The sequence below is a fragment of the Actinomadura rubrobrunea NBRC 15275 genome, from assembly GCF_001552235.1.
Taxonomy (GTDB): domain Bacteria; phylum Actinomycetota; class Actinomycetes; order Streptosporangiales; family Streptosporangiaceae; genus Spirillospora; species Spirillospora viridilutea.
The window spans coordinates 1-57,671 of the sequence record NZ_BCQU01000033.1 but is presented as its reverse complement, the minus strand read 5'-3'; the positions used below and the strand labels follow the sequence as shown (position 1 = coordinate 57,671).

Genomic DNA, 57,671 nt, shown 5'->3' with positions numbered 1-57,671 from the left:
GGTGTCGGCCTCGGCCTTGTCGTCTTCGCCGTCGCGGTGATCCGCGCGGGTGCGGTATGGCGACGGGCGGGAGCGGCGCTCTTGGTCTCCATCTGCGGGTTGGCGCTGATGTTCTTCGCCGGGCCGATGGAGTACGCGCTGTACCTGAAGACCACGGGCGAGGAGGTTCCCGCCGTGGTCCTCAAGGTCGAGAAGGATAAGGGCGTCAAGACCGACCTGTGGTACTGCACAGTGCTGGCGACCGAGAGCAAGCCCACGGTCTATCGGCTCAGCGAGCAGCAGAACTGCTACGACCAGTTCCGACAGGGGCAGCGGGTCACCATCCGCAAGGACCCGCTGGGGCTGACGTTGCCGTATCTTCCTGACGACTCCACAGACGACGACATCCGCATCGGCCTGTACGCCTCGGCGGGGCTTTTTCTGGCGACGGCGTTGTCGATGCTGTACGGCGGGCTGCGCAGGCGCGCCGATCGTCTCTCTGCGGACTGACCCGCCCTGCGTCGTCTCACGTCCGGCGTGCACATGGCACCGGACCTTGTGGCGGCCCACGACGCGGTGGGCGGCCAAGGCGCCGTGCGCTGCGCGCCTGCTCCGGAGCCGTCGAGAGGGACGCCGGAGGCGGATCGCGCAGGTCGGCGCGACGGACATGTCGGGAACGTCAATGTCTGTCGACAAACTCCGCGATCTTGCTGCCCTGAATGTGAGGGATGAGGTAGAAACGACGGGTCCGCACAACGTGGGAGACGCGGAGAGGTGGGTGCTGGGCTTCCCCGATGGACGGCAAGCACGAGCAGACGGGCGTCGGAGCAATGGTGCGCGGCGCCTGGCGGCGCCTGGTGCCGATCGGCGTCGCCGCGGCGATCGCCCTCGGCATCGCCGGATTCGTCGACCTGGTGCACGCGCATCAGCGGTCGGACGACCCCCAGCGCGCGGCCAAGCCGGCCGCCGAGCGTGAGCGCACCGAGCCGCACCGTTTCGTCGGGGTGCAGCGCGGCGGCGCCGCGCTCGTGGTCCGCGACATGCGCACCGGCGGCACGATCGGCGTGCCCGTGGCGGCGCCGGCCGGGCGGCGGTTCGAGCGGATCGCGGCGGCCGCCGACGGAACCTTCGTCGTCGCCTCCTACGCCGACCGGACTGTCACGTTCCATCGGCTGGGCGTGGACGCGGGCGGGCGCCCCACGCAGCTGACGGACATCCCGCGCGCCGCCGTGCCCGGCGTGTCGGCCGGGTGGTCGGAGATGGCGGTCCACCCCGACGGCGACCGCATCGCCTACGTCACCTACTCCGGTCTGACGGCCCAGGTGCAGGTCGTGTCCGCCGCGACCGGGCAGCGCAAGATGTGGAAGGCGCCGTCGCCCGCGCGCATCGCCAGCCTGTCGTGGGCGGGCGACACCCTCACCTTCCTGTGGAACCCGGTGCGCGCCGGCGACGTCGTCGCCGCCGGTCAGCTGCGCGCGCTGAACACCAAAGGCCAGGCCGGAGACCTGCGCGTCAGCCGGCCGATGCTGAAGCTGCCCGCCGGAACGGGCGCCGCGCTGAGCAGCCGTGACGGCCGCACCGTCGTGGCGGGTCTCGCTTCCCGGGGGCAGATGTCGCTCCAGGCGTACACGGTGCCGGACGGCCGTCCCGGCAAGGTGCTGTGGAAGCAGAACGGCGCGACCACCCGCCTCCTCCGGATCGTCCGCGACCACTCCGGCCGCCACCTGCTGGCGTTCGGCGCCGACGGACGCCTCTACACCGACGGCTTCCGGCCCGTGCAGGCGGCCGACCTCGTCGACGTCGCCTGGTAACTCGCCTGGTAACACCGCGCATCCGCACCCGGCGCCACCGCGCGTGGCGCCGTCCCAACGAGCGCGGCCGCCGACCGCGGCGGCCCGGCGAAACCGTTCTTACCGGGTGAAGTTCGGACCACGTAGGGTTGGTTCCACGGAACCGGGCGAACGGAGCAGACCGTGGGCATGGTGATGGCCGTCAGCTTCACCCGTTACGGGCGGCTCTACTACCTCGACCCCGGCCCGCACTCGCCCAAGGTCGGCGACAAGGTGCTCGTCCCGACCGACGCGGGCCCGGAGGTCGCCGAGTGCGTGTGGCCCCCGCAGTGGGTGTCGGAGGACATCGAAGGGCTGCCGGTGTGCGCGGGGCTCGCGACCGAGGAGCATCTGGCCCGCGACGAGGCCAACCGCCGCCGCCGCGCCGAGGGACGCGCCATCGCCAAGCGGCTGATCCGCAAGCACGGGCTGCCGATGAAGGTCATCGGCGTGGACTTCCTGGACGCCGAGAACGTCTTCAAGATCTATTTCACCGCGCCGCACCGCGTCGACTTCCGCGCCCTGGTGCGCGACCTGGCCCGCAACATCCGCGCCCGGGTGGAGCTGCGGCAGGTCGGCCCGCGCGACGAGGCCCGCCTGCAGGGCGGCATCGGACCGTGCGGACGCGACCTGTGCTGCGCCACGTTCCTCAAGGACTTCGAACCGGTGTCGGTCCGGATGGCCAAGGACCAGGACCTGCCCGTCAACCCGCTGCGCATCGCGGGGGCGTGCGGACGCCTCATGTGCTGCCTCAAGTACGAGCATCCTCTGTACGTGGAGGCGCACAAGAACATGCCGCGTCTGGGCGAACGCGTCGACACCCCCGAGGGGCCCGGGCAGGTGGTGGCGCGCAACGTGCCGTCCGACACGGTGACCGTCCGCCTCAACGCCGGCGGGCGCTGCGTCTGCCCGTCCGCCTCAGTGTGCTCCCCGCGCCGCCAGCACGACGCCGCCTACGGCAACGCGTCCGGCACGGACTCCTCTTCAGAGTGACCCCGAAGCGTCCCCGCAAAGGCGCCACGGCGCGCCACATCGTCAGCGTCGGAACGTCCCGTCTCGTCTGCTGACAGCCGTCAGAACTTCGTCTTCGGCCGCTCCTGCCGGACGCCGTCGACGAACACGTCCACCTTCTCGTCATAGAAGGCGATCAACCCGGCGATCTTCTGGCTCTCCGGAAGGGGATGCCGGTACGACCACGCGAGGTCCTTGTGCACCCGGTCGCCGACGCGCACCGACCAGTACTCGGCCTCGCCCTTGTACGGGCAGCCGGTGACCGTGTCGGACGGTTCCAGCAGGTCCATGCGCACGTGCGTCTTCGGCAGGTAGTACCGGACGGGCAGCCCGGTCTCGAACAGCAGGTGCGGGCTGCCGGACTCGGCCACGGTCACCCCGTCCACCTCGATGCGCACGTGCCGCGAGCTGGCCAGCACGTCGACCCGGTGGTACGGGTTGCGCGGGTGGACGAAGACCTGCTCGTCCTCCTCGAACCAGGCGTCCATCGCGTTCCAGTCGAGACGCACCAGGCCGCGCAGCTCCTCGATGGGCGACTGCTCGTACCGCACCGCCGCCCCCGGCGCCTGGACCCCGTCGGCCTTCACGGTGTACGCGGTCGCGTCGCCCCTGCTCGCCGAGTGCTTGCCGGGACCGTCGGGCACCAGCTCCGCCCGCACGTCCTCCAGCGGGATGTAGTAGGTCGGGTAGTACGGCACTTCCCACACCAGGACCGGCCGGATGGTGTCGGCCACCACCTGCCCCCCGAGGTAGGCCCTGACGCGCTTGGCCGACTGCTCGACGCGGATGCCGCCTTTGTTGCCGCTCATGTTGGCGGCAACAGGCGCCGCCCCACCCCTATTTCCGGACGGGCGCCTTTTCAGACGCATCTTTTACCTGCGGTGCGCGCTTCTTACGCGGAAGCGTCAGGATCAGCGGCAGCGCCACGGCCGCGATCGCCAGCGCCCACCACAGGCTGCGGGAGAACGCCTCGGAGAGCAGCGCGGGCGCGTCCGGCACACGGGACGCCTGGGCGGCGACCTCCTCCGGCTTGCCGCTCGTCCCGGGGAACGCGGCCCGCAGGTACACCTGCAGGATCACGGTGAGCGCCGCCATCCCGAACGCGCTGCCGACACGGACCAGGATGTTCGCCGCCGTCGTCGCCGCCGGGACCGACGTCCGCGGCAGCCCCTGGTAGGCCGCCGCCATCAGCGCCGGCGCGATCGCGCCGTGCCCGAGGCCGACGACCAGCACCGCCGCCATGATCAGCGGCCTGCCCGTGCCCGGCTCGACCGTCGTGAGCGCGAACGTCCCGACCAGCACCACCAGCACCCCGCCCGCCGACGGCCACCGGGCGCCGTAGCGGTCGGCCAGCCGTCCCGCGAGCGGCATCGTGACCATCGCGCCCAGCCCGAACGGGGCCAGCAGCAGCCCCGCCTGCGTCGCCGTCTCCTGCCGCGCCACCTGCGACAGCAGCGGGATCAGCACCGTCAGCCCGAACGCCGCGCCGCTGTAGACGAACAGCGCGCCGGTGGCGGCGGTGAACGAGCGGGCGCGCAGCAACCGCACGTCGATCAGCGCGTCGTCGCCCTTGCGCACGGCGTGGACCACGAACGCGGCGATCAGCACCGCGCCGCCGACCGCGCCGACCAGGAACCCGGCGCTCGACAGGCCGGCGCCCTCGCCCGCCTCCGACAGCCCGTACACCAGCGCCGCCAGGCCGGGCGACACCAGCGCCAGGCCCGGCGCGTCCAGCCGGACGCTCCGATCGCGCTCCGCGTCGCGGGGCAGCATGCGCAGCGCCGCGGCCAGCGCCACGGCGCAGACCGGGACGTTGACGTAGAACATCCAGCGCCACGACAGGTGGCCGACGATCAGCCCGCCCGCCACCGGCCCCAACACTGGTGCGAGCATCGCCGGCACCGAGACGACGGCCATCACCCGCGCCATCCGGTCCGGACCCGCCGCCCGGGCGAGCATCATCTGGCCGACCGGCATCAGCATCCCGCCGCCGAATCCCTGCACCACCCGGAAGCCGATCAGCGCGGGCGCCGACCACGCCAACCCGCACAGCAGCGACCCCCCGATGAACAGCGCCAGCGACACCAGCCACATGGTGCGCTGCCCGAACCGCCGCACCGCCCACCCCGTCAGCGGGATCGCCATGGACAGCGCCAGCGTGTACCCGGTCAGCACCCACTGGACGGTGGACAGCGAGGCGTCCAGGTCGGTGCCCAGGGCGGTGACGGCGACGGTGACGATCGTGCTGTCGAGCACCGTCATGATCGCCCCGAGCAGCACGACGATCGCGAGCCGTCGCAGCCGGGCGTCGTCGGCGGTCATGCGCCGCGGTCCTCCTTCCGTACGATGTACCGGCCGAACGATACGCTGTATCGCCATATTGGTACAGCGTATCGCTAGATCGATACGCTGTTTCGGCCTGGGCGTACGCCGTACCGGTAGGATCGGGCCGTGCCCGGAACCGCCCGAGACCGCAGACCGCCCGGCGAACCCGTCTGGGCGCGCCAGAGCGGCGGACGCCGCCCCCGCCTCACCCGGGAGGCGATCGTGGCCGCCGCGATCGAGATCGCCGACGCGGAGGGCCTGGACGCGGTCTCCATCCGCCGCGTCGCCGCCGCGCTCGGGGTGCGCCCCATGAGCCTCTACACCCACATCGAGCGCAAGGAGGACCTCCTCGACCTGATGCTCGACGAGGTCCACCGCGAGCTGATCATCGAGGAGGAGCTGCCCGCCGACTGGCGGGAGGCCGTCAGCGTGATCGCCCGGCGCGAGCGCGAGGTCATCCGGCGGCACGCCTGGGTCATCGACCTGACGGCGCGCGGGCCCCGCGTCGGCCCCAACGGCCTGCGCCACGCCGAGCAGAACCTGCAGGCCCTGGCCGGCCTCGACGTCGACACCGCCACCGCCGCCCGCATCGTCACGGCCGTCGACCACTACATGACCGGCTACGTGATCCGCGAACGCCTGGTGAGCGACCAGCGCGCCGACCACCTCGGCGAGTCGTACGTCCAGAAGATGATCGAGGAGGGCGACTTCCCGCACCTGCGCCGCGCCCTGCGCGAGGGCGTCCCCCAGCAGGAGTCCTTCGAGGACGGACTGCGCTGGCTGCTGGACGGCATCGAGCAGGAGTTCGGAGGCGCCTGAACGAACTTTTCCGTTCGCCCACGTAGCGTAGGGGGAGCACGTCGGTCCGCGACGACGGGACGGGGGACTCATGAAGCTCATCGCCGCCGCAGCTGTGCTCACCTTGGTCGCGCTGACCGGCTGCTCCGGCGAACGCACGCAGACGACCCAGCAGAGCCCGCCCCCCGGCTCCGCGGTCGGCATGGAGGAGTACTACCAGCAGCGGCTCGAGTGGTCCGACTGCGGCAACGGCTTCGAATGCGCGACCGCCAAGGTCCCCCTCGACTACGCCAACCCCAAGGGGGAGCGCCTGCGCATCTCCCTCATCAGACGTCCCGCCGAGGACCGGTCCCAGCGCATCGGGTCGCTGTTCGTCAACCCGGGCGGACCGGGCGGCTCGGGCGTGGAGTTCGTCCGCCAAGCCGCCGGCGCCTTCGGCGCCGACCTGCGGCGGCGTTTCGACATCGTCGGCTTCGACCCCCGCGGCGTCGGCGCCAGCTCCCCCGTCCGCTGCATGACGGCCCCGCAGCTGGACGCCTTCTACGCCACCGACACCACGCCCGACGACAAGAAGGAAGTCGACGCCCTGGCCTCCCAAAGCCGCGCCTACGCCGACAACTGCCGCGGCAAGGCCGCCAAGCTGCTGCCGTACGTCGGCACCGCCAACGCCGCCCGCGACATCGACATCCTGCGCGCCGCGGCGGGCGACGACAAGCTCACCTACTACGGAGCCTCCTACGGCACCTACCTCGGCGCGTCCTACGCCGACCAGTTCCCCGACAAGGTGCGCGCGCTCGTCCTGGACGGCGCCGTCGACCCGAGGCTGACGAACACCGAGATGCTCGTCGAGCAGGCCAAGGGCTTCGAGACCGCGCTGGAGGCGTTCGCCGCCGACTGCGTCAAGCACTCCGGCTGCCCCCTGGGCACCGACCCCGACACCGCCCTCGACCGGCTCACCGAGTTCCAGAAGCGGGTCGACGCCCACCCCCTGTCCAACAGCAGCGACTCCCGTCCGGTCACCGAAGCCTGGGCCGAGCTGGGCCTGGCGTCCGCCCTGTACGTCAAGGAGAACTGGCCCCTCCTGCGCATGGCCCTCGCCCAGGCCATGCAACGCAAGGACGGCACCCTCCTGATCACCCTCGCCGACCGCCTGGTCGAGCGCGGCGAGAACGGCTCCTACAGCAACCAGGCCGACGCCAACATGGCCGTCAACTGCGTGGACAAGCCCAACCCGGCCGACCTGGCCGCCTACCGCAAGGCCGTCGACGAGGCCGCGAAGGAAGCCCCCCACTTCGGCGAGTTCGTCGTCTGGGGCGGCCTCCCCTGCATCTACTGGCCCGCCCAGACCAAGCAGAAGCCGCGTCCCTTCACCGCCAAGGGCGCCGCGCCCATCCTGGTCATCGGCACCCTCCGCGACCCCGCCACGCCCTACAAGTGGTCGGAGAACCTCGCCCGCGACCTGTCGTCCGGCGTCCTGCTGACCCTCGACGGCGACGGCCACACCGCCTACCTCCAGAACAATCCCTGCATCGTCTCCGCGACCGACCGCTACCTGGTCACCGGGCAGCCTCCCAAGGACGGCACGGTGTGCCGCTGAAAACAAATGCACGCAACACCCCTGAGACCAGGTAGACTCCCGTACGGCACGCCGCCTTAGCTCAGTCGGCAGAGCGGCTCACTCGTAATGAGCAGGTCGTCGGTTCGATTCCGACAGGCGGCTCCCAGGTCAGGGGCCCCTTCCGAACAAGGAAGGGGCCCCTGCTGCTGACACCTCTGCTGACAGCAGCACGTCACGTCGCGTTGCGCGCGTTGAAGAGCGGACGACCGGCCTACTCAGAGGCCAGGTCATCGCCCCTGAGAAGGCTGCAAGCTCCTTCGAGCTCACCTGAGGCGATGAGGTGGCGCACGACCTCCACGATGGCCGGGATGCCGGGCCGGTCGATGATGATGAGGTCTGCGCACCAGAAGTAGGCGCCGTTGAGGCATTCGCCGGTGCTCCGGTAACGCCGCATGACGGCGCTGACGGCGTCCAGGGTCATGAACGTCGCGCCGTAGCGGGCGCCGTCCGGGAGGATGATCGTTGCGTCGGCCTCCTCCTGGGTCTGCGGGTCGTGGCACGCGGCAGCCGGTCCAGCAGCTCCTCCTCGCGGGCGGCGGCCTCGTCCTCGTCGATCTCCCCGGCGGCCAGCCGGTCGGCGATCTCCTGCACTTGGACGACAGCTTGGTCAGCGGGACGTCGCGTTGCTGTACAGGATCGGGGGCCGTACCGGGCGTCCCTGAACGCGTATGGCGGCACGCCCGGAGGCAATGCGATCTTCACCAGTCCGCTGAGCGGGCGTCGATCGCCCGGCTCAGGGAGGCCCTGTCGCCCAGTCGATCTCTGGTTGTGCCTCCGGCGCCTTGGTCGTCTCGTCAGCGCCCCGACTCCGTCCGCACATGGCATGGCCGGCGGTGGCCCAAGCCGCCCGCTGTCGATCGCACCGATCGAGGGCAGCGGGCCACCCGGGACACCACCGCACACCACAAGAACGCCGCAGCGCTGCGGCAATCGGCAGACGGCCCCTGACGTCGCGTCTACGCAGCGACGGTGCCCGTGCGCCTGGGGCGTGCTGGGGCTGCAAACGCGCGAGATGGTGGAACGAGGCGTCCCGCTCCTCAGGGCGTCGATCTTGGAAGGCGCTCCGGCGAGGTTCAGGACGCGGGAGGAACGGTCAACGGGTTGTGCTCCTTGCCGGTGTTCCCGCACATCCGGCAAGGCTCCTCTATGCGCTCCCAGGACAGCTCACCGGTGGGCGTCTGATGCGGACGCTCGGGACGCCACCAGCCCGAGCCGTGGCAGAACCGGCACACCCAGTCGTCGCGGTCGCACCATTCGCACGGCACGTTGCCGCAGCGTTCGCGCTTAGCCTTCATCGGCACTTTCCGGTCCCCCGGCAGAGGTGGCAGTCCTCCACGCTCGTGCGCCATGTGATCGAACGTCGTTCTCCTTCTGCGGTCGCTCGTAGGTGACTTCACCCGATCTGGTGCAGTGGCCGCACTCCGGAAGGTCGTCCTTCTTGTTGTCCACAGAGCCCGCCCCCGGGAGACCGACCGCGACACTGCTGCGTCCAGCATTCCGTACGGACGAAGCCGCAGTCCATGATTCACCTTGACGGGCCGCCCTCCCGGGAAGTGACACGCCGCCGTCGACACAAAACGCCACAAGCACCCACTGACCTCCCAGGCAGCGTCCTTCCGGGCCGCCACGTGTGAGCTACCGAACACCGTGGCGACGCAAGCCCGGCTCCCATCATGCGCGCCGCCCTCGGACGCGCAGCGGCGCGGCCCTCAGCTTGCGAGCGCCTTGCCCAGACCTGGCTTGGCTGGTATTGCGTGCTGGGCCGGGGGCGCGACGATCGTGCTGGTGTCCCTGACGGGACGTCCGGCAGCCGCCGGTCAGGCGGACGCGGTTCGCGTGACGGCGGCGCCGGTCACATGACGCACCGCCTGGGTCGGCTTGCGTTCGCTCATCCTCGATCGCACGAGATTCATCACCGCATGGGTGGGCCAAGACCGCGTGGTCGTCGCAGCCGTGCGGACCCCAGCGTGGCGGGGCCGGTGCGGCTCAGGCGCCCAGGAGGTGCTGCGTGTGAGGCCGGGGCCGTGACCGCGGGGGCGGGTGACCTCCCAGGTGGGAGGTCACCCGCGGTGCATGTGTGCGGCTCCCGGCGGTCAGGGGGTGCGCTTCCAAAACGGGCGTCGTGGGCGAGGCTCTTGCGGGGCCTGGGTGGTGAACTCGGTGAGAATCTTGATTGTGCGGTCCCACAGGCCTTGGAGAGCGGCGGCGTCCAGCGGCGTGTGGACGGCCTGGAGGTCGGCGACCAGCGTGGCGAGCGGGTCGACGTCGGTGCCCAGTGCTTCGAGGCGTTGAACGGCTGGCTCGAGGAACTGCAGGAGGTCGACCAGCAGGGCCTGGTCGGGGGTGGGCGTCGACGTCAACCGCTGGAGATGCTCGGTCAGCCGCTGCCGCAGGTCATCGAGCTCGGAGCTGGACCGGCGACGGGCGCCGGGCAGCCGGAAGCGTGGCATCGATCCCGGGGCCATGGGGCCTCGGGCCATGGGGGCGCCGCTCGTAGCGGCGGGCGCGGGGGCCGGGAAGGCGGCCGGGACGCCCGCGACCGGCGGCGCCCCGGGGGCGCCCATGGGGCCGGCGTACGCCGCCGCCATCGGTGCGGCGGGTGCGGTCCAGCCGGAGGGGAGCTCGACGGGCTGCACCACGTGGTGGGGCGTTTGCCCCTCGGTCGCGACGCGGCTGTCCACCGCCACGAACGCGGTGAAACGGCACAGCACGCCGAACCGCAGGGACGTGTCCACGATGCGCCGCTCGAGGTCGTCCGAGCCGGAGGTGAGGTAGCGGTCTTCGAGGTCCCGAAGGTGCGCGCGGGCCCACAGGGAGGCGACCGTGCGGTTGCTCGAGACGACGGCGGTGGAGCTCTGCCGCCACGGTGAGCCGTCGGCCGCCACGCCGTGGACGGTCAGGCCGCCCTGCGGGCGGCCGTGGAAGCGCCCCGAAATCACCAGCGGCACGCCCGGGTACAGGGCGTCCAGGCGGGCGGGGGTCGTGGTGTCGGGGACGAGCCGCAGGCCGTCGGCTTCCAGGCGCAGATCCGTCACCAGCGGGGCGCCGATGCGGTGATGGATGTGCTCCATCGCCTCGTCCAGCCGGTCTTCGGACTCGACCAGCTCGCACCGCCCCTGCCCGGCCTGGGCGAGCCGGTGCAGGAAGCCCGCGTTGACGGCCTGGTCGATGCCGACGGTGTGCACCCGGACGCCGCGGAGGCGCGGCAGAAGGTCGGCGAGGATCTGGTCCTCGTTGCCGACCTGCCCGTCGGTGATCAGGATCAGCACCCGGTCGCGCGTCCCGGAGTCGTGCAGCAGATGGCAGGCGTCCCGCAGCGGCGCGAGCATCTCGGTGCCGCCCCGGGCCTCCAGCGTCGCCAGATATTCGACCGCGCGGAACCGGTTGCGGTCGGTGCCCGGCTCCAGCGAGGGGCCGAGCCGCGGGGGACGCTCCACCACGTTGTCGAACGCCAGGACGGCGAACCGGTCGGCGGTGCCGAGCGTGTCGACGATCCGGGCGGCCGCGCGCCGGGCCGCGACCATCTTCCAGCCGTGCATGCTGCCGGACCGGTCCAGGACGAGCACGACGTCGCGCGGGCGGGGACGGTGCCGTCCGGCCGGCAGCACGGTCAGCGAGAACGTCCCCTCCTCGGAGTCTTCGTCGGGCACCAGCGTCAGCGAGGCGGTCTCCTGCGGCGCGTACGCGAGACGCAGGATGAAGTCGCGGTCGAGCCGTTCGCCGGGCTGCAGCCGGACGGTGGTGCGCTCGCCATCGCCGGACTCGGCGACCACGTGCAGGGCGGAGCCGATCCCGGTGAGCCGCAGCCCCGCCGGGTCCACGTCCACGCTGATCGACAGGCGCACCGGGTTGGGGAAGCCGGGCAGCAGCACCGGCGGGCTGATCCGGGACGCGTCGGGCACCGCGTCGGTGTCGGGCGCGGTGCCGTCCCCGGCCGCGGGCTCGTCCAGCGGGGTTCCGGGGATGTACCGGGGCGCGACCACGAGCGGGAACCGGAAGGTGGCCTGGCCGTCCTCGTAGGGGAGCGGCTGGATCAGCGTCAGCCGGACGGTCACGCGCTCGCCGGGCAGGATGTTGCCCACCCGCATCGTGAACACGTCGGGCCGGTCCTCCTCGGCGATGGCGGCGCGCCGGCCCGCGGCGATCGCGGCGTCGTAGTCCTGGCGCGCCTGCGCCCGCTCCTTGAGCACCCCCTCCACGACCCGGTCGGCGGCCTCCAGGCGCAGCGCGGTGACGGCGGCGCGGTCCGGCAGGGGGAAGATGTAGGTGGCCTCCAGCGGCACGTCGAACGGGTTGCGGAAGCCCTGGGTCACCTCGACTCCGGCGACCAGGCCGGTGATCGAGGCGCGGACGTCGACCGCGTCGAGCGGCAGGTTGCCCCGGTCGGTGGACAGGGCGCCGAGCCCGCCTTCGGGGTCCGGCGGCGCCGCCGCGTCGGGCAGGGGACTGATGTGCACGGTCATCAGGGCCTCCCGGAGGGGTGGGGGTGCGTGTCGATGGGGTCGAGGAGTCCGCGGCGCCGCAGCTCGTCCAGCAGCGGACCGGCGGCGGCCGCGATCGCGGCGAGGTCGTCCTCGCCGAGCGCCGGCGCGTCCAGCAGCACGGTGACGCCGGGAGCCAGCCGGACGCCCTGAACCACGGAGAGCCGCCGGGACCTGCCCGGGGTCTCGTCCGCGTGGCCGGGACGTGTCGGCGTTGCGCCGGGACGCGTTTCGCCGTTGCCGCTGGTCGGGGGAGTCGAGGGGGCCGCGCCTGCAGGAGAGGACGGCGCGGCCGGGGCTTCGGAGTCCCGGGCGTGCCGGATGTCCGCCCGCCAGACGACGTCCGCGGGCCCGCTGGGGGCGGCGGGGCGGGCGGTCCAGAAGCGGCCGCGGGCCTGGGCGGGCTCGGCGCCGGCGCCGGTACCGGTGCCGGTGCCAGTGTCAGTGTCAGTGTCGGAGTCCGGCAGGGGGTCGGGGATCTGGGCGATGGCGCGCAGGGTGTCGTCGGTGGCGCCGGACAGTTCCTGCTGGATCTCGGCGATCGTGCGGCCGGCGGCCTGGCGCCGCTTGACGGCCACGATCTGCAGCAGGTGCCGGTGACCGTACACGGCGGTGCGGCCGCGGCGCCCCAGCGGGGGGTCGACCAGCCCGATCGTGGTGTACCAGCGGATCAGTCGTTCGTTGGGCAGGTCGCGAACCCGGCCGCTGACGCGCAGCGGGTCGCCCGCCGACAGCGCGGCGACGGCCCGCTCGGCCAGTTCGCTGATCGTCCAGGTGCCCGACATGACGCCATGATGACACTGTCACGATGACAGTGTCAACGTCGGGCGGGCTTTCAGTTTTTACTGACGTTGTCTGGAGTGTCGGTTGTCTTCGCCGTGCCCGGCCATGGTCATATGACTGTCGGGGGACAGGTCGGAGACTTTTAAGTCAGCCTCTCCGACGTCTTTACGATGCGTATTCGCGAAACGTCGCAGGGTCATGCGCGCCAGGTGGGCGGGTGATGGCGACGATCCCGGACGAGGTGCTCATTGCTCACATTGTGGGCAAACAATGGCGGGCTGGGGGAAAGTTCGTATGCAATGTGGTCGAATAAGTCTGATCTCGTGGAATTGGCGGTAAAGGTGTCGGCCAGCACTTACCTTGCAGGTATGGATGACCATCTCCTGGTCGAGGCCCTGCGGGAACGGGACCCGGCCGCACCTGCCGCGGCCTACGATGCCTACGCCGAACGCCTCTACGGGTACTGCTGGTTCCACCTGCGCGACCGGGACGCCGCACAGGTGGCGCTGCGCGACACGTTCATCGTTGCCGAGGCGCACATCAGACGGCTGCGCGACGCCGATCGCTTCGGTCCGTGGCTCTACGCCATCGCCCGTTTGGAATGCGCGCGCCGGCCGTCCGCCCCCGACCAGCGGCCCGACGTGCCGGTCGCCAGCCATGACCAGGACGACGTCGACCTGCGCGTCGTGGCGTGGCAGGCCGTCGAGGCCCTGGACCCGCTGAGCCGGGACCTGCTCGAGCTGCGTGTGCGGCAGCGGTTGCCGACGCCCGACGTGGCGGCGGTGGCCGGCCTCTCCCTCAAGGACGCCGAGGCGCAGCTGGAACGTGCTCACGCCGCGCTCGAGGCGGCCCTGACCGCCGAGCTTCTCGCGCACGACGGCCCGTACGGGTGCCCCGAACGCGGGGCGTTGCTGCGGCAGCGCCGGGGCGCCGCCAGGGGCGACGTCGACAGACGGCTCGCGCGGCACGCCCGCGAGTGCGGCGTCTGCCGGACGTTGCGCCCCCGCACGGTGTCGGCGGCCAAGGTGTACGGGTTGCTGCCGCAGGCCCGCCCTCCCGCGTCCCTGCGGGAACAGGTGATGAGCTGCTTCTTCGATCCCGAACTGGTGGGCTATCGGCTGTTCGTCGCGACGCGGGTCGGCGAGTTCGGTCCGACCGGGTTCCCCGTCCAGTCGCGCCACGCCGCACGGCGTCGCGGCCTGCGTCCGGCGGCACGGCGCCCGCCGTACGCCCTCTTCGGAGGGTTGGGCGGGGCGGCCTGGCGCGGGGTCGCGGCCGTGGCGGTGGTCGCGCTGCTGCTGGGGGGAGGCGGCGTGGCGTTCCACCGGCTGGTCGGTGCGGACGGTCAGGGCGGCGGGACGGCGGTCGGCCCCTCGGTGCCGCTCCCCACGGTCGGCACGCCACCGCAGGGGGATCGGGGGGACGCCGGCGAGGCTCCCCCGCCCGCTACGTATCCGCTCGGCGCGCGCGTGTCGTCCGCCCCGCCCACAGCGTTGCCGTGGCCGCCGTCCGGCGGGGCACGCCCGGCGGGTTTCGAGGGAGCACGCCGCCGCGGCGCGGCCCTGACGGTGGCTCCGCTGTTCCTGGACCTTGCGGAGGGCTCGCACGGCACGCTTCAGCTGACCGCCGAGGGCGGGCCGGTGACCTGGCGCGCCGAGCCGTGGGGTCCGGTACGCCTCAGCCGGACGTCCGGACGCATCGAGGCCGGGCAGACCCTCACGCTCGGCGTGGACGTCGCCAGGCGCGGCGACGCGGCGGGGGAAGGCGGCGTCGTCTTCGAGCCCGGCGGTGTGGAAGTGCGCATCACGTGGCGTCCCGTCAGCCGTCCCGACCCGACGTCGCCGCCCCCGGGGCAGCAGCCCACCACCCCGCCGCCGCAGACCTCACGGCCGCCGCAGACCTCGCCGCCACCGTCGTCGCCTTCCCCGCCGTCCACTCCGCCGTCGGAGCAGCCTTCGTCGGACCCGCCGTCGAGTTCGCCGCCTCCGTCCCGTGAGCCCGGGTCCGCGTCCCCCTCCGGAGAGAGTCCGCGGCCGGAGGGTTCCGGCGGGTGACTCCCCGCGAAATGGTCGCCGCGTGTGCCGAGTGATCACATAGGGTATTGATCATTGTGGTCTGAGTGACGATCGTGACGTCCTCGCGTCGATGATCACGGTGGGGGGGACCGTGTTTCTCGGAACGCGCACGGGGCAGCGGACGTCGGCGCGCCGGCGGAGCGCGGCGCTGCGCCTGATGTCCTTGGGCGGCATCACCGTCCTCACGGTGACGGGGGCGTCCCTCGCCCCCGGGGCGGCGACCGCACGGAGCGCGGCCGCCGCACTGACCGAGCCGGTGCCGAGCGACCGCGACGTGGCCCGGGCCGAGCGCCGTGCTCGGGAACGCGCCGAAGAGGTGGCCCAGGCCAAGGTGCGGTACGCGCAGGCCGCCGGAGAGCTCGAGCGGCTGGCGGCCGCCGCCGCGCTCGCCGTGGAGCGCTACAACGGGGAGAAGGTCAGGCTGGCCCGGGCGGCGGGGGCGTACCAGGACGCCATGGCGCGTCTCGCCGAGGCCGAACGCAGGTATGCCCAGGCCCGCGCGAACCTCGCCGCGTTCGCCGCCGAGGCGTACCGGGCGGGCAGCGGCTCCACCCCGTGGCCGTCGGTCATCGCGGGCAGCGGCGGGCCGCAGGGCGCCATGGACCGGGCCGGGCTGCTCGAAATGCTCGCGCGTCGCCGCACCGGATTCGTCCAGGAGGTGCAGGCGGCGCGCAACGTCGCCGACCTCTTCCGCACTCAGGCCCAGTCGGCTCTGGCCGAGCAGCACGCGGCGACCCAGCGGGCCCTGCAGGCGCGCCGCGCCGCCGAGGAGGCGGTGGCCCGGCAGCAGCGGGCCGTCCAGGAGATCGGCGCGGAGAAGCGGCGGCTGGAACGCGAGCTGGACATCGCCCGGGAGCGCGCGGACGACCTGGCGCGCCGCCGCCGCGAGGCGCTGCGCGACGCGGACGCCGCCGGTTCGGGGAGCGGCTACTCCCAAGGCTTGGCCGTGGCACGGGCCGCGCTCCGCTGGCTCGGCACGCCGTACTCCTGGGGCGGAGGCACCGTCAACGGACCCAGCTACGGCATCGCGCACGGCGCCCGCATCTACGGCTTCGACTGCTCAGGGCTGGCGATGTACGCGTGGGCCAAGGCGGGTGTTCACCTGGACCACTGGACCGGGACGCAGTGGACGTCGGGCCCGCACATCCCCCTGAACCGCCTTCGCCCAGGCGACCTCGTGTTCTACGCGTACAACACCTCGGACCCAGGCACCATCCACCATGTCGGCGTGTACATCGGCAAGGGGCGCATGGTGGAGGCCCCCTATACGGGCGGCCGGGTTCGCATCTCCAGCATTTGGCGTCCGGGGCTCATCGGCGCGACCCGCCCGGCCGGGTGAGCCCGCGCCTTCGTGACGAGCCCCTGTGACAAGCCTGTGACGAGCCGCTCAGCGGCGGCGGGGGTACGGGGATGCGGCGGCGTGGCGCGGCCGGAGGGCGGCGGGAGCGGATCGGCGCCGTCCGGCCCGTCCCGCCCAGCCGACGACGGCGGGGGTCAGCGGCCGGGCACGGACAGTCAGTGGGCGCGCTTGTGCCCGCCGGCCTCGGCGGCGCGCTTGAGGGAGCGCTCGATCTCGGCCTCGGCCTCGACGCGCCCCACCCAGCTGGCGCCCTCGACGGACTTGCCGGGCTCCAGGTCCTTGTAGACCTCGAAGAAGTGCTGGATCTCCAGGCGGTCGAACTCCGGCACGTGGTGGATGTCGCGCAGGTGCTCCATGCGCGGGTCGGTGGCCGGGACGCACAGGACCTTGTCGTCGCCCCCCGCCTCGTCCGTCATGCGGAACATTCCGACGGCGCGGCACCGGATCAGGCAGCCCGGGAACGTCGGCTCCTGCAGCAGCACCAGGGCGTCCAGCGGGTCGCCGTCCTCGCCCAGGGTGTTCTCGATGAACCCGTAGTCGGCCGGGTACTGCGTCGAGGTGAACAGCATCCGGTCCAGGCGGATGCGACCGGTCTCGTGGTCCACCTCGTACTTGTTCCGCTGGCCCTTCGGGATCTCAATGGTGACGTCGAAATCCACGATGTCCTCCGCTCCCTGCGCCGTCGCAGTGAATAGTCTTTCGGGAGCCTGCGCGGGCGAGGCGGCCCACACAGGATGGTGTTCCCTTATACAAGGATGTCGCACGTTGGTGGGTGCTGAGGGGGAGAGGGGCGGTCACGTGCCGAAACGCACGCGTGCCCTGGTCATGGTCACACTCTCCCTCCTCCATGTCTCGACGGCGGGCGCCGGCATGGCAGTGGCCAAACTCACACCGGACCGGCGCTTGTCTCCCCGGCCGCCGGCCGTCGCGGAACGCGAGGCGGTGCGCACGACCGCGACCGTCGTGCCGCTGAGCGCGGCGGGGCCGGCGGGCGGCGCGCCGAACTCGTCCGTCCTGGCGCGGCGGCTGTCCGGGCTGCTCGACGGCGCCCGCACCCCGATCAACGCGGTGGTCGTCGACGTCCGGACCGGGCGGCAGTTGTTCGCCCGGGACGCCGACCGGCCCGCCACGCCCGCGTCCACCACCAAGCTGGTCACGTCCGTCGCCGCGCTGGCCGCGCTCGGCCCCGACCACCGGATCACCACGAAGGTCGTGCGGAGCGGCGACGGCGTCGTGCTGGTCGGCGGCGGGGATCCTACAGTGACCGCGCTCCCCGCGTCCGCGGGCAGAGGGCGGCCGGCCTTCGCCTCGCTGGCCGATCTCGCGCGGCAGACCGCCGCCGCCCTGAAGGCGTCCGGTATCCGCCGCGTCCGCGTGGACTATGACGCGACCGCCTACCAGGGCCCCCGCACCGCCCCGGGCTGGAAGCCCAACTACATACCGGACGGCGAAGTCGCTCCGGTGAGCGCGCTCGCCGTGGACGAGGGCAGGGTCGCACCCGGCACGACCAAGAAGGCCAGGGTGAGCGATCCGCCCGCCGCGGCCGCCGCCCTGTTCGCCCGCATGCTCACCCGCAACGGCGTGACCGCCACTCGGGGCCGTGCGGTCATGGCGCCGCAGGGCGCCGCCCCGCTGGGCACGGTGCAGTCGCCGCCCCTGTCGGTGCTCGTCGAGCATCTGATGACCGAGAGCGACAACGACGCGGCCGAGGCGGTCGCCCGCCAGGTCGCGATCAAACGGGGGTACCAGCCGTCGTTCGCCGGGGCCGCCCAGGCGGTGACGGACGTCTTGAGCGAGCTCGGCGCCGCCGACGGGATCATGGTGAACGACGGCAGCGGGCTGTCCACGCGCAACCGGATCACCCCGAACGCGCTGGCGCGGCTGGTGACCCTGGCCGCGTCCGACGACCGTCCCGAACTGCGCGCCGCCATCACCGGCATGCCGGTGGCGGGCTTCTCCGGCACCCTGTCCCCGCCCCGTTACACGACGGTCCACAGCGCGGCGGGGGCGGGCCTGGTACGGGCAAAGACGGGAACGCTGGCGGGGGTCAGCACCCTCGCCGGGTTCGCCCACGACGTGAACGGACGTCTGCTCGCGTTCGCGTTCATGGCGGGCGACGGCACCGGGACGGTCGATCCCGGCCGTCTCGACGCCCTCGCCGCCACCGTCGCCTCCTGCGGCTGCGTCTGACCGGCGGCCGCCCCTGCTCAGCCCGCGCGGAGTCCACGAACGGCGTCGGTCCGGCCTCCGGCTCCAGTCCCCGATCACCGTCTCCATGAGCCGGACTTCGACCGCTCGCCCGGCCCGTCCCCGCGTCCCGAAGCCCCCGCAAAGCGCCCGCGCCTGGACCCGCTGAGACGGGACGTCGGAATTTGAGAGACGGCAGGGCTGGAGTACGGAGTCGTCCGAGGGTATGGATGTGGTCGTACGGGAGATAACGGAACCAGTTGTTCGTTGAACGATCTGCAGGGGCGCTCCGGCGCCGGGGTCGAAACGTACGGTGGAGTACATGAGCGCCTCAATGATCGATTGGAACGTCGCGGTGCAGACCGGCACCCGGCTCGTCCGGCCGGGGCCGCAGGTCGGCCAAGCCGAGGCGCGCGAGGTGGTGGCGCAGCTGCGCGAGCTGTCCCGCATCGCGCAAGGGCACGTCGCCGAGTTCACCGGCATGCAGGCGGAGGCCAGTCCGGCCCCGGCCACGATCGTGGACAGGCCCGGCTGGATCCGCGCCAACGTCGACGGCTTCCGGGTGGTGCTGGAGCCGCTCATGGAGCAGATGGCCGAACGCCGCGGCACGGGCCTGCTCGGCGGCGGCGCCGGCGTGGTCGTGCAGGCCGTGGGCTCCCGGGTCACCGGCATGCAGGTGGGCGCCATCCTGGCGTACATGGCGAGCCGCGTGCTGGGCCAGTACGAGCTGTTCCTGCCCCCGGACCCGTCCGGCCGCGCCCCCACCGGAAGACTCACCCTGGTCGCTCCCAACATCGTGCAGGTGGAGAAGGAGCTCGGCGTGGACGCGCGCGACTTCCGCCTCTGGGTGTGCCTGCACGAGGAGACGCACCGCGCCCAGTTCACCGGGGTGTCCTGGCTGCGCGAGTACGTCCAGGACCAGATGACCCAGTTCCTGCTGGCCTCCGACCTGGACCCCGGGGCCCTGCTGGACCGGTTGCGGGACGCGGCCGACGCGATCGCCGACGCGGTGCGCGGCGGCGACTCCAGCCTGATCGACGCGATCCAGACCCCCGAGCAGCGGGAGATCCTCGACCGGCTCACCGCGGTGATGACGCTGGTCGAGGGGCACGGCGACTACGTGATGGACGCCGTCGGCCCCGAGGTGGTGCCGTCCGTCCAGCAGATCCGCGCGCGGTTCCAGCGCCGCCGCGAGGGCGGCACCCGCATGGACAAGACGATCCGGCGGCTGCTCGGCATCGACATGAAGATGCGGCAGTACGCCGAAGGGTCGCGGTTCGTCCACCGGGTGGTGGCCGAGGTGGGCATGGAAGGCTTCAACCGGGTGTGGGACTCGGCCGAGACGCTGCCCACGCACGCCGAGATCAAGGAACCGGCGCTGTGGATGGACCGGGTGCTCGGTCCCCGGGCCATCGAGGCGGCGAACCCCGATGGGCGGACGTCTCCCGATGGGCGGACGTCCGAGGCCGACGGGGCGTGAGCACGGCCATGTCGGTGCGCCCCTGGCGCGACGTCCGGGAACGGTAGGGCCGATGGGGCCTGATCCTGCCGTGGCCGCGGTTCGCGTGGCGGTGCGGCGCGCGCTGGAGGCGCTGCCGCCCGAGCCGCGCCTTGTGCTCGTCGCGTGCAGCGGCGGCGCCGACTCGCTCGCCCTGGCCGGCGCGCTGGCGTTCGAGGCCCGCAAGGCGGGACGTCCGGCGGGGGGCGTCACGATCGACCATGGGCTGCAGGAGGGCTCGGCCGCGCGCGCGGAGACGGTCGTCAGGACGATGGCGGACCTCGGGCTCGACCCGGCCGGTTCGGTCGCCGTCACGGTGGCGGGACGGGGCGGGCCGGAGAACGCCGCCCGGGACGCCCGTTACGCCGCCCTCGACGAGACCACGGCGAGCTTGGACGCGGCCGCGGTGCTCCTGGGGCACACCAGGGACGACCAGGCGGAGACCGTTCTGATGGGCCTCGCCCGCGGCTCCGGGGCCCGCTCTCTGGCGGGCATGCCGCCTTCGTTCGTCCGTGCCTTCGGGGCGCGTGAGATCCGGTACGTCCGGCCACTTCTGGACATCGACAGGGCCACGACGCGACGCGCGTGCCTGGCGATGGGGCTGGAACCCTGGGACGACCCCCACAACGACGACCCCGCCTACACACGTGTGCGGGTACGGCGTGACGCGCTTCCCGTTCTGGAAAAGGCGCTCGGCCCCGGCATCACCGAGGCGCTGGCCCGTACCGCGCGCCTGCTGCGCGAGGACGCCGACGCCCTGGACGCGTTCGCCGAGCGCGCCTACGCCGACTGCGAAACCGAGGCCCCGGCCCCTTTCTCCGTGGCGCTGGCCTTGGACGGGGTGGCCGGGCTCCCCAAGGCCGTGCGGACCCGGGTGCTGCGGAAGGCGGCGGTGAGCGCGGGAAGCCCACCCGGTACGCTCGCGGCCGTCCATGTGGAACACGTGGATCGGCTGGTCACGGCATGGCGTGGACAGCGGCACGTCGATCTTCCAGGGGGCGTGCGTGCGTACCGCCGGGAGGGACGGCTGCTGTTCGGCCCGGGCCGGTCCGAGTGACGGTGCCTATCGCGGAGAGTGGGTAAGTGGAAGAGAAGGATCTTGGCGCCGACCTGGCGAAGGTGCTCATCACGGAGGAGCAGCTCCAGGCCAAGGTGCGCGAGCTGGCCGCGCAGGTCGACGCCGACTACGCCGGCAAGGACCTGCTGCTGGTCGGCGTGCTCAAGGGCGCCGTGATGATCATGGCGGACCTGGCCCGGGCGATGCGCTCGCCCGTCTCCATGGATTGGATGGCGGTGTCCTCGTACGGCTCGGGCACCAAGTCGTCGGGCGTGGTGCGCATCTTGAAGGACCTGGACGCCGACATCATGAACCGGCACGTCCTGATCGTCGAGGACATCATCGACTCGGGGCTGACGCTGTCGTGGCTGGTCAGCAACCTGCGCTCGCGCGGCCCGGCCTCGCTGGAGATCTGCGCGCTGCTGCGCAAGCCGGAAGCGGTCAAGACCGAGGTGGACGTCCGCTACGTCGGCTTCGACATTCCCAACGAGTTCGTCGTCGGGTATGGCCTGGACTATGCGGAGAAGTACCGTAATTTGCCGTTTGTAGGGACGTTGGCGCCCCACGTGTACGGAGGTGAGAGCGCCTGAGCGGGTCGCGGGTCGCCCGCCGGGGAGCCGTCCCCGGTGAGCGCGGGGGAACATCACGCCTCCGCGGATCGTTGCATTGGAGGTCGACGGGTATACCGGGCACCAGGGATCCGCGCTGGCTGCGCCCCGTGCTCCGGCAGGTGTACCGTCGGTGTCCCGGGCTTGCGCCGGGGAGCCGCTCGGCGGGCCCGTCGCCTCGGCGGGCCGGGGGCTCCGGCGAGGGTCCGCCGCACGCATGGAGCCGGATCACAGTGGCGTCCGTCCAGCGGGACGGGCGAGGATGGCAATAGGAGGGACGGGCCCCGGAGGGGTTGCCGGATAAATGGACGTGAAGCGCTACTTTCGCGGGCCGCTGCTGTGGATCCTGCTGCTGGGCCTCCTGGTCGCCATGGTCATGTGGGGGGTGAACCCCGGCCGCTCGTACGAGAAGACCGACACCTCCAGGGTGGTCCAGGAGATCGCCGCCGGCCAGGTCCGGTCCGCCAAGATCATTGACAAGGATCAGCGGATCGAGGTCACCCTCAAGGACGGCAAGCACCTGCAGGCCAGCTGGGTCGACGGCCAGGGGCTGAAGCTCCAGGAGCAGCTCCAGCAGCAGGCCCAGGCCGGCAAGCTGCCGGGCGGCTACAACGTCGAGGTCCCCAAGCAGAGCTTCTTCCTCAACCTGCTGTTCAGCCTGCTGCCCATCGTGGTCATCGTCCTGATCTTCCTGTTCATCATGAACCAGATGCAGGGCGGCGGCTCGCGGGTGATGAACTTCGGCAAGTCCAAGGCCAAGCTGATCACCAAGGACACGCCGAAGACCACGTTCGCGGACGTGGCCGGGGCCGACGAGGCGCTGGAGGAGCTCGAGGAGATCAAGGACTTCCTGCAGAACCCGGCCAAGTTCCAGTCGATCGGCGCCAAGATCCCCAAGGGCGTGCTGCTGTACGGCCCGCCCGGCACCGGCAAGACGCTGCTGGCCCGCGCCGTGGCCGGCGAGGCCGGGGTGCCCTTCTACTCGATCTCCGGCTCCGACTTCGTGGAGATGTTCGTCGGCGTCGGCGCCTCCCGGGTGCGCGACCTGTTCGAGCAGGCCAAGGCCAACGCCCCGTCGATCATCTTCATCGACGAGATCGACGCGGTCGGCCGGCACCGCGGCGCGGGCCTCGGCGGCGGCCACGACGAGCGCGAGCAGACCCTCAACCAGCTGCTGGTCGAGATGGACGGCTTCGACGTCAAGGGCGGCGTCATCCTGATCGCCGCGACCAACCGGCCCGACATCCTCGACCCGGCGCTGCTGCGTCCCGGCCGGTTCGACCGGCAGATCACCGTGGACCGCCCCGACCTGGAGGGCCGCAAGGGCATCCTGCGGGTGCACGGCCGCGGCAAGCCGTTCGCGCCCGACGTCGACCTGGACGTCATCGCGCGGCGCACCCCCGGCTTCACCGGCGCCGACCTGGCCAACGTGATCAACGAGGCGGCCCTGCTGACCGCGCGGCAGGACCGCAAGCTGATCGACATGGACACCCTGGAGGAGGCCATCGACCGGGTCATGGCCGGCCCGGAGCGCAAGACCAGGGTGATGTCGGAGAAGGAAAAGAAGATCATCGCCTACCACGAGGGCGGCCACGCGCTGGTGGCGCACGCGCTGCCGAACGCCGACCCCGTGCACAAGGTGACGATCCTGCCGCGCGGCCGGGCCCTGGGCTACACCATGACCCTGCCGATGGAGGACAAGTTCCTCACCACGCGGTCGGAGATGACCGACCAGCTGGCCATGCTGCTGGGCGGCCGCACCGCCGAGGAGCTGGTGTTCCACGAGCCCACCACCGGCGCGGCCAACGACATCGAGAAGGCCACGAAGATCGCCCGCAACATGGTGACCGAGTACGGCATGAGCGAGCGCCTGGGCGCCCGCAAGTTCGGCACCGGCGCGGGCGAGGTGTTCCTGGGCCGCGACGTGGGCCACGAGCGCGACTACTCCGAGGACATCGCCTCGGCGATCGACGACGAGGTCCGCCGCTACATCGAGGCCGCGCACGACACCGCCTGGGAGATCCTGGTCGAGTACCGCGACGTGCTGGACGAGCTCGTGCTGCAGCTGATGGAGAAGGAGACCCTCTCCAAGGACGAGGTGCTGCGGATCTTCGCGCCGGTCCGCCAGCGGCCGCACCAGAGCTCCTACACCGGCTACGGCAAGCGGCTGCCGTCCGACCGCCCGCCGGTGCTGACGCCCAAGGAGCTGGCCCTGCTGGGCCCGCAGGACGTCGCCGACCTGACCAAGAACAACGGCCAGGGCTCGGCCCAGCCCACCGAGTCCTCGACCGAGAACCCGTCCACCGGCGAAAGCTGATCGCCGTGGCCGAACCGTACGACGAATCCCGGGACCCGGCGGTGGAGCTCGCCGCCGGGTCCGCCGGCGTCGCCGGCGAGCCCGACGCCCGGCCCGAGGCCCCCGCCTCCGCGTCCTCCGGAGGCCTCGCGGTGCCGAACGGCCGCAAGCGGGTCTTCGACTACGCGCGCATCGAACGCGCCGTCCGCGAGATCCTGATCGGCATCGGGGAGGACCCCGACCGCGACGGCCTGCGCGAGACGCCCGCCCGGGTCGCCCGCGCCTACGCCGAGCAGTTCGCCGGCCTGCGCCAGGACCCCGAGGACGCCCTCACCAAGGTGTTCGAGGCCGACCACGACGAGATGGTCCTGGTCAAGGACATCGAGGTCTACTCGACCTGCGAGCACCACCTCGTGCCGTTCCACGGGCTGGCGCACGTCGGGTACACGCCCAACGAGAAGGGGCAGATCACCGGCCTGTCCAAGCTGGCGCGGCTGGTGGACGTGTACGCCCGGCGGCCGCAGGTGCAGGAGCGGCTGACCAGCCAGATCGCCGACGCCCTGATGCGCATCCTCGAGCCGCGCGGGGTGATCGTGGTGATCGAGGCGGAGCATCTGTGCATGACCATGCGGGGCGTGCGCAAGCCGGGCGCCAGGACGGTCACCTCCGCCGTGCGCGGCGCGTTCCGGGACCGTCCCGAGACGCGCGCCGAGGCCATGGGGCTGATCCTCGGCCGCTGACGGGAACGTTCCGCACGGCCCTCGCCGCGTCGGGCGAGGGCACCGTCGGCGCCGCCCGCCCCCGGTGACCGGACCGTTGGCGCGGGGGCGCGGACCGCGGTGATGCGATCAAGGCATAGGGTTGAGGACATGACCGACGCCGCCGTCCCCGGTTTGCCCGCGCCCGGGCGCTGCCTCGTCATGGGCGTGGTCAACGTGACCCCGGACTCCTTCTCCGACGGGGGCGCCTGGTTCGACGTGGACAAGGCGGTCCGGCACGGGCTGGACCTGATGGCCGAGGGCGCCGACCTGGTGGACGTGGGCGGCGAGTCGACCCGCCCCGGGGCGCAGCGGGTGTCCCGCGACGAGGAGCTGCGCCGGGTCATCCCCGTGATCGAGGCTTTGGCGGCCGAGGGCGTCCCGCTCAGCGTCGACACCATGCGCGCCGAGGTGGCCGAGGCCGCGGTGGCCGCCGGGGCGAGGCTGGTCAACGACGTCAGCGGCGGGCTCGCCGACCCGGCCATGCCGCGCGTGGTGGCGGCGGCCGGGGTCCCGTACGTGGTGATGCACTGGCGCGGCCACAGCCACGACATGCAGACGCGGGCCGTGTACGACGACGTCGTGCGGGAGGTCCGCGAGGAGCTGCTGCGCCGGGTGGACGCGGTGCTGGCCGAGGGCGTCGACCCGTCCATGATCGTGCTGGATCCCGGGCTGGGCTTCGCCAAGCACCCCGAGCACAACTGGGCGCTGCTGGCCCGCCTGGACGTGCTGCGCGACACCGGCTTCCCGGTGCTGGTGGGCGCCTCGCGCAAGCGCTTCCTCGGCCGTCTGCTCGCCGGCCCGGACGGCACGCCGCGCCTGTTCGCCGACTGCGACGACGCCACCGTGGCGGTGTCCTCGCTGGTCGCCGCCGCGGGCGCCTGGTGCGTGCGGGTGCACCGGGTGCGCCCCAACGCCGACGCGGTGCGCGTCGCCGCCGCGATCCGCGCCGCGGCGGCGGGCGACACGGCGCAGGGCGGCGGGCGATGAGCCGTGCGGTGGACCGCGCCGAGTTGGTCGAGGCCAACGCCGAGTTCTACGCGGCCTTCGAAGCGGGCGACCTGGACCGCATGTCGGCGGTGTGGGCCGACGGGCCGTACGCGTCCGGCGTGACGTGCGTGCACCCGGGGTGGACGCGGCTGCGCGGCCGGGACGAGGTGCTGCGGTCCTGGGCGCTGATCATGGCGAACACCGAGTACATCCAGTTCGTGCTGACCGACGTCGAGGCCGACGTTTACGGCGAGCACGCCGTGGTGACGTGCAAGGAGAACATCCTGACCGCCGAGCAGGGCGCCGGGAACGGGTTTCTGGCCGGAGGCAGCATGATCGCGACGAACCTGTTCGTGCGCGTCGACGGCGGCTGGCGGCTGCTGGTCCACCACGGATCCCCGATCATGAACGACCCAGAGGAGCGATGAGCCTGGACCGGATAGAACTGCGCGGCCTGCGCGCCCGGGGACGGCACGGCGTGCTGCCCGCGGAGCGGGAGTTGGGCCAGGAGTTCGTGGTGGATGTCACGCTGGGTCTGGACACGCGGCCGGCGGCGGCAGAAGATGACCTGTCCCGGACCGTCGACTACGGATCTCTCGCCGACCGGCTGGTCGCCGTCATCGAGGGCGAGCCCGTCGCCCTCATCGAGACGCTGGCCGACCGACTGGCGGGGGTCTGCCTGCAGGAAGAAGCGGTGTCCGACGTGGAGGTCACCGTCCACAAGCCGCACGCCCCCGTAGCGCACCCCTTCACGGACGTGGCCGTGAGGATCAGGAGGAGCCGTCCATGACAGCGTCCGAGCGTATGCCCGACCGCACCGCGACCGGCGGCCACATGCTGGTCGCGCATCGCGTCGTGTTCTCCCTGGGCAGCAATCTCGGCGACCGGCTGGACAACCTTCAGGAGGCCGTCGACGCGCTGTTCGACGCGCCGGGTCTGGACTTCGTGGCGCTCTCCCCGGTTTACGAGACCGCCCCGTACGCCCCGCCCGGGGAGACCATCCCCGAGCAGGGCGACTACCTGAACATCGTGCTGGTGGCCGACACCCGGCTGCCGCCGGAGAACCTGCTGGAGCGGGTGCTCAACATCGAGAACTCGCTGCGCCGCACGCGCGAGGTCCGCTGGGGCCCGCGCACCCTGGACATCGACATCGTGATGTTCGGCAACATCATTTCCGACGACCCCGACCTGACGCTGCCGCATCCGCGGGCGCACGAGCGGGCCTTCGTGCTCGTCCCGTGGGCCGACATCGAGCCGGACGTGCTCCTGCCCGGCCACGGACGCGTCGGCGACCTGGCCGCGGCCAAACAGGCGGAGTCCGCGACCGCGGTGCGCCGCCGCGACGACCTCACCCTTCAGCCTCCTGCATGACACCTTCCCGTCCGACGTTCCTGCTCGCCCTGGTGATCGTCATCGGACTGATCACCTGGGCGGTGCTCGACACCGCGTACGTGTCGCTCCCGCCGCTGCCGTGGACGGCGGTGCCGACCCTGCTGCTGCTGGCGCTGGGCGAGGCGTTCACCGGGGTGAACCTGCTGCGCCGCATCCGCCGGCGGCCCGGCACCAAGCCGGTCGAGCCGCTGGTCGTGGCGCGGATGGCGGTCCTGGGCAAGGCCAGCGCGCACGCCGCGGCGGTGCTCGCCGGCGTGTTCGGCGGATTCGCCGTGGGACTGTCGGGCTCGCTGGACAAGCAGACGCCGCGCGAGGACTTCGTCGTCAGCATCGCCACCTTCGTGGCGGCCGCGGTCCTGGTGGGCGCGGCGTACTTCCTGGAGTACTCCTGCCGCGTCCCCAAGGACCCGGACGAGCGGGACCGCGATCCGGACGCCACCCGCGCCTGACCCGCCCGCTCGCCCGAGTCGGCCGACCGAGCCGCCCGACCGCCCGGTCCGGCGGAGCCGCGCCGGTGCGCTCCGTGCCGTCGTGCGCGGCCGGTTCGGCGCACGGCTACTTGTCGATGTCGCCGACGACGAAGAACATCGAGCCCAGGATGGCGATCATGTCGGCGACGAGGTTGCCGGGCAGCAGCTCCGACAGCACCTGGACGTTGTTGTAGGAGGCGGACCGCAGCTTCAGCCGCCACGGGGTCTTCTCGCCGCGCGACACCAGGTAGTAGCCGTTGATGCCGAGCGGGTTCTCCGTCCAGGCGTAAGTGTGGCCCTCGGGCACCTTCAGCACCTTGGGCAGGCGCTGGTTGATCGGGCCGGGCGGCAGGTCGGCCAGGCGGTCCAGGCACGCGTCGGCCAGGTCCAGCGAGGCGTACACCTGGCCGAGCAGGCATTCGAAGCGGGCCAGGCAGTCGCCCTCGGTGCGGGTGACGACCGGCACGTCCAGCTCGCCGTAGGCCAGGTAGGGCTCGTCGCGGCGCAGGTCGAAGTCGACGCCGCTGGCGCGGGCGACGGGGCCCGACACCCCGTACTGCAGGACCTGCTCGCGGGTGAGGACGCCGACGCCGCGGGTGCGGGCCCGGAAGATCTCGTTGTCCATGATCAGGTCGGCGATGTCGGACATGCCCGCCCGCACGTCGGCGACGACGCGGCGGACCCGTCCCGTCCAACCGGCGGGCAGCTCCTCCTTCAGGCCGCCGACCCGGTTGAACATGTAGTGCATGCGGCCGCCGGAGACCTCCTCCATGACCCGCTGGAGCCGCTCGCGCTCGCGGAAGGCGTAGAAGATCGGCGTCATGGCGCCGACCTCCAGCGGATAGGAGCCGAGGAACATCAGGTGGTTGAGCACCCGGTTCAGCTCGGCCAGCAGGGTCCGCGCCCACACCGCCCGCGGCGGCGCCTCCATGCCCAGCATGCGTTCGACGGCCAGCACCACGCCGAGCTCGTTGGCGAACGCCGACAGCCAGTCGTGCCGGTTGGCCAGCACGATGATCTGCCGGAAGTCGCGGACCTCGAAGAGCTTCTCCGCGCCCCGGTGCATGTAGCCGACGATCGGTTCGGCGGCGGCGATGCGCTCGCCGTCCAGCGTCAGCCGCAGCCGCAGCACGCCGTGCGTGGACGGGTGCTGGGGACCGATGTTGAGGATCATGTCCTCGGTGGCCAGTTCCTTGGCCCCCGAGCCGATCCCGACGATGCGTTCCGTGGTCATCCGCTCCGCCACCGTTCACCGCCGGTGCGACGCTCGTCCGCACCGATGCTCATCCGTTCATCGTGCCACGCATCCGGCTCGCGGGATCCCGGCGGTTTCGATTGACTAGGGGCCAATGATTCCCAGCCATGAGCACCCTCCGTCCCCGCAGGCGCCCGCGGCGGGGACGGCCCCTCCAGGAGGGCCGCCGCAGATGCAGCCCCCGCCGCCGCAGGGCGGCATGCCGTCGAGCGCCCCGCCCCACGCCGTCCCCCAGAACAGCGTGCCCCAGAACGGTGTCCCTCAGAACGGGGTCCCCCAGAACGGTGTGCCGCAGTATCCGGCGGACCAGGCGTTCCAGCCCGGCGGCGGGTTGTCGTGGTCGCCGATCTCCAAGCGGTACACCTGGCACCGGCGGATCGCGGCGACGCTGTGGGCGGTGCCGATCACGGTGCTCGGGGCGTACCTGGTGGCGCGCGGCGGAGGGGCGCTAGGCGCGGCCCTGTGGGGCGCGGCCGCCCTGATCTCGCTGGGGCTGGCCTGGATCGTGGCCGACCTGGCGTACCGGTCCTGGGGCTACGCCGAACGCGGCGACGACCTGCTCGTCACGCACGGCGTGTTCGTCAAGCGCCTGGTCGTGGTGCCGTACGGGCGGATGCAGGTCGTGGACGTGACCGCCGGGCTGCTGGAGCAGTGGATGGGAATCGCCACCGTGCGCCTGCACACCGCGGCCGCCGCCACCGACGCGGTGATCCCCGGCCTTCCCGCCGCCGAGGCCGCCCTGCTGCGCGACCGTCTGGCGCGGAAGGGCGAAGAGCGGAGCATGGGCCTGTGAATCCTCCTTACGGCGCCGCCCCCGGCGGTTACGGACCGCCCCCTTCGCCCGGTCCCTACGGGACGCCGCAGGGACGTCCGCCCGGGTATCCGTACCCTCCCGGGCCTTATGGGCCGCCGCAGGGGCCGCCTGCGGTGCCGCCGAGGCCGCCGATGCCACCGGGACCGTATGGAGCGCCGGGCGGGCCGTATCAAGGGCCGACACCGCCGCCGGTGCGGTTCTCGGAGGGCGTGCACCGGCTGCATTGGGCGACCGCGCCGCTGCGGATGTTCGTCATCCTCAGCGTCTACTTCGTGCTGCTGGGGCTGCCGCTGCTGCTGACCCAGACCGAGGACGGAGTGGTCCTCGTCCTCACTCCCAAGGCGGTGGCGCGGTTCGTCATCGTCACCGTTCCCATGGCGTTCATCGCCGTCGGGGTGGGGCTGTGGGCGTGGCTGGCCCTGCGGTTCCGCGTGGACGGCGACGACCTGGTGGTGGAGACGGGGCTGCTGAGGACGCGCAAGCGGCGGATACCGCTGTCGCGGGTCCAAGCCATCGACGTGGTGCGCCCCTTGGTGACGCGGCTGTTCGGCCTGGCCGAACTGCGGGTGGAGCTGGCCGGGGGCGAGCAGAACGCCATCGCCCTCCGCTACCTGGGACGCGGCACCGCGCAGCAGTTGCGGGCGGAGCTGCTGGCACGCGCGGCCGGCCTCCCCGGGCACACCCCGGAGGCTCCCGAACGGCCGCTGTGGCGGGTCTCCGGCGGTACGCTGCTCGCTTCGCTGGTGTTGCGGCTGCCGGTCCTCGGCACGGCCCTGCTGCTGGTCGTGTCGCTGGTGCTGCTCGTCCTGTACGCGGAGCTGGGCATGCTCGCCGTGACCATCCCCGCGCTCCTCGGGCTGGTGCGGGCCGTGGTCGCGCCCATGGTGATGTACGGGGACTTCACCGTGGCGATCTCCCCGGACGGCATTCGGCTGCGCTCCGGGCTCCTGGAGGAGCGCATGCAGACCGTCCCGCCGGGGCGGGTGCAGGCCATCAGCATCGTGGAGCCGTCCCTGTGGCGCTCCTACGGGTGGGCGCGGCTGGACGTGACCGTCGCCGGATACGCGGGGGAGCGCCAGGCGCTGTCGTCCGTGCTGCTGCCCGTGGCGCCCCGGCAGGTGGCGCTGCACCTGGTCGCGCAGGTCTTCCCGGGCGCCGACGTCGACGCGGTCCGGCTGCTGCCCGCCTCGTCCAAGGGCATCGCGGGCGCGGCGAGCGGCGCCGGGACCGACGACCGCATCTTCGTGGTCCGGCACGGCCGCGTCTGCCGCCGGACGGATGTGATCGCGCACGCGCGGGCGCAGAGCGTGCGGCTGACCCAGAACCCGCTGCAGCGTTCGCTCGGCCTGGCCACCGTCCACATCGACGCGCCGCCCGGCCCGGTGCGGGTCGCGGCCGCCGACCGCGACCTCGGGGAGGCCCGGGCGATCCTCGAGTCGACCGCTCGGCGCGCCCAGGCGGCACGCGCCGCCGCCGGCGACCCCGCCCGCTGGGCCGCCCGCCGCTCCTGACCGCCCCCGGGGCGTGCTGGGGTGAGTCGGCGACGTTGTCCGCCCCGGGGGTGATGTTTGTGCAGCGTGAGGCTTATGGTCCGTTCTATGACCGAAGCCCCTTCAGTGGACCGGGAGTACGATCCCTGGTCGCCCGAGTTCGTGGCGGACCCGTACCCGGTGTTCGCGCGGCTGCGCGCCGAGCGGCCCGTCTTCTACCACGAGCCCACGGACCAGTGGGTGATCACACGGCACGCGGACGTGGACGCGCTGCTGCGCGACCGGCGGCTGGGCCGCTCCTACCTGCACGTCGCCACGCACGAGGAGTTCGGCCGCGAGCCCGAGCCGGAGTTCCTCAAGCCGTTCTGGGATCTCATCCGCGCCGGGATGCTGGACGTGGAGCCGCCGACGCACACCCGGCTGCGGCGGCTGGTGTCCAAGGCGTTCACCGCGCGCATGGTGGAGGGGCTGCGGCCCATGATCCGCGGCCTGGCCGAGGAGCTGGTCGGCGCGCTCGCGGCCAAGGGCGGCGGCGACCTGATCTCCGAGGTCGCCGAGCCGCTGCCGGTCACCGTGATCGCCGAGATGCTGGGCGTGCCCGCGTCCGACCGGCACCTGCTGCGCCCCTGGTCGGCCGACATCTGCGGGATGTACGAGCTGAACCCCTCGCCGGAGGCGCAGCGCGTCGCCGTGCGGGCGGCGGTCGAGTTCTCCGACTACCTGCGCGGCCTGGCCCGCGAGCGGCGCGCCGCGCCGCGCGACGACCTGATCAGCGCGCTCGCCCAGGTGGTGGACGAGGGCGACCGGCTCACCGAGGACGAGCTCGTCGGCACCTGCGTGCTGCTGCTCAACGCCGGGCACGAGGCGACGGTCAACGCCACGGGCAACGCCTGGTGGGCGCTGTTCCGCAACCCCGGGGAACTGGAGCGGCTGCGCGCCGACCACTCGCTCGTCCCGTCCGCCGTGGAGGAGCTGCTGCGCTACGACACCCCGGCCCCCATGTTCGAGCGGTGGGTGCTGGAGGACATCGAGGTCCGCGGGGTCGCCATCCCGCGCGGCGCCGAGGTCGCGCTGCAGTTCGCCTCCGCCAACCGGGACCCGGACGTGTTCCCCGACCCCGACCGTCTCGACCTGGGGCGCGCCCCAAACCCGCACATCACGTTCGGGCTGGGCATCCACTACTGCCTGGGCGCCCCGCTCGCGCGGATCGAGCTGGCCGAGTCGTTCGGCGCGCTGCTGCGGCTCGCCCCGCGCATGCGCCTGGTGGAGGAGCCCAAGTGGAAGCCCGGGTTCGTCCTGCGCGGCCTGCAGGCGCTGCACGTCGAGGTGTAACGCAGGCGCGCTCGGGCCGGGCAGGGCGACGCGCCGGCGCGGCGGTCTAGTGCGGCTGGAGCGACGCGGCTTCGGCCAGCACCGCGGGCACGTCGATCCCGACGGCCTGGGTGAGCCAGCCGAAGCCGCCGAGCCCGTCCGGGTCGATGAGCTCGGCCTCCTCGCCCGCCGCGCACAGGGCCGCGACGTACCCGCGGGGGTCGCTGCGCGCCATCTCGGCCGGCGGACGCCGCCCGGTCAGGCCGAGCGCGCGCAGGGCCTCCCGCTGGGTGGTCAGCAGCGTGGCGGTCGCCCCGGCCTCCTCGCCCGCCTCCGCGCAGGCGTCGAGCGCCACGTGCGCCGTGATGTCGCAGGACCCGTCGGGGACGGCGGGCACCGTGGCGCCGTCCCGGTAGCCGCACAGCGTTCCGTAGACGGGACGGGACGCCCGGGTGTGGGAGTAGTCCACGGCGACCGCCAGGCCGCGGCGCAGCCGCCGGATGACCGACGCCCACGCCCCGCAGCGCGGATGGCCCACCTCGGCCCGGTCGCCGGGTTCGCGCAGCGGCCACCAGCGCGCCAGCCACCGGCGGTCCTCGGCGGACGGCTCGCCGCCGGGACGCTCGTCGCCGGTCGCCGGGTCGACCAGCACGGTGCGCGGCCCGGAGGAGGTCTGCTCCACCACGTCGAGCGGCACGTTGTCCAGCCACTCGTTCGCGATGACCATGCCCGTGACGGCGTCCGGCAGGTCGCCGCGCCAGGCGATGCGGTCGGGCAGGCCGGACGGACGCGGCGCGATCTCCACCGCCGCGGGCGCCAGCCTGGCGGCGAGGTCGGGGCCGACGGCGTCCAGGATGCCCGCCAGGAGCCGCCCGGACCCGGCGCCCACGTCCACCAGGTCGACCCGGGGCGGGCGGCCGAGCGCGTCGTCCACCTCGTGCAGCAGCCGGGCCAGCGCCTCGGCGAACCTGGGGGAGGCGTGCACGGATGTGCGGAAGTGGTCGGCGGGGTTCTCCCCGCGCCGGTAGAAGCCGCCCTCCCCGTACAGCGCCCGTTCCATCGCCGTGCGCCAGCTCACCCACGCCGCCACTCAATGAACGCTACCGCCGACGGCGCGGCCGGTGCGCGCGACGACACGTCGCGGGCGGCGCTGCCCTCCCCTTGAGGCAAGCCCCTTGAGGCGGCGCGACCGACTTGACGTCCGACTTGAGGCTGATCCGGGGCGGCACATGCGCACCTAGGGTTGACGGCATGGTCGGCAGAGCCTGGGACTGGATGCGGCGCCAGCGCGTGCTCGTGGACTGCTTCTTCGCCTCGCCGCTGCTGCTGATGACGCTCCCGGGCATGTTCGGCACGTATCCCCTCGTCGCCCCGTGGCAGGTCGCGCTGCTGACGGCCGGGCTGCTGGGGCCGATGGCGCTGCGCCGCACGCTGCCGCGCGGGTCGTTCGCCGCGGTAGCGCTGGTGTCGTTCGTGCAATGCGTGGCGGGCGTGGAGATCATCCCGGCCAACGTCGCGGTGCTGATGGGGCTGTACACCGTCGCGGCGGAGTCGTCGTTCCGCTGGGGGCTGGCCGCGCTCGCCGCGGCCGAGACCGGCGCGGTGCTGGCGCCGCTGCGGTACACGCCCTCGCTCTCCGATTTCAGGCCCTCGTTCCTGGCGATGACCGCGGTCGTGCTGGGAGTGTGGATCCTGGGGCTGCACATGCGCACGCGCCGCGCGTACCTGCGGTCCCTGGAGGAGCGCGCCGAACGGCTGGAACGCGAACGCGACATCGAGCTGCAGATCGCGATGGCGGCCGAGCGCGCCCGCATCGCGCGGGAGCTGCACGACGTGGTGGCGCACAACGTCAGCGTGATCGTCGTCCAGGCGGACGGCGCCTGGTACGCCATGGACACCGACCCGGGCCGGGCGCGGCGCGCGCTGGAGGCCATCTCGGCGACGGGACGGCAGGCGCTGACCGAGATGCGGCGGCTGCTGGGCGTGCTGCGCGAGGGCGGCGACGGGACCGCGCCGCCCCAGGGCGCGGCGTCGGAGCCGCAGGAGGGCGCGTACGCGCCCCAGCCGGGGGTGAACCAGCTCCCCGACCTGGTGGAGAAGGTGCGCGCGTCCGGGCTGCCGGTGGAGCTCGACATCGAGGGGACGCCGCCGGCGATGTCGCAGGGGCAGGAGCTGACCGTCTTCCGGATCGTCCAGGAGGCGCTGACCAATACCCTGAAGCACGGCGGCCCCCAGGCCACCGCTCGCGTCCGGATCAGCTACGGCCCCGACACGCTGGAGATCCGGGTGACCGACGACGGGCGCGGCGCCGCCGCGGCCGACGACGGCCGCGGTCACGGCCTGGCCGGGATGCGCGAGCGCGTCGCGGTGTACGGGGGCGAGGTGCGCGCCGGGCCGCGGCCGGGCGGCGGGTTCGAGGTGGCCGCACGGATTCCGTTGCGCGAGGAGGTCAGGACGTGAGCGGACCGCAGTCGCCCGGAGGCGCCCCCTCGGCCGGGAACTGGGCCGAGGACGAGCGACCGGTGCGGGTGCTGCTGGTGGACGACCAGGAGCTGGTGCGGGCGGGCTTCAAGATGGTGCTCGACGCCCAGCCGGACATCGAGGTCGTCGGGGAGGCGGGGGACGGCGCGCAGGCCCTGGAGCGGCTGCGCTCCACGCGCGCCGACGTGGTCCTCATGGACGTGCGCATGCCGCGCATGGACGGCATCGAGACGACCCGGCGGATCGTGTCCGGCGCGTACCCGGGCCCGCCCAAGGTGATCATCCTGACCACGTTCGACCTGGACGAGTACGCGTTCGCCGCGATCAAGGCCGGGGCCGGCGGGTTCCTGCTCAAGGACGCCGGGCCGGCGCAGCTCATCGAGGCGATCCGCGCGGTGCACTCCGGCGACGCGGTGGTGGCGCCCAGCACGACCCGGCGGCTGCTCGACCGGTTCGCCATGCACCTGCCGGACGCCGAGCAGAAGGCCGGCGGGAAGCTGGACGCGCTGACCGAGCGGGAGCGCGAGGTGCTGCTGCTGGTGGCGCGCGGCCTGTCCAACTCCGAGATCGCCGGGCGGCTGTACGTGTCCGAGGCCACCGTCAAGACCCACATGGGGCGGATCCTGACCAAGCTGGGGCTGCGCGACCGGGTCCAGGCGGTGGTGTTCGCGTACGAGACGGGCCTGGTCAAGAGCGGCCAGAACAGCCACCTGGACTGACGTCCCCGCCGTCGGCGGGCTCCCCGGCCGCGCCGGCGCCGTCGTGATCGCCGCGCCGGCGCCGTCGTGATCGCCGCGGCGGCGGCCGTGCGCGCGCCGGGGGCGCCGGGGCGGCGGTCTCCCGATCGGCTCGCCGTCGGAGGACGGCGTACGACTCAGGTCGTACGCGGCGCCGCGCGGTAGCCGCGATGCCGACCGGATCGTCAACGCGCGGGCGATGGCTGGCGGACGCCGGATCCCTAGCGTGGAACGCGTTGTCGACGTCCACGAAGGAGCCAGCGTGACCAGCACGTCCACCGACACGTCCGGCGAAGGGCCGGCCCCCGCCGCCGGAGCCGCCGCTCCCCCCGCCGTCACCGCCGTGGAGGTGTCCAAGGTGTACGGCAGCGGTGACGCGGCGGTGCACGCGCTGCGCGGGGTCAGCGTCGCGTTCGCCCGGGGCGCGTTCACCGCGATCATGGGCCCGTCCGGGTCCGGCAAGTCCACCCTGATGCACTGCCTGGCCGGCCTCGACACCGTCAGCGGCGGCCGGGTCATGCTCGGGGACACCGATCTGACCGCCCTGAAGGACCGGCAGCTGACCCTGCTGCGCCGCGACCGCATCGGTTTCATCTTCCAGGCGTTCAACCTGCTGCCGACCCTCACCGCCGAGCAGAACATCCTGCTGCCGCTGGAGCTGGCCGGGCGCAAGGCCGACAAGGCGTGGTTCGACCGCGTCGTCGACGTCGTGGGCCTGCGCGACCGGCTCGGCCACAGGCCGGGCCAGCTGTCGGGCGGGCAGCAGCAGCGGGTGGCGTGCGCCCGCGCGCTCGTCACCCGGCCCGAGGTGATCTTCGCGGACGAGCCCACCGGGAACCTGGACTCGCGCGCGGGCGCCGAGGTGCTCGGCTTCCTGCGGGCCTCGGTGCGGGAGATGGGGCAGACGATCGTGATGGTCACCCACGACCCGGTGGCCGCCTCGTACGCCGACCGCGTCGTGTTCCTGCGCGACGGGACGATCGTCTCCGAGCTGTTCGAGCCCACCCCCGACACCGTGCTCGACCGGCTCTCCCAGCTGACCGGAGGCGCGGACGGCCCGTCCCTCCGCGCGCGGCACGGGCTGGAGGGCTGAGCGGTGCTCAAGACCACCCTGGCGGGCCTGCGCGCGCACAAGCTGCGGCTGCTGCTCACCGGACTGGCCATCACGCTCGGCGTCGGGTTCATCGCCGGCACGTTCGTGCTGACCGACAGCATGCGGGCGGGCGTGAACGAGAAGTTCGCCCGCTCCGCCGACAAGGTCGACGTGGCGGTCCTGCCCAAGGAGGGCGGGGAGCTGCCCGCCGACCTGCTGGGCCGCGTGCGCGCCGTGCCCGGCGTGACCGACGCGCAGGGCACGGTGCGCGGGGACGCGGCGCTGATCGGCCGGGACGGCAAGGCCGTCGGCGACATGCCCACCGTCGGGATCTCGGTGCCGTCCGGACGGCTGCTGCGCTACGGCGTGGACGAGGGCCGGCCGCCCGCGGGCCCCGCCGAGGCCGTGCTCGACCGCGACACCGCCGAACGGGAGAAGTTCGCCGTCGGCCAGACGATCACCGTCCTGGACCACCGGCAGCGCCCGCACCGCTTCACCCTCGTCGGCATCCTCGACTTCGGCATCGACGACGAGGCGAACATGCGCGGCGCGGTCGGCTTCGACACCGCCACCGCGATGCGCATGACCGGCAAGCGCGTCTTCCGGGAGATCGACGTGGCGGGCGCCGCCGACCGGGCCGCGGTCGCCGCCGTCGCCGGACCGGACGCCGAGGTGCTGACCGGCGAGCGGCTGGGGCGGCGGCTCGCCGCGCGGGCCGGCGCCGACACCGAAGTGATCAGAACCGGGCTGCTGATCTTCGGGCTGGTGTCGGTGCTGGTGTCGGCCCTGGTGATCTACAACACGTTCGCGATCCTCATCGCCCAGCGGATGCGCGAGACGGCGCTGCTGCGCTGCGTGGGCGCGACCCGGCGGCAGCTGTTCGGCGGCGTGCTCACCGAGTCGGCCGTGGTCGGGCTGATCGGCTCGGTGCTCGGCCTCGCCGTGGGCCTCGGCCTCGGCGCGGGCGCCCTGGCGGTGTTCGGCGGGCCCGACGCCGACATCCCCACCTACGGGCTGACGCTCGCGCCGCGCACGATCGCCGTCGGCCTGCTGGTCGGCGTGCTCGTCACGGTGCTGTCGGCGCTGCTGCCCGCCCGTGCCGCCACGCGCGTCTCGCCCGTGTCCGCGCTGCGCGCCGACCTCGAACCCGGCGGCGGCCGGTTCCGGCTCGGCTGGGCGCGGTGGACCGTCGCGGCGCTGTCCGGGCTGCCCGGGCTGGCCGTCGCCTGGTACGGCGCGATGGTCCTGGACAAGGGCGAGTCCGCGCTGTTCACGGTGGCCGCCGGCGGCGGACTGGTGTTCCTGGCGGTGATCGCGCTGATGCCGGCCCTGGTGCGGCCGCTGGGCCGGGTCGCGGGCGCGGTCCCCGCCCGCCTGGCGGGGGTGCCCGGACGGCTCGCCGTGCAGAACGCGCGGCGCTCCCCGCGGCGCACCGCCACCACGACGATCGCGCTGACCATCGGCGTCGGCCTGATGACGATGTTCGCGGTGCTCGCCGCCAGCGTCAAAGCCACCGCGGACGAGCAGCTGGCGGAGGAGTTCCCCGTGGACTACCAGCTGACGACCCAGTGGGGCGGCTCCGACGAGCAGTTCCTCCCGCGGGAGCTGGCCGACCGGCTGCGCGCGCTGCCGCAGGTCGCCGCCGTCACCGAGATGCGCCACGTCGAGGCCCGGGTCGAGTCGTCCGGGCGGGGCGACAGGAGGGAGAGCGTCGGCGCGCTCACCGCGTCCTCGCTCGGCACCGTCGTCAAACCGGAGTTCACCAGCGGCTCGCTGGAGGACCTGCGGCCCGGCACGGTGGCGGTCGCGGACCCGGTGGCCCGCTACTGGAAGCTGCGGATCGGTTCGACCGTCCGGGTGCGGACCCCGCGCGGGCCGCTGGAGCTGAAGGTCGTCGGCACGACCGGGATGGAGGGCCCGGTGCCGCCGCTCCTGGTGACCGAGGCCGACTTCACCCGGTACTTCGGCGCCCGGGACCCCTCGGTCATCTTCGTGAACGCGCGCTCCGGCGCCGCCGGGGAGGGGGCGCGCGCCGCCGTGGAGGCCGCCGCCAAGCCGTATCCGACGGTCCGGGTCACCTCCGCCGCCGAGATCAAGAAGCAGTACACCAAGGCCATCGACATGATGCTGGTCATCTTCGGCGCGCTGCTCGGGCTGGCGATCCTCATCGCGCTGTTCGGCATCGCCAACACGCTGACGCTGTCGGTGGTCGAGCGCACCCGCGAGTCGGCGCTGCTGCGGGCGCTCGGCGTCACCCGGCGCCAGCTGCGCCGGATGCTGTCGGTGGAGGCCCTGATCATGGCGCTGATCGGCGCGGGCACCGGGGTGGCCCTCGGGGTCGCGTTCGGCTGGGCGTCGATCACCGCGATGGCCGAGGACGTCGTCTTCTCGCTGCCGTACGCGAGGATCGCGGTGTTCGTGCTGCTGGCGGCGGCGGCCGGGATGCTGGCCGCCGTGCTGCCCGCCCGCCGCGCCGCCAAGGCGTCCGTCGTGGAGGCCCTGGTCGACGACTGACGACCGGAGCGACACCGAGGAACACCCGCCCGACCGGCCCCGCCGTCCGTCTGCGGACAGGTGGGGCCGGTCCGGGTTCAGCCGGCCGGGAGCCGTCCAGGATGTAGCTCTGAGTGGTGTGATTGTTCACGTACCGTCATTGAGGAGGGGTGCGGAGGGTGTCCGGCCCGGCGGCTCATCGCGCTCGCCGCGCGGGTACGCTGGGTCGCGCACGTCCGGTACCTAGCCGAGGACTGGAACGAACCCATGGACTCACGCGTCACGCCGCCTTCCGGCGCGCCCGGGAACGGCCCTTCGGGCCCCGTGGGGCGGCCCGAGGACCGTCCCGCCCGCCTGGCGGTCGGCGTGCTCGGTCCCGGCCGGGTCGGCAGCGCCCTGGGCGCCGCGCTCGCCCGCGCCGGACACCGCGTCGTCGCGGCGGCGGCGGTGTCCGAGGCGTCCCGGCGGCGCACCGAGGAGCGCCTGCCCGGCGCCGTCGTCACCACCCCGCAGGAGACGGTCGCGGCCGCCGACCTGGTGCTGCTGACCGTCCCGGACGACGTGCTGCCCGAGCTCGCCGAGGGACTGGCCGCCACCGACGTCCCGGTCGAGGGCAAGCTCCTGGCGCACACCAGCGGACGGTTCGGCACCGGCGTCCTGGCGCCCCTCACCCGCGCCGGGGGCCTGCCGCTGGCGCTGCACCCGGTCATGACGTTCACCGGACGTCCCGACGACCTCAACCGGCTGACCGGCATCTCGTTCGGCGTCACCGCGCCCGAACCGCTGCGCCCCGTGGCCGAGGCGCTGGTGGTGGAGATGGGCGGCGAGCCCGTGTGGATCCCCGAGGAGCGCCGTCCGCTCTACCACGCCGCCCTCGCCGGCGGCGCCAACCACCTGGTCACCCTCGTGGTCGAGGCGATGGACCTGCTGCGCGCGGCGGGGGCGCCGGAACCGGGGCGCATGCTCGGGCCGCTGCTCGGCGCCGCCCTGGACAACGCGCTGCGCCTGGGCATCAACGGCCTGACCGGCCCGGTCGCCCGCGGCGACGCGGGCACGGTGCGGGCGCACGTCGACGAGCTGGGCCGCGTGTCGCCGGAGAGCCGCCGCGCCTACGTGGCGCTGGCCCGGCTCACCGCCGACCGCGCCCTGGCCGCCGGGATGCTCAAGCCCGAGGACGCCGAACGGCTGCTCGGCGTCCTGGCCGACCGAACGGCCGACGGAACGGCCGACTGAACCGCCCTGGCCCGATCGAACAAGGAGGGACGTGCATGTGCGGGGCAACCGGCGCCGGACCGGCGGAGGGCGCGGCGTGACTCCCGTCATCGCCAAGACGCGCGACGAACTGGCGGCCGTCCGAGGCGGCGTGACCGGGCGGCTCGCGCTCGTCCCCACGATGGGGGCGCTGCACGAGGGGCACCGGTCGCTGATCCGGCGGGCCCGCGAGCTGGCCGACACGGTGGCGGTGAGCATCTTCGTCAACCCGCTGCAGTTCGGCCCGAACGAGGACTTCGACCGCTACCCGCGCACGTTCGCCGCCGACGTCGAGGCGTGCGCGGCCGAGGGCGTGGACATCGTCTTCGCCCCCACCCGCGAGGTCATGTACCCGTCCGAGCCGCTGGTGCGGGTCGACTCCGGTCCGATGGGGCGCGTCGTGGAGGGCGCGGCCCGTCCCGGGCACTTCGACGGGGTCCTCACGGTGGTGCTGAAGCTGTTCAACCTCGTGCGGCCCGACGTGGCGGTGTTCGGCGAGAAGGACGCCCAGCAGCTCGCGTTGATCCGCCGGATGGCGGCCGACCTGGACGTGCCGGTCGAGATCGTGGCCGCGCCGACCGTCCGGGAGTTCGACGGGCTGGCGCTGTCCAGCCGCAACCGCTACCTGTCCCCCGCCGAGCGGCGCACCGCGCTGGCGCTGTCGCAGGCGCTGCAGGCGGGCGCGGACGCCGCGGCGGGCGGGCCGTCGGCCGTGGTGCGCGCCGCCCGGGCCGTGCTCGACAAGGCCGCCGCGGCCGACCCGCCGCTCGCGCTCGACTACCTGGTCCTGGTCGACCCGGCCACGTTCACCGAGATCGACGACGCCCACACCGGTCCGGCCGTGCTCGCGGTGGCGGGGCGCGTCGGCACCACCCATCTGATCGACAACGTCCCGCTGCGGTTCGGCGAGGAGTCCTGATGTTCCGGACGATGTTCAAGTCGAAGATCCACCGTGCCACCGTGACCCAGGCGGATCTGCACTACGTCGGGTCGCTCACCGTCGACCAGGACCTCATGGACGCCGCCGACCTGCTGCCCGGCGAGCAGGTGCAGATCGTCGACATCGACAACGGCGCCCGCCTGGAGACCTACCTGATCCCGGGGGAGCGCGGCTCGGGCGTGATCGGCGTGAACGGCGCCGCGGCCCGGCTGGTCCAGCCCGGCGACCTGGTGATCATCATCAGCTACGCGGCGATGACCGACGAGGAGGCCCGGTCGTTCCGGCCGACCGTCGTCCACGTCGACCGCGACAACAAGATCATTTCTCTGGGGGACGACCCGGCCGAGCCCGTCCCCGGCTCCTCCCAGACGCGCGGGGACCTCGTCCACGGCTGAGGCGGCCCACGGCGCCGGATCGGGCGGTGCGGCGTCCCCCTGAGACCGCCTGGCCGAACGGAAGCGCCGACCCGGGCGTCAGGGGCGGATCGGGTTAGTGTCACAATGACGAGAACCGATCCAGAGGAGGGGGCATGATCCCTCGGCTGCTCGCCGCCCCGCCGCCCGGGTGGACCGTCGACACGGACGTGGTGGTGGTCGGGTCCGGCATCGCCGGGCTCGTCGCCGCGCTGCGCTGCCGTCCGCACGGACGGGTGCTGCTGGTCACCAAGGCGCTGCTGGACGCCGGCTCGACGCGGTGGGCCCAGGGCGGCATCGCCGCGGCCCTGGCCGCCGACGACGACCCCGCCGAGCACCTGGCCGACACCCTCGCCGCGGGCGTCGGGCTGTGCGACGAGACGGCCGTGCGGGTGCTGGTCACCGAGGGGCCGGACGCGGTGCGGCGGCTGATCGACCTCGGCGCCGAGTTCGACCGCGCCCCCGACGGGAGCATCGCGCTGACCAGGGAGGGCGGCCACCGCCGTCGCCGCATCGCGCACGCGGGCGGCGACGCCACCGGTGCCGAGATCAGCCGGGCGCTGCGGGCCGCGCTCAAGGACGCCGACGTCGAGGTGGTCGAGCACGCCCTCGTCCTCGACCTGATCAAAGACGCCTCCGGCCGCGCCGCCGGGGTCACCCTGCACGTCATGGGCGAGGGGCAGCCGGGCGGCGTCGGCGCGGTGCGGGCCCGCGCCGTGGTGCTCGCGACCGGGGGGCTCGGCCAGGTCTTCTCCGCCACCACCAACCCCGCGGTGTCCACGGGCGACGGCGTGGCGCTGGCGCTGCGCGCCGGGGCCGAGGTCGCCGACCTGGAGTTCGTCCAGTTCCACCCGACCGTGCTGTGGCTGGGCGACGGCGCGCGCGGGCAGCAGCCGCTGATCTCCGAGGCCGTCCGCGGCGAGGGCGCCCACCTCGTCGACGCCGCGGGCGAGCGGTTCATGCTCGGACGGCACGAGCTGGCCGAGCTGGCGCCCCGCGACGTCGTCGCCAAGGGCATCATGATCCGGATGAGGGAGACCGGGGCGCCGCACATGCTGCTGGACGGGCGGCACCTGGGCGCGCGCACCTGGGAGCGGCGCTTCCCCACGATCCTGGCGACCTGCCGCGACCACGGCATCGACCCGGTGACCGAGCCGATCCCGGTGGTCCCGGCCGCCCACTACGCGAGCGGAGGCGTGCGGACGGACCTGTACGGCCGCACCTCCGTGCCCGGCCTGTACGCGTGCGGCGAGGTGGCCTGCACCGGCGTGCACGGCGCCAACCGGCTGGCCTCCAACTCGCTGCTGGAGGGGCTGGTGTTCGCCGAGCGCATCGCCGCCGCGCTGCCCGCCGACCTGTCCGCCGACGACTGGGCCGGACGGCGCGCCGGAGACCCGCAGCCCGCGCCGGCCGGGCAGGGCCTGGTCGGACCGCGGGCGCGCGGCGAGATCCAGCGGATCATGACCGCGTACGCCGGGGTGCTCCGCACCGCCGACGGCCTGGCCGCTGCGGCCCGCGGACTCGACCGCCTCGCCGCGGAGGCCGCGCGCGACCGCGCCGGCGCGCCCGAGCCGTGCGCGGCGGCGTGGGAGGCGACGAACCTGCTCACCGTGGCCTCGGCGATCGTCGCCGCGGCGCGGCTGCGCCGCGAGACCCGCGGCAGCCACTGGCGCGAGGACCACCCCGACCGCGACGACGGCGCCTGGCGCGGCCACCTCGTCACCCGCCTCGCCGACGGCGGCCTCACCACCATCTACGAAGGGAAGACCACGCGATGACGCCGGAACTGGAGGCTCGGCTGGGCGACGCCGGGCTCGATCCACAGGCTGTGGAAAACCTGGTGCGCACGGCGCTGGCCGAGGACGGGGACAGCGACGTCACCAGCGAGCCCGTGTTCGCGCCGGACGACACCGCGTCCGGCGACTTCACCGCCCGCGAGGACGGCGTCGTCGCCGGAATCCCCGTGGCCGAGGTCGTCCTGGAGCTGCTCGGCGTGGAGCACCGGGCCCGGGTCGCCGACGGGGACCGGGTGACCGCCGGGCAGGTGCTGCTGTCGGCGCACGGCCCCACCCGCGCGCTGCTGCGCGCCGAACGCACCGCCCTCAACCTGCTGTGCCACCTGTCCGGCATCGCCACCGCGACCCGCGCCTGGGTGGACGCGGTGGCCGGCACCAAGGCCAGGATCCGCGACACCCGCAAGACCCTGCCCGGCCTGCGCGCCCTCCAGAAGTACGCGGTGCGCTGCGGCGGCGGCGTCAACCACCGGATGGGCCTGCACGACTCCGCGCTGATCAAGGACAACCACGTGGCCGCGGCGGGCTCGATCACCCGGGCGTACGCGGCGATCCGGGACGTCTACCCGTCCCTGCACATCCAGGTGGAGTGCGACACCCTGGACCAGGTCCGCGAGGCGCTCGCGGCGGGCGCCGAATCGATCCTGCTCGACAACATGAGCACCGCCGACATGGCCGAGGCGGTCCGCCTGGTGGACGGGCGCGCCGAACTGGAGGCCAGCGGCGGGCTCACCCTGGACCGGGCCCGAGACGTCGCCGTGACCGGTGTGGACTACCTTTCCGTTGGTGCGCTGACCCACTCGGCGCGCGTGTTCGACATCGGCCTTGACTTCACCTGATCAGCGGGGACCTGATGCTGCTCACCATCGACGTCGGCAACACCCACACCGTCCTCGGCCTGTTCGAGGGCACCGAGGTGATCGAGCACTGGAGGATCAACACCGATCCGCGGCGCACCGCCGACGAGATCGCCGTGGTCCTGCAGGGCCTCGTGCAGCAGAGCCCGCTGCTGGCCGAGACCGACATCAGCGGCATCGCGCTGTGCTCGACCGTCCCGTCCGTCCTCCACGAGATGCGGGAGATGTGCCGGCGCTACTACGGCGACGTGCCCGCGGTGATCGTGGAGCCGGGGGTGAAGACCGGCGTGCCGGTCCGCATGGACAACCCCAAGGAGGTCGGCGCGGACCGCATCGTCAACGCGCTGGCCGCCGCGCACACCCACGGCGGACCGGCGATCGTCGTCGACTTCGGCACCGCCACCACGTTCGACGCGGTGTCGGCCAAGGGCGAGTACGTGGGCGGCGCCATCGCCCCCGGCATCGAGATCTCCATCGACGCGCTGTCGGCGCGCGGCGCCCAGCTGCACAAGATCGAGGTGGTGCGGCCGCGCAACGTCATCGGCAAGAACACCGTGGAGGCCCTGCAGTCGGGCATCATCTTCGGCTTCGCCGGGCAGATCGACGGGATCGTCGAGCGCATGGCCGAGGAGCTGGCCCCCGACCCCGCCGACGTGACGGTGATCGCCACGGGCGGCCTGGCGCCGCTGGTGCTGGAGGAGGCCCGCTGCATCGACGTCTACGAGCCCTGGCTCACCCTCATCGGCCTGCGCCTCATCTACGAGCGCAACACCGCCTGACGTCCGTCGCGGAGCCGCCTCGGGCCGCCTCTCGACGGCCCGGGGCGCGCCCTCTGCGTGCCCTCTGCGGAGGGCCCGCCGACCCGTCCGAGACGTGATCGTGGACGGGGCCGGGAGGCAACGGCGGTCTCGACGGCACAAGCCACCGACGTGGGTCGATAGCCTTGAGCCGTGAGTGACGCGACCTACGACCCTTCGCCCAGGACGGGCGAGCGCCCCGGATCCGCCGACGTCTCGTGGGAGGAGCTCCCCGAGCAGATGCGGGTGCGCCGGGAGAAGCTGGAACGGCTCCGCGCCAACGGCATCGACCCCTACCCGGTCAACTTCCCGCGCACCGCGACCATCGCCGAGATCCGGGAGAAATACCCCGACCTGGAGCCGGGCACCGAGACCGGCGACAGGGTCGGCGTCGCCGGACGCGTCATGCTCATCCGCAACACCGGCAAACTGTGCTTCGCCACCATCCGCGACGGCTCGGGCGACCTGCAGATCATGCTGTCGCTCGCCAACGTCGGGCAGGAGCAGCTGGACTTCTGGAAGCGCGAGATCGACCTCGGCGACCACATCGGCGTGGAGGGCGAGGTCGTCACCTCGCGGCGCGGGGAGCTGTCGGTGATGGCCGACCGGTTCCAGATCACCGCCAAGTGCCTGCGGCCGCTGCCGGAGAAGCACGTCGGCCTGACCGACCCCGAGGCCCGGGTGCGGCTGCGCTACGTCGACCTGATCGTCAACGACGAGGCGCGGCGCATGGCCCGGCTGCGCAGCGACACCGTGCGCGCGGCCCGCGACTTCTGGCACGAGGAGGGGTACCTCGAAGTCGAGACCCCGATGCTGCAGCCGATCCACGGCGGGGCGGCGGCGCGTCCGTTCGTGACGCACATCAACGCCTACGACATGGACCTGTACCTGCGGATCGCGATCGAGCTGTACCTCAAGCGGCTCGTCGTCGGCGGCATCGAGAAGGTCTTCGAGATCAACCGCAACTTCCGCAACGAGGGCGCGGACTCCACGCACAACCCCGAGTTCACGATGCTCGAGGCGTACGGGACCTACCTCGACTACAACGACATGGCCGACCTCACCCAGCGCATGTACCAGCGCTGCGTGGAGGCCGCGCTGGGCACGACCGTGGTGGTGCGCGACGGCCAGGAGATCGACCTCGGCCTGGCCGAGTGGCCGCGGATCACCCTGTACGGCGCCGTGTCGGAGGCGCTCGGCGAGGAGGTCACCCCGCACACGCCGCTGGAGCAGGTCCGCAAGTACGCCGACGCGCGCGGCATCGCCTGGGACCCCAAGTGGGGGCAGGGCAAGCTCGTCCAGGAGATCTTCGAGGAGCTGGTCGAGCACACGCTGATCCAGCCGACGTTCGTCATGGACTACCCGCTGGAGACCTCGCCGCTGACCCGGCAGCACCGCGAGGAGCCGCTGCTGACCGAGAAGTGGGACCTCATCGGGTTCGGCACCGAGCTGGGCACCGCCTACTCGGAGCTCATCGACCCGATCGAGCAGCGCCGCCGCCTCACCGAGCAGTCGCTGCTGGCGGCCGGCGGCGACCCGGAGGCCATGCAGCTGGACGAGGACTTCCTGCGCGCGCTGGAGTACGCGATGCCGCCGACCGGCGGCGTCGGCGTCGGCATCGACCGGATGGTCATGGCGTTCACCGGCAAGAACATCCGCGAGACCATCCTGTTCCCGCTGGTCAAGCCCCAGTGACCCGGGCGGCGGCGCCGCGGGCCGAGCGGCGCCGCCGCGCCCGCGGCTAGGCGGACTCGCGGACGACCAGCTCCGGCGTCAGGACGATCTCGCGGTGCCGGTGCGCGCCGGCGCCGGCCTCGGCCGCCTCGGCGAGGGCCAGCTCGGCGGCGGCCCGGCCGAGCTCCTGCCGGGGCTGGCGGATCGTGGTGAGCGGGACCGCGGCGCTGGCGGCCAGCTCGATGTCGTCGTAGCCGACCACCGCCACGTCCTCGGGCACCCGCACCCCCCGCCGCACCAGCTCGTTGACCAGCCCGACGGCCAGCAGGTCGTTGGCGCAGAACACGCCGGTCGGGACCGGGTCCAGCGCGAGCAGGCGGCGGGCCGCGGCGCCGCCCTCCTTCGGCGTCAGCGTCGCCTGCGCCAGCGTGACCGGCGGCGCCAGGCCCGCGCCTGCGAGGGCGCGGGCGGCGCCGTCCAGCCGGTCCTGGCACGGCTGCGGATGCGGGTTCCCGGTGACGAACGCGACCCGCTCGCGGCCCAGACCGATCAGGTGCCGGGCGGCGACGGCCCCGCCCGCGGCGTGGTCGACCCGCACCGAGCACACGCCCGGCCCGGTGTGGTCGAGCAGCACCACCGCCATGCCCGCCGCGCGCAGCCGGGTGATGCCGGACGCGCCGAGCCCCACCGGGGTGATGAGCACGCCGGCGGCGTGCTGCTGCTCCAGCAGCTCCAGGCAGCGGCGCTCCTTGGCGGCGGAGTTGTCGTTGGTGAGCCACAGGACGTCGCGGCCCGCCGCGTTGAGGGCCTGTTCGGCGCCGCGGGCGACGTCCGTGGCGTACGGGTTGGCCAGGTCCTCGACGACGACGCCGAACGGCCGGAGGCGGGGGTCGTCCGGCCCGAGGCCGCGGCCCTGGCGCAGCCGCCGGGCGGACTCGTTGCGTACGAAGCCGAGTTCCTCGATGGCTGCGCGTACACGGTTACGGGTGGCTTCGGCCACGAGGTCTGGCCGGTTTAGGACATTCGAAACGGTCCCAACTGAGACCCCGGCGCGCCTCGCGACTTCCCGGATACTGCTTTGAGGCAACTCTCTCCTCGTCGACCCCGGACTTGTTTTCGCAGGTTATCGAGTTGTCCGGACCATGCCCCCGCGAAGTCGGTCGCGGACCGTAGTCGCAAGACCACACAACGTACTCATTGCACGCTTGACGGGCCGGATCCGGCCGCCTAGCGTTCCGAGCCGAAGCGTGCCTTGAAACGATTCACGATCATCGCCCTCGATGGTAGGGGCGGATCGGACGAGGAGGGATGGGTTGACGTGACCAGCGGCCAGAACCCGTCCCGTGCACGACGCGCTCCCCCGCAAGCCCGCCACGACGTCGTGAGCGCGCCCGACGCGATGGAAGGCGCATCCGCGTCCGGTCGGCCTAACGAGTGAATCGTTACCCGGGGTTCCCGTTCGGCGCCGAGCAATCGGCCCATCGGCCACCTCCGGCCAAGCGCGCCAGACGGCAAGGGACACCGATGATCTCGGTCCGGCCCCCCGCCCCGGACCCGGCAACCCGACGCGTACAGATCGAGGCCCGCCCGTGCCTGTGCAGCGGACGGCTGCATCCCCGCGGTCATCACCACGGACGAGGGAGGACGGAGTGGAACAGGCCACCATCGCACGTCGTGGCACCGACGAGCTGCGTCTCAGCGAGGAGGAGATCAAGCTTCTCGCCCAGATCGCCAGCGGTGTCACCGCGGACGTGGCGGCACGCAAACTGGAGCTGAGCGCCCGGACCCTGCGCCGCCGGTTGCGGAACATCTGCGACCGGCTGGAGGTCAACACGCCGATCGAGGCCGTGGTCTGGGCGGCCCGGCGCCAGCTCATCTAGGGGCGCGCCCTTCGCCCGCCCCCCGGCGGGTGACGGCGCGGCAGCTCTGACCGAGCATCGGCGACCACCGTCCGACCCCGCGCGGCGACGTCGGCGCTCCGCAGGCGCGTCCCTGCGGGAGGGCGTCGCCGCGGACGTGGTCCGGTCCCCGCGGGCAGTGCGCACGCCCGTCGGGAGGACGCCGGCCCGGTCCGCCGTCGCGGTGGATCCGTGCGCCTCCGACGACGGGCGTGCGCGCCCGAGCGTGCGAGGCCGTGCGCGTCCGGCGCCATCGCCGCGGGCGGCTCGGCTCAGGCGACCCGGACGGCGCCGGCGTACGGGCGGCCGGCCATCGGAGCGATCTTCACCACGTCACCGGTCCGCGGCGCGTGCAGCATCTTGCCGTTGCCCACGTACAGGCCCACGTGGTGCAGGTCGGAGTAGAAGAACACCAGGTCGCCGGGCTGCAGCTGGTCGCGGGGCACGTGCGTGCCGGCGTTCCACTGGCTGCCGGTGTAGTGCGGCAGGCTGATGCCCACCTGCCGGTAGGCCCACATCACCAGGCCCGAGCAGTCGAAGGCGTTCGGCCCGGCGGCGCCCCACACGTACGGCTTGCCGATCTTCGTCATCGCGTACCGCAGCGCCTGGGCGGCCTTGCCGGTGCCGACCACGGGCAGCTTGACCAGCTGCGTGGGGTCCCGCTTGACGAGCTTGCCGCGGACCTTCTCGTACGCCGCGGTGACCTTCTTGCGCTGCTCCTCCAGCTGGGACCGCAGCTGCTCCACCTGCTTGGCCCGCTCCTCGGCGGCCTTGCGGGCGCGCTCGGCCGCCTGCATGGCCTGCATCAGGCCCTGCACCTTGGTGCCGTCCTGGGTGGCGAAGTAATGCAGCGTGGCGGCCTGGTCGAGCAGCGCCTGCGGGTTCTGGGCGGCCAGGAACGAGACCGTGGGGTCGGCGCCGCCCTGCATGTAGCTGGTGGCCGCCAGCCGGCCGACCTTGGCGCGGACCTCCTCCAGCTCCTTCTGCCGGCGCTTGGCGTTCTCGCCGGCGACCTTGGCGGCGCGCTGCGACTGCTTCAGCTTGACGCGCAGGCCGTTGTACTGCTCGGTGAGCCGCTCCAGCTGGTCGGCGAGCTCGGTCGCCTGGTCGCGCAGCTCCTTGGTGGACGGCTCGGGGTCGGCGTGCGCGGCGGGGGCGGGCGCGGCCGCGACGAGGGAGACGGCGGCGAGCGCACCGGTCACCGCGGCGGCTCCGCGGCCGGGACGGAAGGCGACGCGCGCGGCGCGCCGCACGAGCGAACGGGATGCGGGGCGCGAGGGCTCCACGAACTCTCCTCTCCTCGTCCGCCTACCGGGTGAGCTGACGGGTTCGGGCCGGAGCCTGCCCTTCCGCGCACGTGCGGAGCGTCCGCACCGTGCGGATTCACCCCAGGTCGGCATGGCTCTGGAGTCGTCCCGGAACCGTCCGATCGCGGGTCCCCGGTTCCTGCGGGGCGGCGGATGCGGCCCCACGGGACTCGGCGGTTCGGCCAACCGATCACGGGGGCCGATGTCAGCGCAGGAGACTAACGGAGCGCTCGTTCCCTGCCAACCAGAACATGCGAAATCGCAGAGGGCTCATCGGCGCTCAGATGTAACGCGCGCGGGCGATCGCCGTGCTAGCGGGCTTGTGCGATCACATCCGTGTGCGCTATTTCACTTTCTGTCGCCTTTGTTGGCGCGGCGGCGTCCGCGGGGCGTCCGTGCCCTCGCGTCCGGCGCGTCGCCCCGTCGGCCCTTGTGTCCCATCGGCGTGACGCGCCGACGGCCGAAGGTGACCGACCGGCCACAGGTGACCGCTTCCGGTCCGATAATGTCGCCTGTTTGTGGAAGTCGTGATCAGGCGGGCCCGCACCGCCGACGTGCCGCACATCCGGCGGCTCATCGACATGTACGCCGGGTCAGGGCCGCGGATGCTCGCCAGGTCCACGGTGACGCTCTATGAGGACGTCCAGGAGTTCTGGGTGGCCGAGGACGTCCAGGCGGCGGCGCCGGAGGGCCGAGAGGGCTCACGGGGGCGCGGGGGGCGCGTCGTGGGCTGCGGCGCCCTGCACGTGATGTGGGAAGACCTGGCCGAGGTGCGCTCGGTCGCCGTGGACAAGGAATACGTGGGACGCGGCATCGGGCACCGCATCGTCGAACGGCTTCTCGACACCGCGCGGGAACTCGGAGTACGAAGGGTGTTCTGCCTGACCTTCGAAGTGGAGTTCTTCGCCCGGCACGGCTTCGAGCCGATCCTGGGAACGCCGGTGTCGCGCGAGGTGTACGAAGAGCTTCTCCGTTCCTACGACGAAGGCGTGGCCGAGTTCCTGGACCTCGACCGGGTCAAGCCGAATACGTTGGGCAATACCCGGATGTTGCTTCGCCTGGAGGACTGACCGATGACCGACTCCCCCCACCGCGGACGGCAGTATCCGCGGCAGCCCCCGGGCCCGCCGTATCAGGGCGGACCGTCGTACGGCTCCCCGCAATGGCAGCAGCCCTCCCAGGGGTCGCTGTGGCAGGGTGGGGTGGCTCCCCAGCAGCAGTGGCATCAGCAATGGCAGCAGCCCTCCGTCCAGGCGTACGACGCGGGCGGCTACGACGACGCCGCGGGCCTTCCTCTCGCGCCGATCCTCCGCAGGGCCGGGGCGCGCATCATCGACAACGCGCTCGTCGCCGTTTTCGGCTTCGCGCTGGTCGTGCCCATCACCGTCGGCATCATCGGCCTCGACACCTCCGGGAGCAAGGCCACCAGCGAGGGCGGCATCTGGAACTGGCCCATCATCTTCACCCTGTTCTCCGTCCTTGCGGTGCTGCCCTTCCTCTATGAGGCGATCCAGCTCTCCCTGTGGGGACGGACGCTCGGCAAGCGCATTCTCCACCTCGGAGTGGTGCAGGCGCGGCCTGCGGGCGAGCGCCTGACGATGACGCAGGCCATCTGGCGCGCCGGGGTCATGCACATCGGCTACCAGCTCGGGGTCTTCTTCTTCCTCGTGCTGGCCGTCATGGTGTGGGACTACTTCGCTTACGGGATGCTGCTGGTCTGGATCGGCACCTTGATGGCCCACCTGTGGGCGATCTGGGACCAGCCGCTGCACCAGGCCCTGCACGACCGCTTCTCCGGGACGCTGGTCATCGACGAGCGCGCCGAGTACTCCGGATACTCCGACGAGGCGGGCGGCTACACCGGCCAGACCCTGGAGTACCCCGGCCACTCGGGCTACGAGGGGTAGCCCGCCGTGGCGGCGTCGCAGGACGTTCCCGGCGCCGACCCTCTCCCCGCACGGGGCGGCGAGGCGGCTCCGGAACCCGCCGAACCGGCGCAACGGCTGGTCGCGCGCATCGTCGACACGCTCATCGTGGGCCTTCCCGTGGTCATGGTGCTCCGGGAAGGCTTCCCCGGCCTGCACCTGGAGACGGTCGCCCCGCCGCTCGTGGCGGGTCTCCTCCTGGTCTACGAGTGGATCCAGCTCTCGTTGTGGGGGCGCACGCTGGGCAAGCGTTTCGCGGGCATCGAAGTCGTCCGCGAGGACCCGGGACGTCCGGCGACGGACAGGACGCGCCCCGGGGCCCTGCGGTGCCTCCTGCGGACCGTCACCTACTGCCTGCCCGTCGCGATCCGCCCCGTGCCCGTGTTCGGAGTGGTCGCGGGCCTGTTCTGGGTGGCGAACGCGGCGGCGATATACGAGTCGCGCCTGGAACAGGGCGCGCGGCGCAGAGCCCTGCACGACCGTTTCGCGGGAACGGTCGTGGTGAAACGCCCCGTCGCGCCGGCCGGGGCTCAGGAGGGCTGAGCGGCTCGCACTCCGTCCCGTGCTTCGCGCCGCTCTTCTTGAGCCCATGGGGAGCCCCGGCGCGAGAGGAAGCGGCGGGCGCTTTCGACCATGCCCGCCTCATAGGCCCTAACGGCGGCCGCCCGAGCGCTCACGGGCGGCCCGGCTCTCTCCTGGGCGATTGCCCCTGAGAACCGCCCCTTTGCCGGCGCCGTCGACCCGCTCGACCTCTTATGACGGCCGCCCATTCCTAGAATGAGATTCTGTCGGGTGGGGCGAGCGTTCCGCGCTCCACGCCCGCGCGTGCGGCCTTATGTCGGCGGTCGAACGCCGATGGTCGAGCCCATACGGCCGCGGAACCGTTGAGAACCGCGAGGGATCGGCGCGGGGTGTCCATGAGGCCCCCATTGTCGGCAGGTGCGATCAGAGAGGACAGAACGCGCGGCGCCCGGCTCTGTGCGTCGTCCACAAGACAGCAGCCGGATCCGGTCGTACCGTGGTCGTCAACTGGTGCGAGAAGGGGCTTTGCGAGGCCATGCGGCATCGGATCGCAGGAGATGCCAGGCAGATCCTTCGGCATACAGGGAGATGGCGGACGCGCGTTAGACCGCGCCACTGGCGGCACAACACGGCGCTTGCAGCGACGAAAGGCGTCCGGTGGGGCGGGCGGCGCCCGATGGTGCCGGCGGCGCCTAAACAACAACGCCAGTACGGGCGGCCCGGATGCGAAGCGGCCGCGGCGAGTCACCGGCCGCGCGCATCCAGTGCGCCGTCGGTAAGGTTCCCGGAGCACGCGGACCGTCGCCGCCTCCCAACAGCGGGAACAAAGAGTAAAGACTTGCGGAGGTCTCAACGCTGGATCGGGCGGATGACCGCCCGGTGATTACCCGCTGTGATCGGCGTGCTCGGGCCGGCGGTACCGGACATGCCGCCGGAGGTGCCGGTGCCGTATGCTCCCGTCGGCGCGTCGCCGCGCAGAGGCACGATGACGCGGCGCAGGCGGCGCTCCTAACGATGTCCGTTCGCCGGGTGAAGCGCTCCACCGCGTGACGGCATTGCTCGCTTATCCGCTGTTATCGGTGTGGTGCGGTCACGGTCGACCGGCGGTGCGGCGCCGGGAAGTCGAGGCGTGCGCCGGGCGACGGCAAAGGATTTCGCGGCGCCGCTCCCGGCCGGAATCTATCGACATCGGCGGCTCCGGTCCGGCGCCAACACCGACGTCACAGGGGGTGCGGCCGCCGCGGCATTCCCTCGGCCCGTGTGGTTAGTGCCGTTACGTCGGGCTTAATCGGGGTCGCCGGGGGACGCCGCCGCCCTCCCCGTTAAGGTGAGCCGGACCCTCATTTCCGCAGGCGCGGCGGGTCGTCCCGAAAGCCGCCGGCCCGGAAACCCCGCCCAATGCATGATCGTCCCGGCGGTCCGGGCGGCGTGATCTCGGTCACGCCGAAATCGTGACCCGGCTCCAGGGGCCGGACAATTCCGCCACGCCAGGCCCTCCTCGGGCCCCGGCCGGGGCCGGGGCTAAGGGGCCGCCGACCCGGTTTCGCCCCTCGTGATTACGAAGAGTTACCGAGGGGCAAGCAAACTTCATCGCGAGTGTTGAATTGTCATCGGCAAGCATGGCGGTATATGTTTGTCAACCGAATGCAGTTTGCTCCAGCTGAAAGGTCTGTCTCCATGGCACAGAAGGTTCAGGTGCTTCTCGTCGACGACCTCGACGGTGGCGAGGCGGACGAGACCGTGCAGTTCTCGATCGATGGCGCCTCGTACGAGATCGATCTCAGTAGCGCCAACGCTAAGAAGCTGCGGGATTCCCTGCAGCCGTTCGTCGAGAAGGGCCGCAAGGCGGGCACCGTCCGCCGGGGCGGCCGCCGGCAGCGCGGCGCCTCGAGCCGCGAGCGCAGCGCCGAGATCCGCGCGTGGGCCAAGCGCAATGGCATCAAGGTCAATGAGCGCGGCCGCATCCCGCAGAATGTGATCGAGCAGTACGAGGCGGCCAACTGAGCCCGTTCGTCCGTCCGGGCGGGCCACCCTGCTCGGTGAGTTGCGCTCACCTCCGCGGGTGGCCCGTCTTTGGTGTCTCCCGGGGGCGATCCCCGGACCCCGTTGCGGCTCATGTGAAGGATCGCCGCGACGGGGCGAGGCGTCCTGTCCGGTGAGTTCCGCTCACCTTCGGGCGGGGGCCGTCCTCAGGTCATTCGGGACGACCTGAACGCCGGTATCTCCGGTGTGGGGCGCGCTGCAAGTGGAGGGCGGCTTTGCTCGGTGGGTCGGCGCTCACGTCCGGGTGAGGTCCTTCCCGAAGGACCGTCGTCGGGACGTCCGAGGCGATCCTCGGGCCCGGCTGCGATGGGCCGATGCGGGCGTGTCGTGGCGTGCTGCTCGGTGCGTCCGCGCAGTCGCCGGGAGGTCCATGCGCAGGGCTTCCAGTCGCAGTCCGGGCCCGGCCGCCTTTCCCGCGCGCCAGGCCGTCCTGTCCGGTGAGCCCGCTCTCACCGTTGGGCGAGACCCGTCGGGTCGGCCCGGACGCCGATGTCGCCGGTGTCGAGGCGCACCGCACGGAGCAGGGCGTCGTGGAGGACTGGCGCTCACGTCCGAGCGGGCCGACCTCGGGGCGTCCGGAGCGGTCCCCGAGGGGCGAGCAGGCGGTAGAAGGCGATTGCCCGAGCCGCGGGCGGCCACCCTGTTCGGCCTCCGAGAAGGTGCGGTGCACGTCGCGGACGGACTCCACGACCGACCCCGCAGCCTGACCATGTCGCCTTCGTGCCGCTTGGGTCGGCGATGGCGTCGCTGAGGGCCGCTGTGGGCGCGTAGGACATCCTGAGAGAGAGTGCCGGCGGATCGTTCGCATGAGGTCGGGCGTAAGGGCCTCTAGCGGCAGCTCAGGCCCGGCCGCCCCTTGCACGTGAAGGTGGCCTGCGCGGTGAGTTCCGCTCACCTCCAGGCGGGATCTGTCCTCGAGCGTCCGGAGCGATCCCCGAGGCGCGGGCAGGCGGTAGAACAGGTGACTGCCCGAGCCGCGGACGATTCGGCCCCCAGGAAGGAGTGGTGCACGTCGCGGACGGATCCACGGCCGACCCCGCGGTCATGACCATGTCGCCTTCGTGCCGCTTGCGTCGGCGATCGATGCCTGAGGGGCGCTGTAGGCGCGTAGGACGTCCTGAGAGGGAGTGCTGGCGGCCGTCGCAGGAGGTCGCGCGTAAGGGCCTCCAGTGGCAGCTCAGGCCCGGCTGCCCCTTGCATGTGTAGGGGGCCTGCGCGGTGAGTTCGGCTCACCTCCAGGCCGGGGTATTCGGGGCGCTGAACTGCCGGTATCTCCGGTGTGGGGGCTGCAAGTGAAGGGCGGCTTGCTCGGTGGCTCGGCGCTTCCGTGCGGATGAGGTCTTCCCGAGGGGGCGGCCTCGGACGCCTGGGTCGATCCTCGGGCCCAGCTGCGATGGGCCGTGAGGACATGTGCGGCGTTCTGCTCGGTGCGTTCGCGCGGCCGTCGGTCCGTGCGCAAGGGCTTCCAGCCGCAGTCCGGGCCGGCCGCCTTTCCCGCGCGTCAGGTCGTCCTGATCTGGTGGGCCCGCTCTCACCGTCGGGCGGGGCCCGTCGGGTCGGCCAGGACGCCGATGTCGCCGGTGTCGAGGCGCACCGCACGGAGCAGGGCGTCGTGGAGGACTGGCGCTCACGTCCGAGCGGGGCCGGTCTCGGGCCTCCCGGGGCACCCCCAGGTCGTGGGGGCGCTGAGGGGAGCTGGGAGGCGGCTCGCCGACGGCTTCAGCGGCAGCCCGGGACAGGGGCGCGGCTCGCCTACATTGGTGAGGTGCATCCGGCTCGGTGGGGTCCGCTTACCGCCGAGTGCACGGATGTCGGTGTCTCCCGGCAGACTGGGTGTCACGTCCGGGCAGGGCGTGAGCGTCCTACATAGTGCGCGCTCTGCACCAGGGCGGCAGGGAAGTCGGCGTCTCCCTTCGAGGCGTCCGGAGCCTCCAGACCCCTCGGTGAAGGAGACATGCCGCCATGGGCGGTGCGGGCTTGCGGATGACGGCCTTGTCGGGTATTGACGGCGCCCCCGGACAAGGCCGGTGCGGCGAACACCGCGGATGCGGCGCGTCCTCGCAGAAGGCCGCGCCGACCTGCGGAAAGCCCTCGTTCGCTTGAGGCGTAGAGGGAACATCGCGCGCCGTCGCGGTAGTTGGATGAGGATGAACAGCGCTTAGCTGGGGAACGTCTCCTGGTGGGACTGCACCGGGCGGCCTCCTCGGGGCGGGCTAGCATGCGGAAGGACAGGTCCGGACATTCCGGACACTGCCCAACCGCTCTGTGAGGAGCGACGAGATGTTCGAGAGGTTCACCGACCGCGCGCGGCGGGTTGTCGTCCTGGCTCAGGAGGAGGCCAGGATGCTCAACCACAACTACATCGGCACCGAGCACATTCTGCTTGGCTTGATCCACGAGGGTGAGGGGGTCGCGGCCAAGGCGCTGGAGTCGTTGGGGATCAGTCTGGAGGCGGTGCGGCAGCAGGTCGAGGAGATCATCGGCCAGGGTCAGCAGGCGCCGTCGGGGCACATCCCGTTCACTCCGCGTGCCAAGAAGGTGCTGGAGCTGTCGCTGCGTGAGGCGTTGCAGCTGGGGCACAACTACATCGGCACCGAGCACATCCTGCTGGGTTTGATCCGTGAGGGCGAGGGTGTGGCCGCTCAGGTGCTGGTGAAGCTGGGCGCGGACCTGAACCGTGTGCGTCAGCAGGTGATCCAGCTCCTGCACGGTTACCAGGGCAAGGAACCTGCCGCCTCCGGTGGGCCCGCCGAGTCCGCTCCGTCCACCTCTCTCGTGCTCGACCAGTTCGGTCGGAATCTGACGCAGGCGGCGCGTGAGGGCAAGTTGGACCCGGTGATCGGTCGTGACAAGGAGATCGAGCGGGTCATGCAGGTGCTGTCGCGGCGGACGAAGAACAATCCGGTGCTGGTCGGTGAGCCGGGTGTCGGTAAGACCGCGGTGGTGGAGGGGCTGGCGCAGAAGATCGTCAAGGGCGAGGTGCCCGAGACGTTGAAGGACAAGCAGCTGTACACCCTGGATTTGGGTGCGCTGGTGGCGGGGTCGCGGTATCGCGGTGACTT

At 72.6% G+C, this 57,671-nt stretch carries 48 protein-coding genes, 1 tRNA gene, 1 pseudogene and 1 riboswitch (1 of these 51 running past the window's edge); of the genes and pseudogenes, 38 read left to right on the top strand and 12 right to left on the bottom strand.

Annotated elements, in window-relative coordinates; all coding sequences use genetic code 11:
* The 3 genes from AR3_RS12970 to AR3_RS12960 all read left to right on the top strand — a co-directional run.
* Positions 1-489, top strand: the 3' portion of a protein-coding gene (locus tag AR3_RS12970; protein WP_146150322.1) for a hypothetical protein. Its footprint begins 132 nt before the window's first position; only the last 489 of its 621 coding nucleotides appear in the window; its start codon lies off the left edge, out of view; the stop codon is at positions 487-489.
* Positions 490-773: 284 nt separating this feature from the next.
* Positions 774-1,790 (top strand): TolB-like translocation protein, encoded by a 1,017-nt coding sequence (locus tag AR3_RS12965; protein WP_067913602.1) that lies wholly within the window; start codon positions 774-776, stop codon positions 1,788-1,790.
* A 168-nt stretch (positions 1,791-1,958) separates the two neighbouring features.
* A complete protein-coding gene (locus tag AR3_RS12960) occupies positions 1,959-2,801 on the top strand; it encodes a PSP1 domain-containing protein (RefSeq protein ID WP_067913661.1) in 843 nt (280 codons plus the stop codon).
* A gap of 80 nt (positions 2,802-2,881) precedes the next feature.
* Here the strand turns inward: AR3_RS12960 and AR3_RS12955 are convergent, their stop codons facing one another.
* Together AR3_RS12955 and AR3_RS12950 are read right to left on the bottom strand one after the other, a co-directional pair.
* The gene (locus tag AR3_RS12955) at positions 2,882-3,628 is read right to left on the bottom strand and encodes a DUF427 domain-containing protein (protein WP_067913600.1); all 747 of its coding nucleotides are present in this window, start codon (positions 3,626-3,628) and stop codon (positions 2,882-2,884) included.
* A gap of 28 nt (positions 3,629-3,656) precedes the next feature.
* Complete coding sequence (locus tag AR3_RS12950) at positions 3,657-5,141, bottom strand: DHA2 family efflux MFS transporter permease subunit (protein ID WP_067913596.1); 1,485 nt, start codon at positions 5,139-5,141, stop codon at positions 3,657-3,659.
* 129 nt (positions 5,142-5,270) lie between these two features.
* Between AR3_RS12950 and AR3_RS12945 the strand changes: the two genes are divergently transcribed.
* The 3 genes from AR3_RS12945 (at position 5,271) to AR3_RS12935 (ending at position 7,662) form a co-directional block, all read left to right on the top strand.
* Complete coding sequence (locus AR3_RS12945) at positions 5,271-5,963, top strand: TetR/AcrR family transcriptional regulator C-terminal domain-containing protein (protein WP_067913593.1); 693 nt, start codon at positions 5,271-5,273, stop codon at positions 5,961-5,963.
* Between the two features lie 70 nt (positions 5,964-6,033).
* Positions 6,034-7,539 (top strand): alpha/beta hydrolase, encoded by a 1,506-nt coding sequence (locus AR3_RS12940; protein ID WP_067913590.1) that lies wholly within the window; start codon positions 6,034-6,036, stop codon positions 7,537-7,539.
* Between the two features lie 50 nt (positions 7,540-7,589).
* Positions 7,590-7,662: transfer RNA gene (locus tag AR3_RS12935), tRNA-Thr, on the top strand.
* A gap of 109 nt (positions 7,663-7,771) precedes the next feature.
* Here the strand turns inward: AR3_RS12935 and AR3_RS12930 are convergent.
* The 5 genes from AR3_RS12930 to AR3_RS32155 form a co-directional block, all read right to left on the bottom strand.
* A complete protein-coding gene (locus AR3_RS12930) occupies positions 7,772-7,981 on the bottom strand; it encodes a hypothetical protein (RefSeq protein WP_067913587.1) in 210 nt (69 codons plus the stop codon).
* Positions 7,978-8,151 carry a hypothetical protein gene (locus AR3_RS30500; RefSeq protein ID WP_157406662.1) on the bottom strand — a complete coding sequence of 58 codons (174 nt, stop codon included), beginning with the start codon at positions 8,149-8,151 and terminating at the stop codon, positions 7,978-7,980. The genes AR3_RS12930 and AR3_RS30500 overlap by 4 nt, the downstream gene beginning before the upstream one ends.
* Positions 8,152-8,633: 482 nt before the next feature.
* Complete coding sequence (locus tag AR3_RS29590) at positions 8,634-8,855, bottom strand: hypothetical protein (RefSeq protein WP_083951426.1); 222 nt, start codon at positions 8,853-8,855, stop codon at positions 8,634-8,636.
* Positions 8,856-9,653: 798 nt separating this feature from the next.
* Positions 9,654-12,023 (bottom strand): VIT domain-containing protein, encoded by a 2,370-nt coding sequence (locus AR3_RS12925; RefSeq protein WP_067913585.1) that lies wholly within the window; start codon positions 12,021-12,023, stop codon positions 9,654-9,656.
* On the bottom strand, positions 12,023-12,826 hold the full coding sequence (locus tag AR3_RS32155) for a MerR family transcriptional regulator (RefSeq protein WP_067913582.1): 804 nt from the start codon (positions 12,824-12,826) through the stop codon (positions 12,023-12,025). Before AR3_RS32155 ends, AR3_RS12925 begins: the two co-directional genes overlap by 1 nt.
* Before the next feature lie 366 nt (positions 12,827-13,192).
* Between AR3_RS32155 and AR3_RS30495 the strand changes: the two genes are divergently transcribed.
* Complete coding sequence (locus AR3_RS30495; RefSeq protein ID WP_067913579.1) at positions 13,193-14,878, top strand: sigma-70 family RNA polymerase sigma factor; 1,686 nt, start codon at positions 13,193-13,195, stop codon at positions 14,876-14,878.
* Between the two features lie 178 nt (positions 14,879-15,056).
* Positions 15,057-16,238: a C40 family peptidase gene (locus AR3_RS12910; protein ID WP_067913658.1), complete on the top strand. Its 1,182-nt coding sequence runs from the start codon at positions 15,057-15,059 to the stop codon at positions 16,236-16,238.
* Positions 16,239-16,414: 176 nt separating this feature from the next.
* On the opposite strand, the gene AR3_RS12905 is transcribed toward AR3_RS12910, so the two are convergent.
* Positions 16,415-16,918, bottom strand: coding sequence for an inorganic diphosphatase (locus tag AR3_RS12905; protein ID WP_067913577.1), 504 nt, complete (start codon positions 16,916-16,918; stop codon positions 16,415-16,417).
* Positions 16,919-17,129: 211 nt separating this feature from the next.
* Here AR3_RS12905 and dacB point away from each other — a divergent pair, with 211 nt between their 5' ends.
* From dacB to AR3_RS12850, 11 genes are all read left to right on the top strand, one after another.
* Positions 17,130-18,449 carry a D-alanyl-D-alanine carboxypeptidase/D-alanyl-D-alanine endopeptidase gene (dacB, locus tag AR3_RS12900; protein ID WP_227023247.1) on the top strand — a complete coding sequence of 440 codons (1,320 nt, stop codon included), beginning with the start codon at positions 17,130-17,132 and terminating at the stop codon, positions 18,447-18,449.
* 319 nt (positions 18,450-18,768) lie between these two features.
* Positions 18,769-19,926 carry an Rv3626c family coenzyme F420 biosynthesis-associated protein gene (locus tag AR3_RS12895; protein ID WP_227023246.1) on the top strand — a complete coding sequence of 386 codons (1,158 nt, stop codon included), beginning with the start codon at positions 18,769-18,771 and terminating at the stop codon, positions 19,924-19,926.
* A gap of 52 nt (positions 19,927-19,978) precedes the next feature.
* Entirely contained in the window at positions 19,979-21,001 is a 1,023-nt protein-coding gene (gene tilS, locus AR3_RS12890; protein WP_067913573.1) for a tRNA lysidine(34) synthetase TilS, read from the top strand.
* 26 nt (positions 21,002-21,027) lie between these two features.
* The gene (hpt, locus tag AR3_RS12885) at positions 21,028-21,591 is read left to right on the top strand and encodes a hypoxanthine phosphoribosyltransferase (protein WP_067913570.1); all 564 of its coding nucleotides are present in this window, start codon (positions 21,028-21,030) and stop codon (positions 21,589-21,591) included.
* A gap of 322 nt (positions 21,592-21,913) precedes the next feature.
* Positions 21,914-23,926 carry an ATP-dependent zinc metalloprotease FtsH gene (ftsH, locus tag AR3_RS12880; protein ID WP_067913567.1) on the top strand — a complete coding sequence of 671 codons (2,013 nt, stop codon included), beginning with the start codon at positions 21,914-21,916 and terminating at the stop codon, positions 23,924-23,926.
* 131 nt (positions 23,927-24,057) lie between these two features.
* A complete protein-coding gene (gene folE, locus AR3_RS12875; RefSeq protein ID WP_067913653.1) occupies positions 24,058-24,645 on the top strand; it encodes a GTP cyclohydrolase I FolE in 588 nt (195 codons plus the stop codon).
* A gap of 129 nt (positions 24,646-24,774) precedes the next feature.
* On the top strand, positions 24,775-25,653 hold the full coding sequence (folP, locus tag AR3_RS12870; RefSeq protein ID WP_067913564.1) for a dihydropteroate synthase: 879 nt from the start codon (positions 24,775-24,777) through the stop codon (positions 25,651-25,653).
* Positions 25,650-26,081 (top strand): nuclear transport factor 2 family protein, encoded by a 432-nt coding sequence (locus AR3_RS12865; RefSeq protein WP_067913561.1) that lies wholly within the window; start codon positions 25,650-25,652, stop codon positions 26,079-26,081. Before folP ends, AR3_RS12865 begins: the two co-directional genes overlap by 4 nt.
* A complete protein-coding gene (gene folB, locus AR3_RS12860; RefSeq protein WP_083951420.1) occupies positions 26,078-26,443 on the top strand; it encodes a dihydroneopterin aldolase in 366 nt (121 codons plus the stop codon). Before AR3_RS12865 ends, folB begins: the two co-directional genes overlap by 4 nt.
* Positions 26,440-27,024, top strand: a complete 585-nt coding sequence (folK, locus tag AR3_RS12855; protein WP_083951418.1) for a 2-amino-4-hydroxy-6-hydroxymethyldihydropteridine diphosphokinase — start codon at positions 26,440-26,442, stop codon at positions 27,022-27,024. The genes folB and folK overlap by 4 nt, the downstream gene beginning before the upstream one ends.
* Positions 27,021-27,494 (top strand): DUF3180 domain-containing protein, encoded by a 474-nt coding sequence (locus tag AR3_RS12850; RefSeq protein ID WP_067913558.1) that lies wholly within the window; start codon positions 27,021-27,023, stop codon positions 27,492-27,494. Before folK ends, AR3_RS12850 begins: the two co-directional genes overlap by 4 nt.
* 106 nt (positions 27,495-27,600) lie before the next feature.
* Here AR3_RS12850 and AR3_RS12845 read toward each other — a convergent pair whose 3' ends face one another.
* Positions 27,601-28,749 (bottom strand): NADH-quinone oxidoreductase subunit D, encoded by a 1,149-nt coding sequence (locus tag AR3_RS12845; protein ID WP_067913555.1) that lies wholly within the window; start codon positions 28,747-28,749, stop codon positions 27,601-27,603.
* A gap of 193 nt (positions 28,750-28,942) precedes the next feature.
* On the opposite strand from AR3_RS12845, the gene AR3_RS12840 reads away from it, so the two are divergent.
* From AR3_RS12840 to AR3_RS12830, 3 genes are all read left to right on the top strand, one after another.
* Complete coding sequence (locus tag AR3_RS12840) at positions 28,943-29,563, top strand: PH domain-containing protein (RefSeq protein ID WP_227023245.1); 621 nt, start codon at positions 28,943-28,945, stop codon at positions 29,561-29,563.
* Positions 29,564-29,775: 212 nt separating this feature from the next.
* Complete coding sequence (locus AR3_RS12835; protein WP_227023244.1) at positions 29,776-31,095, top strand: PH domain-containing protein; 1,320 nt, start codon at positions 29,776-29,778, stop codon at positions 31,093-31,095.
* A gap of 87 nt (positions 31,096-31,182) precedes the next feature.
* Positions 31,183-32,406 carry a cytochrome P450 gene (locus AR3_RS12830; protein ID WP_067913552.1) on the top strand — a complete coding sequence of 408 codons (1,224 nt, stop codon included), beginning with the start codon at positions 31,183-31,185 and terminating at the stop codon, positions 32,404-32,406.
* A 46-nt stretch (positions 32,407-32,452) separates the two neighbouring features.
* Here the strand turns inward: AR3_RS12830 and AR3_RS12825 are convergent, their stop codons facing one another.
* Positions 32,453-33,475 carry an SAM-dependent methyltransferase gene (locus tag AR3_RS12825; RefSeq protein WP_067913550.1) on the bottom strand — a complete coding sequence of 341 codons (1,023 nt, stop codon included), beginning with the start codon at positions 33,473-33,475 and terminating at the stop codon, positions 32,453-32,455.
* Positions 33,476-33,636: 161 nt separating this feature from the next.
* On the opposite strand from AR3_RS12825, the gene AR3_RS12820 reads away from it, so the two are divergent.
* The 10 genes and pseudogenes from AR3_RS12820 to lysX all read left to right on the top strand — a co-directional run bounded on the left by AR3_RS12820 (position 33,637) and on the right by lysX (position 46,935).
* A complete protein-coding gene (locus AR3_RS12820) occupies positions 33,637-34,845 on the top strand; it encodes a sensor histidine kinase (protein WP_067913547.1) in 1,209 nt (402 codons plus the stop codon).
* A 62-nt stretch (positions 34,846-34,907) separates the two neighbouring features.
* The gene (locus tag AR3_RS12815; protein ID WP_281179259.1) at positions 34,908-35,585 is read left to right on the top strand and encodes a response regulator transcription factor; all 678 of its coding nucleotides are present in this window, start codon (positions 34,908-34,910) and stop codon (positions 35,583-35,585) included.
* A 280-nt stretch (positions 35,586-35,865) separates the two neighbouring features.
* Positions 35,866-36,696 carry an ABC transporter ATP-binding protein gene (locus AR3_RS12810; protein WP_390098660.1) on the top strand — a complete coding sequence of 277 codons (831 nt, stop codon included), beginning with the start codon at positions 35,866-35,868 and terminating at the stop codon, positions 36,694-36,696.
* A 3-nt stretch (positions 36,697-36,699) separates the two neighbouring features.
* Entirely contained in the window at positions 36,700-39,210 is a 2,511-nt protein-coding gene (locus AR3_RS12805; RefSeq protein WP_067913544.1) for an ABC transporter permease, read from the top strand.
* A gap of 246 nt (positions 39,211-39,456) precedes the next feature.
* Positions 39,457-40,422 (top strand): Rossmann-like and DUF2520 domain-containing protein, encoded by a 966-nt coding sequence (locus AR3_RS12800; RefSeq protein WP_083951410.1) that lies wholly within the window; start codon positions 39,457-39,459, stop codon positions 40,420-40,422.
* 76 nt (positions 40,423-40,498) lie between these two features.
* The gene (gene panC, locus AR3_RS12795; protein WP_067913635.1) at positions 40,499-41,359 is read left to right on the top strand and encodes a pantoate--beta-alanine ligase; all 861 of its coding nucleotides are present in this window, start codon (positions 40,499-40,501) and stop codon (positions 41,357-41,359) included.
* Positions 41,359-41,775 (top strand): aspartate 1-decarboxylase, encoded by a 417-nt coding sequence (panD, locus tag AR3_RS12790; protein WP_067913539.1) that lies wholly within the window; start codon positions 41,359-41,361, stop codon positions 41,773-41,775. Before panC ends, panD begins: the two co-directional genes overlap by 1 nt.
* Before the next feature lie 134 nt (positions 41,776-41,909).
* Positions 41,910-44,425, top strand: a pseudogene (locus AR3_RS12785) (L-aspartate oxidase).
* Positions 44,426-44,439: 14 nt separating this feature from the next.
* Complete coding sequence (locus AR3_RS12775) at positions 44,440-45,222, top strand: type III pantothenate kinase (protein WP_067913528.1); 783 nt, start codon at positions 44,440-44,442, stop codon at positions 45,220-45,222.
* A gap of 171 nt (positions 45,223-45,393) precedes the next feature.
* Positions 45,394-46,935, top strand: coding sequence for a bifunctional lysylphosphatidylglycerol synthetase/lysine--tRNA ligase LysX (gene lysX / locus AR3_RS12770; protein WP_083951408.1), 1,542 nt, complete (start codon positions 45,394-45,396; stop codon positions 46,933-46,935).
* Positions 46,936-46,981: 46 nt separating this feature from the next.
* Here lysX and AR3_RS12765 read toward each other — a convergent pair whose 3' ends face one another.
* Entirely contained in the window at positions 46,982-48,001 is a 1,020-nt protein-coding gene (locus AR3_RS12765) for a LacI family DNA-binding transcriptional regulator (protein WP_067913527.1), read from the bottom strand.
* A gap of 562 nt (positions 48,002-48,563) precedes the next feature.
* On the opposite strand from AR3_RS12765, the gene AR3_RS12760 reads away from it, so the two are divergent.
* Entirely contained in the window at positions 48,564-48,794 is a 231-nt protein-coding gene (locus AR3_RS12760; protein WP_067913519.1) for a LuxR C-terminal-related transcriptional regulator, read from the top strand.
* 290 nt (positions 48,795-49,084) lie between these two features.
* On the opposite strand, the gene AR3_RS12755 is transcribed toward AR3_RS12760, so the two are convergent.
* Positions 49,085-50,098, bottom strand: coding sequence for a C40 family peptidase (locus AR3_RS12755; protein WP_227023243.1), 1,014 nt, complete (start codon positions 50,096-50,098; stop codon positions 49,085-49,087).
* Between the two features lie 3 nt (positions 50,099-50,101).
* Positions 50,102-50,305: riboswitch (cyclic di-AMP (ydaO/yuaA leader) on the bottom strand.
* A 395-nt stretch (positions 50,306-50,700) separates the two neighbouring features.
* Between AR3_RS12755 and AR3_RS12750 the strand changes: the two genes are divergently transcribed.
* The 5 genes from AR3_RS12750 to AR3_RS12730 form a co-directional block, all read left to right on the top strand.
* On the top strand, positions 50,701-51,189 hold the full coding sequence (locus AR3_RS12750) for an amino-acid N-acetyltransferase (RefSeq protein WP_245637880.1): 489 nt from the start codon (positions 50,701-50,703) through the stop codon (positions 51,187-51,189).
* A gap of 3 nt (positions 51,190-51,192) precedes the next feature.
* On the top strand, positions 51,193-52,026 hold the full coding sequence (locus AR3_RS12745; protein ID WP_067913513.1) for an RDD family protein: 834 nt from the start codon (positions 51,193-51,195) through the stop codon (positions 52,024-52,026).
* Positions 52,027-52,032: 6 nt separating this feature from the next.
* Positions 52,033-52,587 carry an RDD family protein gene (locus AR3_RS12740; RefSeq protein WP_083951404.1) on the top strand — a complete coding sequence of 185 codons (555 nt, stop codon included), beginning with the start codon at positions 52,033-52,035 and terminating at the stop codon, positions 52,585-52,587.
* A 1,656-nt stretch (positions 52,588-54,243) separates the two neighbouring features.
* Positions 54,244-54,570 (top strand): histone-like nucleoid-structuring protein Lsr2, encoded by a 327-nt coding sequence (locus tag AR3_RS12735; RefSeq protein WP_067913510.1) that lies wholly within the window; start codon positions 54,244-54,246, stop codon positions 54,568-54,570.
* Positions 54,571-56,889: 2,319 nt separating this feature from the next.
* The coding region (locus AR3_RS12730) for a Clp protease N-terminal domain-containing protein (RefSeq protein ID WP_281179257.1) at positions 56,890-57,671 on the top strand (782 nt) is incomplete at its 3' end.

Excerpts from the sequence above, each read along its gene's own strand:
- AR3_RS12965 (WP_067913602.1), top strand. The coding sequence starts at position 774 with ATGGACGGCAAGCACGAGCAGACGGGCGTCGGAGCAATGGTGCGCGGC.
- AR3_RS12960 (WP_067913661.1), top strand. The coding sequence starts at position 1,959 with ATGGTGATGGCCGTCAGCTTCACCCGTTACGGGCGGCTCTACTACCTC.
- AR3_RS12955 (WP_067913600.1), bottom strand. The coding sequence starts at position 3,628 with ATGAGCGGCAACAAAGGCGGCATCCGCGTCGAGCAGTCGGCCAAGCGC.
- AR3_RS12950 (WP_067913596.1), bottom strand. The coding sequence starts at position 5,141 with ATGACCGCCGACGACGCCCGGCTGCGACGGCTCGCGATCGTCGTGCTG.
- AR3_RS12940 (WP_067913590.1), top strand. The coding sequence starts at position 6,034 with ATGAAGCTCATCGCCGCCGCAGCTGTGCTCACCTTGGTCGCGCTGACC.
- AR3_RS12930 (WP_067913587.1), bottom strand. The coding sequence starts at position 7,981 with ATGACCCTGGACGCCGTCAGCGCCGTCATGCGGCGTTACCGGAGCACC.
- AR3_RS29590 (WP_083951426.1), bottom strand. The coding sequence starts at position 8,855 with ATGAAGGCTAAGCGCGAACGCTGCGGCAACGTGCCGTGCGAATGGTGC.
- AR3_RS12925 (WP_067913585.1), bottom strand. The coding sequence starts at position 12,023 with ATGACCGTGCACATCAGTCCCCTGCCCGACGCGGCGGCGCCGCCGGAC.
- AR3_RS32155 (WP_067913582.1), bottom strand. The coding sequence starts at position 12,826 with ATGTCGGGCACCTGGACGATCAGCGAACTGGCCGAGCGGGCCGTCGCC.
- AR3_RS30495 (WP_067913579.1), top strand. The coding sequence starts at position 13,193 with ATGGATGACCATCTCCTGGTCGAGGCCCTGCGGGAACGGGACCCGGCC.
- AR3_RS12910 (WP_067913658.1), top strand. The coding sequence starts at position 15,057 with ATGTCCTTGGGCGGCATCACCGTCCTCACGGTGACGGGGGCGTCCCTC.
- dacB (WP_227023247.1), top strand. The coding sequence starts at position 17,130 with ATGGCAGTGGCCAAACTCACACCGGACCGGCGCTTGTCTCCCCGGCCG.
- AR3_RS12895 (WP_227023246.1), top strand. The coding sequence starts at position 18,769 with ATGAGCGCCTCAATGATCGATTGGAACGTCGCGGTGCAGACCGGCACC.
- tilS (WP_067913573.1), top strand. The coding sequence starts at position 19,979 with ATGGGGCCTGATCCTGCCGTGGCCGCGGTTCGCGTGGCGGTGCGGCGC.
- ftsH (WP_067913567.1), top strand. The coding sequence starts at position 21,914 with ATGGACGTGAAGCGCTACTTTCGCGGGCCGCTGCTGTGGATCCTGCTG.
- folP (WP_067913564.1), top strand. The coding sequence starts at position 24,775 with ATGACCGACGCCGCCGTCCCCGGTTTGCCCGCGCCCGGGCGCTGCCTC.
- AR3_RS12865 (WP_067913561.1), top strand. The coding sequence starts at position 25,650 with ATGAGCCGTGCGGTGGACCGCGCCGAGTTGGTCGAGGCCAACGCCGAG.
- folB (WP_083951420.1), top strand. The coding sequence starts at position 26,078 with ATGAGCCTGGACCGGATAGAACTGCGCGGCCTGCGCGCCCGGGGACGG.
- folK (WP_083951418.1), top strand. The coding sequence starts at position 26,440 with ATGACAGCGTCCGAGCGTATGCCCGACCGCACCGCGACCGGCGGCCAC.
- AR3_RS12850 (WP_067913558.1), top strand. The coding sequence starts at position 27,021 with ATGACACCTTCCCGTCCGACGTTCCTGCTCGCCCTGGTGATCGTCATC.
- AR3_RS12845 (WP_067913555.1), bottom strand. The coding sequence starts at position 28,749 with ATGACCACGGAACGCATCGTCGGGATCGGCTCGGGGGCCAAGGAACTG.
- AR3_RS12840 (WP_227023245.1), top strand. The coding sequence starts at position 28,943 with ATGCAGCCCCCGCCGCCGCAGGGCGGCATGCCGTCGAGCGCCCCGCCC.
- AR3_RS12830 (WP_067913552.1), top strand. The coding sequence starts at position 31,183 with ATGACCGAAGCCCCTTCAGTGGACCGGGAGTACGATCCCTGGTCGCCC.
- AR3_RS12820 (WP_067913547.1), top strand. The coding sequence starts at position 33,637 with ATGGTCGGCAGAGCCTGGGACTGGATGCGGCGCCAGCGCGTGCTCGTG.
- AR3_RS12800 (WP_083951410.1), top strand. The coding sequence starts at position 39,457 with ATGGACTCACGCGTCACGCCGCCTTCCGGCGCGCCCGGGAACGGCCCT.
- panD (WP_067913539.1), top strand. The coding sequence starts at position 41,359 with ATGTTCCGGACGATGTTCAAGTCGAAGATCCACCGTGCCACCGTGACC.
- AR3_RS12775 (WP_067913528.1), top strand. The coding sequence starts at position 44,440 with ATGCTGCTCACCATCGACGTCGGCAACACCCACACCGTCCTCGGCCTG.
- AR3_RS12750 (WP_245637880.1), top strand. The coding sequence starts at position 50,701 with ATGTACGCCGGGTCAGGGCCGCGGATGCTCGCCAGGTCCACGGTGACG.
- AR3_RS12745 (WP_067913513.1), top strand. The coding sequence starts at position 51,193 with ATGACCGACTCCCCCCACCGCGGACGGCAGTATCCGCGGCAGCCCCCG.
- AR3_RS12735 (WP_067913510.1), top strand. The coding sequence starts at position 54,244 with ATGGCACAGAAGGTTCAGGTGCTTCTCGTCGACGACCTCGACGGTGGC.